Annotated in this window: 52 protein-coding genes, 3 tRNA genes and 3 rRNA genes (2 of these 58 running past the window's edge); 30 read left to right on the top strand and 28 right to left on the bottom strand. The window is 51.2% G+C overall.

Features of this window, described 5'->3' with window-relative positions:
- The 12 genes from leuS to lipA all read left to right on the top strand — a co-directional run.
- On the top strand, positions 1–2,249 hold the 3' portion of the coding sequence (gene leuS / locus ACXAD4_RS03510) for a leucine--tRNA ligase (protein ID WP_475238741.1). 325 nt of this gene lie to the left of the window's left edge; 2,249 of the gene's 2,574 nt are visible here — the last part of the coding sequence; its start codon lies beyond the left edge, outside the window; the stop codon is at positions 2,247–2,249.
- 142 nt (positions 2,250–2,391) lie between these two features.
- Positions 2,392–3,066, top strand: coding sequence for an LPS-assembly lipoprotein LptE (locus ACXAD4_RS03505; protein ID WP_475238739.1), 675 nt, complete (start codon positions 2,392–2,394; stop codon positions 3,064–3,066).
- Positions 3,063–4,091, top strand: coding sequence for a DNA polymerase III subunit delta (gene holA, locus ACXAD4_RS03500; protein WP_475238737.1), 1,029 nt, complete (start codon positions 3,063–3,065; stop codon positions 4,089–4,091). Before ACXAD4_RS03505 ends, holA begins: the two co-directional genes overlap by 4 nt.
- Before the next feature lie 151 nt (positions 4,092–4,242).
- Complete coding sequence (gene rsfS, locus ACXAD4_RS03495; RefSeq protein ID WP_039461484.1) at positions 4,243–4,560, top strand: ribosome silencing factor; 318 nt, start codon at positions 4,243–4,245, stop codon at positions 4,558–4,560.
- Between the two features lie 6 nt (positions 4,561–4,566).
- Positions 4,567–5,037, top strand: coding sequence for a 23S rRNA (pseudouridine(1915)-N(3))-methyltransferase RlmH (gene rlmH / locus ACXAD4_RS03490; RefSeq protein ID WP_475238734.1), 471 nt, complete (start codon positions 4,567–4,569; stop codon positions 5,035–5,037).
- Positions 5,038–5,043: 6 nt separating this feature from the next.
- Entirely contained in the window at positions 5,044–6,999 is a 1,956-nt protein-coding gene (gene mrdA, locus ACXAD4_RS03485) for a penicillin-binding protein 2 (RefSeq protein WP_475238732.1), read from the top strand.
- A complete protein-coding gene (gene mrdB, locus ACXAD4_RS03480) occupies positions 6,996–8,117 on the top strand; it encodes a peptidoglycan glycosyltransferase MrdB (RefSeq protein WP_475238729.1) in 1,122 nt (373 codons plus the stop codon). The genes mrdA and mrdB overlap by 4 nt, the downstream gene beginning before the upstream one ends.
- Entirely contained in the window at positions 8,118–8,924 is an 807-nt protein-coding gene (locus ACXAD4_RS03475) for a septal ring lytic transglycosylase RlpA family protein (protein ID WP_475238726.1), read from the top strand.
- A gap of 176 nt (positions 8,925–9,100) precedes the next feature.
- Complete coding sequence (locus ACXAD4_RS03470) at positions 9,101–10,276, top strand: serine hydrolase (protein WP_475238724.1); 1,176 nt, start codon at positions 9,101–9,103, stop codon at positions 10,274–10,276.
- Positions 10,277–10,448: 172 nt separating this feature from the next.
- Entirely contained in the window at positions 10,449–10,724 is a 276-nt protein-coding gene (gene ybeD / locus ACXAD4_RS03465) for a DUF493 family protein YbeD (protein ID WP_036820956.1), read from the top strand.
- Positions 10,725–10,830: 106 nt separating this feature from the next.
- Entirely contained in the window at positions 10,831–11,478 is a 648-nt protein-coding gene (gene lipB / locus ACXAD4_RS03460; protein WP_475238723.1) for a lipoyl(octanoyl) transferase LipB, read from the top strand.
- A complete protein-coding gene (gene lipA / locus ACXAD4_RS03455) occupies positions 11,475–12,446 on the top strand; it encodes a lipoyl synthase (protein WP_317525184.1) in 972 nt (323 codons plus the stop codon). Before lipB ends, lipA begins: the two co-directional genes overlap by 4 nt.
- A gap of 122 nt (positions 12,447–12,568) precedes the next feature.
- Here lipA and bamC read toward each other — a convergent pair whose 3' ends face one another.
- Together bamC and dapA are read right to left on the bottom strand one after the other, a co-directional pair.
- Positions 12,569–13,597: an outer membrane protein assembly factor BamC gene (bamC, locus tag ACXAD4_RS03450; RefSeq protein ID WP_475238721.1), complete on the bottom strand. Its 1,029-nt coding sequence runs from the start codon at positions 13,595–13,597 to the stop codon at positions 12,569–12,571.
- 30 nt (positions 13,598–13,627) lie between these two features.
- Complete coding sequence (dapA, locus tag ACXAD4_RS03445; protein ID WP_475238718.1) at positions 13,628–14,509, bottom strand: 4-hydroxy-tetrahydrodipicolinate synthase; 882 nt, start codon at positions 14,507–14,509, stop codon at positions 13,628–13,630.
- A gap of 313 nt (positions 14,510–14,822) precedes the next feature.
- On the opposite strand from dapA, the gene ACXAD4_RS03440 reads away from it, so the two are divergent.
- Entirely contained in the window at positions 14,823–15,362 is a 540-nt protein-coding gene (locus ACXAD4_RS03440; protein WP_475238715.1) for a glycine cleavage system transcriptional repressor, read from the top strand.
- Between the two features lie 10 nt (positions 15,363–15,372).
- On the top strand, positions 15,373–15,843 hold the full coding sequence (gene bcp / locus ACXAD4_RS03435) for a thioredoxin-dependent thiol peroxidase (RefSeq protein WP_475238712.1): 471 nt from the start codon (positions 15,373–15,375) through the stop codon (positions 15,841–15,843).
- A gap of 86 nt (positions 15,844–15,929) precedes the next feature.
- Here the strand turns inward: bcp and ACXAD4_RS03430 are convergent, their stop codons facing one another.
- A complete protein-coding gene (locus ACXAD4_RS03430) occupies positions 15,930–17,006 on the bottom strand; it encodes an AI-2E family transporter (protein ID WP_475238710.1) in 1,077 nt (358 codons plus the stop codon).
- A gap of 7 nt (positions 17,007–17,013) precedes the next feature.
- Positions 17,014–17,241: a sulfurtransferase TusA family protein gene (locus ACXAD4_RS03425; RefSeq protein WP_475238709.1), complete on the bottom strand. Its 228-nt coding sequence runs from the start codon at positions 17,239–17,241 to the stop codon at positions 17,014–17,016.
- A 183-nt stretch (positions 17,242–17,424) separates the two neighbouring features.
- On the opposite strand from ACXAD4_RS03425, the gene bepA reads away from it, so the two are divergent.
- The 4 genes from bepA to ACXAD4_RS03405 all read left to right on the top strand — a co-directional run bounded on the left by bepA (position 17,425) and on the right by ACXAD4_RS03405 (position 20,388).
- A complete protein-coding gene (bepA, locus tag ACXAD4_RS03420) occupies positions 17,425–18,879 on the top strand; it encodes a beta-barrel assembly-enhancing protease (protein ID WP_475238707.1) in 1,455 nt (484 codons plus the stop codon).
- Positions 18,880–19,009: 130 nt separating this feature from the next.
- On the top strand, positions 19,010–19,360 hold the full coding sequence (gene arsC / locus ACXAD4_RS03415; RefSeq protein WP_475238706.1) for an arsenate reductase (glutaredoxin): 351 nt from the start codon (positions 19,010–19,012) through the stop codon (positions 19,358–19,360).
- Between the two features lie 15 nt (positions 19,361–19,375).
- A complete protein-coding gene (gene wrbA, locus ACXAD4_RS03410; protein WP_475238704.1) occupies positions 19,376–19,957 on the top strand; it encodes an NAD(P)H:quinone oxidoreductase in 582 nt (193 codons plus the stop codon).
- A 5-nt stretch (positions 19,958–19,962) separates the two neighbouring features.
- The gene (locus ACXAD4_RS03405; RefSeq protein ID WP_475238702.1) at positions 19,963–20,388 is read left to right on the top strand and encodes a DUF2069 domain-containing protein; all 426 of its coding nucleotides are present in this window, start codon (positions 19,963–19,965) and stop codon (positions 20,386–20,388) included.
- Positions 20,389–20,481: 93 nt separating this feature from the next.
- Here ACXAD4_RS03405 and ACXAD4_RS03400 read toward each other — a convergent pair whose 3' ends face one another.
- The gene (locus tag ACXAD4_RS03400) at positions 20,482–21,753 is read right to left on the bottom strand and encodes a DUF2066 domain-containing protein (protein ID WP_475238700.1); all 1,272 of its coding nucleotides are present in this window, start codon (positions 21,751–21,753) and stop codon (positions 20,482–20,484) included.
- Between the two features lie 293 nt (positions 21,754–22,046).
- On the opposite strand from ACXAD4_RS03400, the gene ACXAD4_RS03395 reads away from it, so the two are divergent.
- Positions 22,047–23,300, top strand: a complete 1,254-nt coding sequence (locus ACXAD4_RS03395; protein ID WP_475238698.1) for a uracil-xanthine permease family protein — start codon at positions 22,047–22,049, stop codon at positions 23,298–23,300.
- A gap of 123 nt (positions 23,301–23,423) precedes the next feature.
- On the opposite strand, the gene upp is transcribed toward ACXAD4_RS03395, so the two are convergent.
- Positions 23,424–24,050: a uracil phosphoribosyltransferase gene (gene upp / locus ACXAD4_RS03390; protein WP_044622620.1), complete on the bottom strand. Its 627-nt coding sequence runs from the start codon at positions 24,048–24,050 to the stop codon at positions 23,424–23,426.
- A gap of 195 nt (positions 24,051–24,245) precedes the next feature.
- On the opposite strand from upp, the gene purM reads away from it, so the two are divergent.
- On the top strand, positions 24,246–25,286 hold the full coding sequence (gene purM / locus ACXAD4_RS03385) for a phosphoribosylformylglycinamidine cyclo-ligase (protein ID WP_475238696.1): 1,041 nt from the start codon (positions 24,246–24,248) through the stop codon (positions 25,284–25,286).
- Positions 25,287–25,289: 3 nt separating this feature from the next.
- Complete coding sequence (gene purN, locus ACXAD4_RS03380; RefSeq protein WP_475238694.1) at positions 25,290–25,934, top strand: phosphoribosylglycinamide formyltransferase; 645 nt, start codon at positions 25,290–25,292, stop codon at positions 25,932–25,934.
- 90 nt (positions 25,935–26,024) lie between these two features.
- On the opposite strand, the gene ACXAD4_RS03375 is transcribed toward purN, so the two are convergent.
- Genes ACXAD4_RS03375 through dauA form a run of 3 tightly spaced genes read right to left on the bottom strand, consistent with a single transcriptional unit; the run spans position 26,025 to position 29,178 of the window.
- Positions 26,025–26,804 (bottom strand): class II glutamine amidotransferase, encoded by a 780-nt coding sequence (locus ACXAD4_RS03375; RefSeq protein WP_475238692.1) that lies wholly within the window; start codon positions 26,802–26,804, stop codon positions 26,025–26,027.
- A gap of 45 nt (positions 26,805–26,849) precedes the next feature.
- A complete protein-coding gene (lpcA, locus tag ACXAD4_RS03370) occupies positions 26,850–27,428 on the bottom strand; it encodes a D-sedoheptulose 7-phosphate isomerase (RefSeq protein WP_317525309.1) in 579 nt (192 codons plus the stop codon).
- A 31-nt stretch (positions 27,429–27,459) separates the two neighbouring features.
- Positions 27,460–29,178, bottom strand: coding sequence for a C4-dicarboxylic acid transporter DauA (gene dauA / locus ACXAD4_RS03365; RefSeq protein WP_475238689.1), 1,719 nt, complete (start codon positions 29,176–29,178; stop codon positions 27,460–27,462).
- A gap of 487 nt (positions 29,179–29,665) precedes the next feature.
- On the opposite strand from dauA, the gene fadE reads away from it, so the two are divergent.
- Positions 29,666–32,116: an acyl-CoA dehydrogenase FadE gene (gene fadE, locus ACXAD4_RS03360; protein ID WP_475238686.1), complete on the top strand. Its 2,451-nt coding sequence runs from the start codon at positions 29,666–29,668 to the stop codon at positions 32,114–32,116.
- Positions 32,117–32,196: 80 nt separating this feature from the next.
- Here the strand turns inward: fadE and ACXAD4_RS03355 are convergent, their stop codons facing one another.
- Complete coding sequence (locus tag ACXAD4_RS03355) at positions 32,197–33,456, bottom strand: TIGR03503 family protein (RefSeq protein WP_475242703.1); 1,260 nt, start codon at positions 33,454–33,456, stop codon at positions 32,197–32,199.
- A gap of 7 nt (positions 33,457–33,463) precedes the next feature.
- The gene (dnaQ, locus tag ACXAD4_RS03350; protein ID WP_475238684.1) at positions 33,464–34,192 is read right to left on the bottom strand and encodes a DNA polymerase III subunit epsilon; all 729 of its coding nucleotides are present in this window, start codon (positions 34,190–34,192) and stop codon (positions 33,464–33,466) included.
- Between the two features lie 52 nt (positions 34,193–34,244).
- On the opposite strand from dnaQ, the gene rnhA reads away from it, so the two are divergent.
- Positions 34,245–34,709, top strand: a complete 465-nt coding sequence (gene rnhA, locus ACXAD4_RS03345; RefSeq protein ID WP_317525304.1) for a ribonuclease HI — start codon at positions 34,245–34,247, stop codon at positions 34,707–34,709.
- Positions 34,710–34,721: 12 nt separating this feature from the next.
- Here rnhA and ACXAD4_RS03340 read toward each other — a convergent pair whose 3' ends face one another.
- The gene (locus tag ACXAD4_RS03340; RefSeq protein ID WP_107300981.1) at positions 34,722–35,465 is read right to left on the bottom strand and encodes a methyltransferase domain-containing protein; all 744 of its coding nucleotides are present in this window, start codon (positions 35,463–35,465) and stop codon (positions 34,722–34,724) included.
- 54 nt (positions 35,466–35,519) lie between these two features.
- Here ACXAD4_RS03340 and gloB point away from each other — a divergent pair, with 54 nt between their 5' ends.
- The 3 genes from gloB to ACXAD4_RS03325 all read left to right on the top strand — a co-directional run bounded on the left by gloB (position 35,520) and on the right by ACXAD4_RS03325 (position 38,600).
- The gene (gene gloB, locus ACXAD4_RS03335) at positions 35,520–36,278 is read left to right on the top strand and encodes a hydroxyacylglutathione hydrolase (RefSeq protein ID WP_475238682.1); all 759 of its coding nucleotides are present in this window, start codon (positions 35,520–35,522) and stop codon (positions 36,276–36,278) included.
- A gap of 70 nt (positions 36,279–36,348) precedes the next feature.
- Positions 36,349–37,914: a lytic transglycosylase gene (locus tag ACXAD4_RS03330; protein ID WP_475238680.1), complete on the top strand. Its 1,566-nt coding sequence runs from the start codon at positions 36,349–36,351 to the stop codon at positions 37,912–37,914.
- The gene (locus ACXAD4_RS03325; RefSeq protein WP_475238677.1) at positions 37,911–38,600 is read left to right on the top strand and encodes a Yip1 family protein; all 690 of its coding nucleotides are present in this window, start codon (positions 37,911–37,913) and stop codon (positions 38,598–38,600) included. The genes ACXAD4_RS03330 and ACXAD4_RS03325 overlap by 4 nt, the downstream gene beginning before the upstream one ends.
- On the opposite strand, the gene ACXAD4_RS03320 is transcribed toward ACXAD4_RS03325, so the two are convergent.
- Positions 38,587–39,429: an endonuclease/exonuclease/phosphatase family protein gene (locus tag ACXAD4_RS03320; RefSeq protein ID WP_475238675.1), complete on the bottom strand. Its 843-nt coding sequence runs from the start codon at positions 39,427–39,429 to the stop codon at positions 38,587–38,589. The two genes, ACXAD4_RS03325 and ACXAD4_RS03320, sit on opposite strands and share 14 nt — an antisense overlap.
- A gap of 76 nt (positions 39,430–39,505) precedes the next feature.
- Positions 39,506–39,841: a DUF1904 domain-containing protein gene (locus ACXAD4_RS03315; RefSeq protein WP_107300976.1), complete on the bottom strand. Its 336-nt coding sequence runs from the start codon at positions 39,839–39,841 to the stop codon at positions 39,506–39,508.
- 201 nt (positions 39,842–40,042) lie between these two features.
- On the opposite strand from ACXAD4_RS03315, the gene ACXAD4_RS03310 reads away from it, so the two are divergent.
- The gene (locus tag ACXAD4_RS03310; protein ID WP_475238673.1) at positions 40,043–40,381 is read left to right on the top strand and encodes a hypothetical protein; all 339 of its coding nucleotides are present in this window, start codon (positions 40,043–40,045) and stop codon (positions 40,379–40,381) included.
- A gap of 166 nt (positions 40,382–40,547) precedes the next feature.
- On the opposite strand, the gene ACXAD4_RS03305 is transcribed toward ACXAD4_RS03310, so the two are convergent.
- The 13 genes from ACXAD4_RS03305 to gmhB form a co-directional block, all read right to left on the bottom strand.
- Positions 40,548–40,624, bottom strand: a tRNA-Trp gene (locus ACXAD4_RS03305).
- A gap of 36 nt (positions 40,625–40,660) precedes the next feature.
- A tRNA-Asp gene (locus ACXAD4_RS03300) sits at positions 40,661–40,737 on the bottom strand.
- Positions 40,738–40,779: 42 nt separating this feature from the next.
- Positions 40,780–40,895, bottom strand: a 5S ribosomal RNA gene (rrf, locus tag ACXAD4_RS03295).
- An 83-nt stretch (positions 40,896–40,978) separates the two neighbouring features.
- Positions 40,979–43,865, bottom strand: a 23S ribosomal RNA gene (locus ACXAD4_RS03290).
- A gap of 258 nt (positions 43,866–44,123) precedes the next feature.
- Positions 44,124–44,199, bottom strand: a tRNA-Glu gene (locus ACXAD4_RS03285).
- A gap of 67 nt (positions 44,200–44,266) precedes the next feature.
- Positions 44,267–45,819 (bottom strand): 16S ribosomal RNA (locus tag ACXAD4_RS03280).
- Together the 16S, 23S and 5S rRNA genes with 3 tRNA genes alongside form the textbook arrangement of a ribosomal RNA operon.
- Positions 45,820–46,196: 377 nt before the next feature.
- A complete protein-coding gene (locus ACXAD4_RS03275) occupies positions 46,197–48,017 on the bottom strand; it encodes an extracellular solute-binding protein (RefSeq protein WP_475238670.1) in 1,821 nt (606 codons plus the stop codon).
- Positions 48,018–48,075: 58 nt separating this feature from the next.
- Positions 48,076–48,909: an ABC transporter ATP-binding protein gene (locus tag ACXAD4_RS03270; RefSeq protein ID WP_475238667.1), complete on the bottom strand. Its 834-nt coding sequence runs from the start codon at positions 48,907–48,909 to the stop codon at positions 48,076–48,078.
- Positions 48,910–48,933: 24 nt separating this feature from the next.
- Complete coding sequence (locus ACXAD4_RS03265; RefSeq protein ID WP_475242701.1) at positions 48,934–49,800, bottom strand: ABC transporter ATP-binding protein; 867 nt, start codon at positions 49,798–49,800, stop codon at positions 48,934–48,936.
- Between the two features lie 12 nt (positions 49,801–49,812).
- Positions 49,813–51,648, bottom strand: coding sequence for an extracellular solute-binding protein (locus ACXAD4_RS03260; RefSeq protein WP_475238664.1), 1,836 nt, complete (start codon positions 51,646–51,648; stop codon positions 49,813–49,815).
- A gap of 36 nt (positions 51,649–51,684) precedes the next feature.
- Positions 51,685–52,728, bottom strand: a complete 1,044-nt coding sequence (locus tag ACXAD4_RS03255) for an ABC transporter permease (RefSeq protein ID WP_475238662.1) — start codon at positions 52,726–52,728, stop codon at positions 51,685–51,687.
- A 2-nt stretch (positions 52,729–52,730) separates the two neighbouring features.
- A complete protein-coding gene (locus ACXAD4_RS03250) occupies positions 52,731–53,756 on the bottom strand; it encodes an ABC transporter permease subunit (RefSeq protein WP_475238659.1) in 1,026 nt (341 codons plus the stop codon).
- Positions 53,757–53,951: 195 nt separating this feature from the next.
- A complete protein-coding gene (gene gmhB / locus ACXAD4_RS03245) occupies positions 53,952–54,506 on the bottom strand; it encodes a D-glycero-beta-D-manno-heptose 1,7-bisphosphate 7-phosphatase (protein ID WP_475238656.1) in 555 nt (184 codons plus the stop codon).
- A 335-nt stretch (positions 54,507–54,841) separates the two neighbouring features.
- Here gmhB and metN point away from each other — a divergent pair, with 335 nt between their 5' ends.
- The 3 genes from metN to ACXAD4_RS03230 all read left to right on the top strand — a co-directional run bounded on the left by metN (position 54,842) and on the right by ACXAD4_RS03230 (position 57,465).
- Complete coding sequence (metN, locus tag ACXAD4_RS03240) at positions 54,842–55,876, top strand: methionine ABC transporter ATP-binding protein MetN (protein WP_475238654.1); 1,035 nt, start codon at positions 54,842–54,844, stop codon at positions 55,874–55,876.
- A complete protein-coding gene (locus ACXAD4_RS03235; RefSeq protein ID WP_475238651.1) occupies positions 55,866–56,552 on the top strand; it encodes a methionine ABC transporter permease in 687 nt (228 codons plus the stop codon). Before metN ends, ACXAD4_RS03235 begins: the two co-directional genes overlap by 11 nt.
- Positions 56,553–56,649: 97 nt before the next feature.
- Complete coding sequence (locus tag ACXAD4_RS03230; protein ID WP_475238648.1) at positions 56,650–57,465, top strand: MetQ/NlpA family lipoprotein; 816 nt, start codon at positions 56,650–56,652, stop codon at positions 57,463–57,465.
- 80 nt (positions 57,466–57,545) lie between these two features.
- On the opposite strand, the gene ykgO is transcribed toward ACXAD4_RS03230, so the two are convergent.
- Positions 57,546–57,671, bottom strand: partial view of a type B 50S ribosomal protein L36 gene (gene ykgO, locus ACXAD4_RS03225; RefSeq protein WP_187461365.1) — the 3' portion only. 18 nt of this gene lie beyond the right edge of the window; the window shows 126 of its 144 coding nt (coding positions 19–144); the start codon falls outside the window, past its right edge — the gene reads right to left on this strand; it ends in the stop codon at positions 57,546–57,548.

Raw genomic sequence — 57,671 nt, 5'->3', positions numbered from 1 at the left:
AGAACCAGCTGAAACTGCTGGGCTTCGGCTACGACTGGAACCGTGAATTCGCGACCTGTACCCCTGAGTACTACCGTTGGGAGCAGGAGTTCTTCACCAAGCTGTACGAAAAAGGCTTGGTTTACAAGAAGACCTCTTCAGTAAACTGGTGTCCGAACGACCAGACTGTACTGGCTAACGAGCAGGTCGAAGACGGTTGCTGCTGGCGTTGTGACACGCCGGTAGAGCAGAAAGAAATCCCTCAGTGGTTCATCAAGATCACTGAATACGCCCAGGAGCTACTGGACGATTTAGACAGCCTTGACGGCTGGCCAGACATGGTTAAGACCATGCAGCGCAACTGGATCGGTCGCTCTGAAGGTGTCGAGCTTAAGTTCGAAGTGAAAGACCACGACGATCTGGAAGTGTACACAACACGTCCAGACACCCTAATGGGCGTGACTTACGTCGGTATCGCTGCAGGCCACCCTCTAGCGACAGCGGCAGCTGAGAACAACCCAGAGCTTGCTGCATTCATCGAAGAATGCCGTAACACCAAGGTAGCCGAAGCTGAACTGGCGACCATGGAAAAGAAAGGCATGGCAACTGGCCTGACGGCGATTCACCCGCTAAACGGCCGTGAAGTACCAGTATTCGTTGCTAACTTCGTTCTAATGGATTACGGCACAGGCGCGGTAATGGCAGTACCTGCCCACGACCAGCGTGACTACGAGTTCGCGACTAAGTACGGCCTGGACATCATTCCTGTGATCAAGCCAGAAGACGGCAGCGAGCTAGACATCACTGAAGCAGCATACACAGAGAAAGGTGTACTGTTCGATTCAGGTGAGTTCGACGGTCTGGATTTCCAAGCGGCGTTCGATGCCATCGCTGCCAAGCTTGAAGCTGAAGGCAAAGGCCAGAAGACCGTTAACTTCCGTCTACGCGACTGGGGTGTATCCCGTCAGCGTTACTGGGGTGCACCAATCCCAATGGTGACCACTGAGGACGGCGAAGTTCACCCAGTGCCAGCCGATCAGCTACCTGTGATCCTGCCTGAAGATGTGGTGATGGACGGCGTAACTAGCCCGATCAAAGCAGACAAAGAGTGGGCGAAAACCACGTTCAACGGCCAGCCAGCACTGCTAGAGACTGATACCTTCGATACCTTCATGGAATCGTCTTGGTACTACGCACGCTACTGTTCGCCACAAGCTGACGAGATGCTAGATTCTGATGCCGCGAACTACTGGCTGCCAGTAGACCAGTACATCGGTGGTATCGAGCACGCATGTATGCACCTGCTGTATTCTCGCTTCTTCCACAAACTACTGCGTGACAGCGGTATGGTCACCAGCGACGAGCCGTTCAAGCAGCTGCTTTGTCAGGGTATGGTACTGGCTGATGCTTACTACTACACCAACGAGAAAGGCGCGAAGATCTGGGTTGCCCCAACGGATGTGACTGTTGAGCGTGACGACAAAGGCCGTATCACCAAGGCAGTAGATAACGAAGGCAACGAAGTGATTCACTCGGGCATGACCAAAATGTCTAAGTCGAAGAACAACGGTATCGACCCGCAGGAAATGGTGGATAAGTACGGTGCCGACACCGTTCGTCTGTTCATGATGTTCGCATCTCCGGCAGACATGACGCTGGAATGGCAAGAGTCTGGTGTTGAAGGTGCCAACCGCTTCCTGAAGCGTGTTTGGAAACTGGTTCACGACCACACAGCCAAAGGCGAAACAGAAGCGCTGGACGTTGCAGCCCTGACTTCAGATCAGAAAGCACTGCGCCGCGATGTTCACAAAACTATCGCAAAAGTAGGTGATGACATCGGCCGCCGCCAGACGTTCAACACTGCTATCGCAGCTATCATGGAGCTGATGAACAAGCTGACCAAAGCCTCTCAGGAAAGCGCACAAGACCGCGCCCTACTTGACGAAGCACTGAAAGCTATCGTTCGTATGCTATACCCAATGACGCCACATATCTGTTTCGAAATGTGGGAAGCGCTGGGCCAGAGCGACGTTGACCACGCCGATTGGCCTGTGGCTGACGAGAAAGCCTTGGTTGAAGACGAGAAACTGATTGTTGTTCAGGTAAACGGCAAGCTGCGTGCTAAGCTGACAGTAGCTGCTGATGCAACAAAAGAACAAGTCGAAGCCTTGGCGATGGCCGATGAAGGCGTGACCAAATTCACTAACGAAAAAACCATTCGTAAAGTGATTTACGTACCGGGCAAACTGCTGAACATCGTTGCAAACTAATTTCGCATCGAACTAAAGCAATTTCCCAGTGCCTAACCTGTGGCTCCTGTATGGAGCCACAGTTTAATCCGGCTCACCTACCTCTATAAGCACCATCCGCGTCAGCCGGTCAGTTTTCACTTTTTTTCATGGAGCAGACTCGGTGAGAGCTTTCATTTCTCCAAAAAGCATTATCCGAACCTTCTTTGTTGTCCTTATGGCGCTGGCAACTGCATCTTGCGGTTTTCACCTCCGTGGTAACTACATGCTACCCGACGACATTGCCAAACTTTCCCTGACCAGCTTTGACCGTTACGGCCAGCTACACCGTCAGGTAAAATCCCAATTCCAGCTGCATGGTATCGAGCCAGTTGCGCCTTCGGCCCAGGTACCGAACCTGCACCTGATCAGCGAATCAACCGGTGAACGCACCCTGTCGCTCTACCAGAACGCCCGTGCCGCCGAATACGAACTCACTTACACCGTTCGATATCGTATCGTGGTACCTGGCAAAGGCAGCCAGAGCTACACGACCCGCGTTAACCGCACCTTCCTCGATAACCCGCTCACTGCACTGGCAAAATCCGTCGAGCGCGACATGATCGAACAGGAAATGCGTGAGCAGGCCGCCAAACAGATCATGCGCCAGCTAGCCCGTCTGACAGCCGTTTTCAATAAAATGGAAGAAGAAGAGCTCGAAGCCCTGTTGGAACAAAGCACCAACAGCGAGAGTGATGAACAAGTCAGCACCGAACTTGGTTTGGATGTTAAAGCACAAAGCGTACCGGCCTCTGACAACAGCAATCAATCAGCGATGCAGGTTGAGTCTGCACAATGAGGATCTACCCGGAACAACTGGCGCAGCAGCTCGGCAAAGGGCTGCGTCAGGCCTACCTGCTATGCGGCAACGAGCCACTGCTAAAACTGGAATCCAGCGATGTCATCAAACAAGCCGCCCAACAGGCCGGTTTCGATGAACGCCACAGCTTCACTGTCGATGCCCAGCTCGACTGGAATACGGTACTCGACTGCTGCCAGGCGATGAGCCTATTCTCATCCCGCCAGATCATCGAGTTGGAGCTGCCAGAAAATGGCCTCAATGCCCAGCAGGCCAAATCACTGCAGGAAGTGATCGACAGTATTCACGAAGACATCTTGCTGCTCGTGCAGGGCCCGCGCCTCAACAAAAAGCAGGAAAGCACCAAGTGGTTCAAGGCGCTGGATGCCAAAGGGCTCTATATCCCTTGCAATACGCCAGAAGCCAGACACTTGCCGCGCTTTATCCAGGGTCGCTGCCAGCAGCTTGGCCTCAAGCCGGATCATGAGTCAGTACAGCTTCTGGCACAATGGCACGAGGGCAACCTGCTTGCGCTGGCTCAAAGCCTGCAAAAATTGGTACTGCTCTACCCCGACGGCGACTTGACCATTGTACGCCTGGAAGAAGCACTGAGCCGCCACAACCACTATACGCCATTCCAGCTGCTCGATGCGGTATTGGCCGGGCAGGCCAAACGCAGCCAGCGTGTATTGCGCCAACTGCAGGGCGAAGGGGTTGAAGCGGTGATCCTGCTACGTACCTTACAGCGCGAACTGACCCAGTTGTATAAAATGCAGGAAATGGGCAACAAAGGAACGTCGCTCAATAACATCTTCGAGAATTTCCGGATATGGCAAAGCCGCCGGGAAGTCTACATAGGCGCCCTGCACCGTCTGCCACTGCCGGTCATCATCAAGCTTTTGCATCAGTTGGCCGAGTTGGAGTTACGGGTCAAAACCGACTTCGACTACCAACCATGGGACGCCCTTTCGGCCCTATGCGCCGAGATGTGCGGCATCCATACCGGGATCCCGGGCAAGCTTTAACCACCAAGGGCAAGTAAGGCGCAGGCTATGTAAAGTTACTGCCAACTTGTAATGAACAAGCTTGAGCATGGTATACTGCGCCGCTACATTGGGACCCAGCGTTATCTGGGTCTACAGTAATGACACCAAACACACAAAAGAGGACCCCCTTTTGCAGGTTCAAGAACTACACGATTTTATTGTTGATAAAGTAGATGACATCAAAGCACAGGACATCGTCACCCTGGATGTTCGCGGTAAATCAAGCATTACTGATTTCATGGTACTGTGCACCGGTACCTCAAACCGTCATGTTGCCTCGATTGCCGATCACGTTAACAAGGAATCGAAGCTGATTGACTACCCGCCATTTGGGATCAGCGGCGAAGAAGACGGTGAGTGGGTTATTGTTGATATGGGTAGTGTTATGCTGCACATCATGCAGGAAGACGCACGTAACCTGTACCAACTGGAGAAGCTTTGGGGCTAACCGACAATGAAGCTTCAACTGATTGCTGTCGGCACCAAGATGCCGAAATGGGTCGAGGAAGGCTATAAAGAATACAGCCGCCGCTTCCCGAAAGATATGCCGCTTGAGCTGATAGAAATTCCAGCCGGCAAGCGTGGCAAAAATGCCGATATCGCCCGTATCCTGCAGAAGGAAGGCGAAGCGATGCTGGCTGCAGTACCAAAAGGCAACCGCATTGTCACCTTGGATATCCCGGGCAAACGCTGGGATACCGAGCAGCTAGCTGGTCAACTGGAAAGCTGGAAGCTGGACGGGCGTGATGTGTCTATCCTGATCGGCGGCCCGGAGGGCTTGGCACCGGCATGTAAGGCTGCTGCCGACCAAAGCTGGTCGCTGTCACCACTGACGCTGCCCCACCCGCTGGTGCGTATCGTCATGGCAGAAAGCCTGTACCGTGCGTGGAGCATCACCGCTAACCATCCGTACCATAGGGAATAATGGGCAATGAGACAAAAGCGAACGCAGATCCGCGATCATCGGGCTGAGTCGGCGTTATTCTTTCGCCGGGCTCTTGTCTCATTTATCGGCATCGTCGTGCTGGTAGGGGTCCTGCTCACTAATCTGTATCATATCCAGATCCAGGAGCACGAAGACTACCAGACACGTTCGAACGATAACCGGATCAAAATTGTCCCTGTTGCCCCTAACCGCGGCCTGATCTACGACCGTAACGGTATTCTCCTTGCCGAGAACCGTCCGGTTTACTCGCTTGAGATCACCTCGGAAAAAGTACCGGACAGGCAAGACACCTTCGATCGCCTCAAAGACTTGATGGGCGTTACCGATGAACAAATCGAGCGCTTCGAGCGTGAACGCCGCCGTACCCGTCGTTTCAAGTCAGTGCCGATCCTCAATCAGATGACAGAGGAACAGGTCGCCCTGTTTTCGGTCAACCAACACCGCTTCCCAGGTGTAGAAGTCAAAGCCTACCTCAAGCGTCATTACCCATACGGTGAAGCCCTGACCCATGTCTTGGGTTATGTCGCAAAAATCAATGACCGTGATTTACAACGCCTTGAGCGTGAAGAAAAAATCAATAACTACAAGGCGACCCGTGACATCGGCAAGCTGGGTATTGAGCGCTATTACGAAGATATGCTGCACGGCACCTCCGGCTACCAGGAAGTAGAGGTCAACAGCCGTGGGCGGATCATCCGCACCCTGAAATATGTCCCGCCGATCCCCGGCAATGACATCAAACTGAATATCGACATTGAGCTCCAGCTTTATGTCAAAGAACTGCTGACCGAGCGTAAGCTCGACCCAGATACCGGTGAAGAGCTCATCAAGTACAGACGTGGCTCTGTGGTGGTAATGGATCCTCGCGACTCGTCAGTACTGGCGATGGTATCGAGCCCTAGCTACGATCCAAACCTGTTCGTCCATGGTATCTCCGGCCCCAAATACCGTGAATTACTGAACGACAAAAACCGCCCGCTGGTTAACCGAGTAACGCTAGGGATCTACCCGCCGGCCTCGACGATCAAGCCAATGATTGCGGTCGCCGCATTGAGCGAGGGCGTGATCACCACCCGTACCACCCGAAATGATCCGGGTTACTGGCGCATCCCGAACTCCAACAGCCGCCCGTTCCGTGACTGGCTGCGCTGGGGCCACGGCAAGGTCAACATCTACAAGGCCATTGAGGAATCGGTGGATACCTTCTTCTACCAGATCGCCTATGATATGGGCATCGATCGCCTGTCAGACTGGATGAGCCGCTTCGGCTTCGGTGAATACACCGGCATCGATATCCACGAAGAGAGTAAAGCCAATATGCCAACACGGGAGTGGAAGCAAGCCCGTTTCCGCCAGCCTTGGTATCAGGGTGATACTATCCCGGTGGGTATCGGACAGGGGTACTGGACAGCAACACCACTACAGATTGCGAAGGCAACCACAGTATTGGTGAACAATGGCCGGGTTCAGGCTCCGCACCTGCTCAAAGACATCATTGATGACGATGTCGAGAAGCCAGCGGTCTACGATGATTTCCCACCAATCGACAATGTTGATCCTAAGTACTGGGATGTCGCCAAACAAGGGATGTACCAAGTGCTCTACGGCCCGCGTGGTACTGCCCGCCGTCCGTTCTATGGCAGCGAGTACAAAGCCGCTGGTAAGTCGGGGTCGGCACAGGTCTTTGGTCTGGCAGAAGATCAGGAATACAACGCCGAAGAGCTGGAAGAGCACTTGCGAGACCATGCCCTGTTCACCGCCTTCGCGCCGTTTGATAAACCGGAAATCGTGGTATCCATGGTATTGGAAAATGCCGGTGGTGGCTCCTCCAACGGTGGTCCGGTAGCACGTCGGATTTTCGACCATATGCTACTTAAACCGGAAACCCCAGATCCACTGGTAGAAATTGTCGACAAGAAAATCGCCGAGGTATCGCAATGAGTATCATGGCCGCGACAGGCAACAAACGGACCTTGAGTGACCGCCTGCACCTGGACTTCCCGCTATTAATGGGGATCCTCACCCTGATGGGCTTCGCCCTGATGGTGATGTACAGTGCCAGCGGTCAGGAAATTGCAATGATGGAGCGCCAAGCCATTCGCATGGTGCTTTCATTGGGGATCATGTTCATTCTAGCCCAGATCTCCCCGCGCCATTATGAAACCTGGGCGCCCTACCTATTCGGGGTCGGGCTGCTATTGCTACTTGGTGTGCTGTTTTTCGGTGAAGCATCCAAAGGTGCCCAGCGCTGGCTGAATTTAGGTTTCGTCCGTTTCCAGCCTTCGGAGCTGATCAAACTGGCGGTACCGCTGATGGTAGCGCGCTTTATCGGCAACAATCCGCTGCCGCCAAGCCTCAAGAACATCGTCATTGCACTGGTGATGATTTTCGTCCCGACTATTTTGATAGCCAAACAGCCTGACTTGGGGACTTCAATCCTGATCGCCGCATCAGGGGTTTTCGTGTTGTTCCTGTCGGGCATGAGCTGGAAAATCATTAGCGCAGCCGCAGTACTGGTTGGGGCGTTCATCCCCGTACTGTGGATCTTCCTGATGCGCGACTACCAGCGGACCCGGGTATTGACCCTGTTCAACCCAGAATCCGATCCGCTTGGCGCGGGTTACCATATTATCCAGTCTAAGATTGCCATTGGCTCCGGTGGTCTTTCCGGTAAGGGCTGGTTGCAAGGTACCCAATCCCAGCTAGAATTCCTGCCCGAGCGCCACACCGACTTCATCTTTGCGGTAATTGCCGAGGAATGGGGCCTGATTGGTGTGCTTTGTCTGCTGGCTATCTACCTGTTTATCATTGGCCGGGGTTTGCTGCTGGCCAGCCGCTCCCAGACCGCCTTCGGTCGAATGATGGCGGGTAGTATCGTACTGAGCTTTTTTGTTTATATTTTCGTAAACATCGGGATGGTCAGCGGATTGCTGCCTGTTGTAGGGGTACCGCTACCTCTGGTCAGTTACGGTGGTACCTCCATGGTTACCCTGATGGCTGGCTTCGGGATCCTGATGTCTATTCATACCCATAGAAAAATGTTGTCCAAGGCGACCTAAATGCGCATATCACCCTTACTCCTTGTTCTTATCCTTGCTGGATGTAGCTCGACACCGAGCAACGAGCGCTACGATCTGGCCGACGATGTCGCGCCGGAATCGTCGCCGACGCTGGATCATATTGAAGACGCCCAGCCACGCTATGAACCATTAAGCCTGGCGGGCAACAAGGACTACACCCTTCGCGGCAAGCACTACCAGATTGTGCAGGGTGATCAGCCGTTCGTTGAAGAAGGCAACGCCTCATGGTACGGCCAGAAATTCCATGGCCACAAGACCTCCAATGGCGAGATCTACGACATGTACTCCATGACAGCGGCCCATAAAACGCTGCCACTGCCAAGTTATGTCAAGGTTACCAACACCAACAATGGCAAAACTGCGATTGTACGGGTTAACGACCGCGGGCCTTTCCATGACGGCAGGATCATCGACCTGAGTATGGCGGCAGCGGCAAGGCTGGATGTCATCAAGCACGGTACAGCGCCGGTCAAAATCGAGCTGATCCAGGTAGCCAAGCCGGATAACCCGAACGAATGGCAAAGTGCCAACCCTAACTTTTACTTTGTCCAGCTGGCGGCTGTCACCGACGCAGGTAAAGCGGAGCAAATCGCCCAGCAGCTGGAAAAAGAGTTCGACACCTCGATTGATCTGAAGAAAGCAGACTCGGCGGAAATCTACCGCTTGCGCCTCGGCCCTTATATCGACCGTGATGAAGCGATTATCCAGCGAGATAAAGCCAAGGCCGGGCAATACCCGCAAGCTTTCATCATCACTTCCAAGCGTGAGTTGGAACCAAAATCCTAACTTGCTGTCATAAGAAAATACCAGAGCAAAGACCTGCTCTGGTATTTTTTTGACTCAAGCTTATGTCAAGATTCGCCTTGCCGCACAACATATCCGAGCCCAAAGCTGGTCTCATATTGACAATCTGATATAGTGTGTGAAGTTTTTTACATTCGACAAATTAAGTTACAACCAACATGAAAAAATCTGCTGCACTTTTTCGCTCTGTTGCTATTTCAGCAACCTTGCTGGCTTCAGCAACAGCAGCGGCTGCCCCAGCTGTAGTACCTGAAGCTCCTCAGATTGCTGCCAAGGGCTATGTCCTCATGGACTATCATTCAGGCAAAATCCTGGCTGGCAACAAAGAATACGATCAAATCCCACCGGCCAGCTTGACCAAAATGATGACCAGTTACGTTATCGGTCAAGAAGTTAACCGCGGTAATATCTCCATGGATGATACTGTGGTGATCAGCAAGAACGCCTGGGCCAAGAACTTCCCGGGTTCTTCGAAGATGTTCATCGAAGTCGGTAGCGAAGTAAAAGTGTCTGATCTTAACCGTGGCATCATCATCCAGTCAGGTAACGACGCTTGTGTAGCCATGGCTGAACATGTTGCTGGCTCTGAAGACTCTTTCGTCGATCTGATGAATGCCTGGGCCAAAACCCTTGGTATGGATTCTACCCACTTTGCCAATGTGCATGGCCTCGACAACGCCGATCTCTACACCACGCCATATGACATGGCACTTCTGGCCCAAGGCCTGATCCGCGATGTACCTGACGAGTTTGCCATCTACAAAGAGAAATCTTTCACCTACAACGGCATCACCCAGTACAACCGCAACAGCCTGCTATGGGACAAGAGCCTTAACGTTGACGGCCTGAAAACTGGCCACACCAACAATGCTGGCTACAGCCTGGTGAGTACTGCAACCGAAGGCCAGATGCGCCTGATCGCGGTGGTGATGGGTACCAACAGCCCGAATGCCCGTAAAGCAGAGAGCAAGAAACTACTGAACTACGGCTTCCGCTTCTTCGAAACCGTGTCCCCGCATAAAGCGAACGAGACATTTGTGACCGAGAAAGTCTGGATGGGCGACAAAGCTGAAGTATCCCTTGGTGTAAGCGAAGATACCTTCGTGACCCTGCCTCGCGGCCAGACCAAAGATCTCGCTGCGAGCTTCGTGCTGGAGAAAGAGCTGAAAGCCCCAATCCAGAAGGGCGATGTAGTCGGTAAGCTTTACTACCGTGTCGGTGATGAAGATATCGCCGAGTACCCGCTATTGGCACTGGATGATATCAACGAAGGCAGCATGTTCAGCCGCCTGATTGATTACATCATGCTGCTGTTCAAAGGCTGGTTGAGCTAATTCCTCTGCAGTTCCGGTAACACACCGATAAATAAAGAAAAGAGGCAGCCTTGGGTTGCCTCTTTCTTTTCCGCCCGCCTCTGTACCCACCTGATGGCTTGTGAAATAGCCCTATACCCATTAATATGCTCGGCTAACATCGCAAAATGAATGCAAATACTCGGAGTTCAGCATGCAGCAGCAAGAGCAGCCAAAACTAAAAGATCTTCTAGAGTTCCCATGTAAGTTTACTTACAAGGTGATGGGTTACAACAAACCTGAGCTCCCTGATCTGGTTGTCGAGGTGATCCAGCGTCACGCACCGGGCGATTACACCCCTGACGTCAAGCCAAGTGGCAAAGGGACTTACAGCGCCGTGTCTGTTTCTATCACAGCAACATCGATTGAGCAGGTAGAGACCCTGTACAAAGAGCTGGGTGAAATCGACATCGTTCGTGTTGTATTGTAAGCACTACCCTATTTCCCTATAAATTGGCGGCTGTAAATTCAGCCGCCAAGTTTTATAATGGGGGTCAGTTTTTCAGGCTTCGCAAAACGACTAAATGGGTGTGACATTGCAAGATAAGATTATAATTCGCAACCTCGGCCGCCAAGATTACCAACCAATCTGGCAGGCTATGCATAAGTTCACCGACGAACGTAGCCCGGAAACCACGGACGAAGTCTGGCTGGTTGAGCACAACCCTGTGTTTACCCAAGGTCAGGCCGGCAAAGCCGAGCACCTGCTCAACACCGGGGATATCCCCGTGGTGCAAAGCGACCGCGGTGGCCAGGTTACCTATCATGGGCCGGGCCAACTGGTTGCCTATGTTCTCATCGACCTGCGTCGAAAGAAAATGGGTGTGCGCGATCTCGTCACGCATATCGAAAACACAATTATCAAGACCCTTTCCCAATTCGGGATTGAGTCCAATGCCCGCCCTGATGCGCCGGGTGTCTATGTCTCTGGTCAGAAGATATGTTCACTTGGATTACGGATCAGACGCGGTTGCTCTTTTCACGGTCTGGCACTCAATATCAATATGGATCTGGCTCCTTTCCTGCGCATCAACCCATGTGGTTATGCCGGAATGGAAATGACGCAAACCGCGTTATTGAATGGGCCTTCTGAACTAGCGGAAATTCAGCCTGTACTCGTAGAAGAGTTGGTCAACCTGCTCGATTACCAGAGCATTGAGTGGAAAACGGAAAGCAATTCATGAGTAAACCAATCAAAATTGAACAAGGTGTCAAATACCGTGATGCCGACAAGATGGCCCTGATCCCTACCCGTAATGTAGAGGTTGAGGAAGCGCCGAAAGAAGTGCTGCGAAAGCCTGAGTGGATGAAGATCAAACTTCCTTCAGACAGCCAGCGTATCCAGGACATCAAGTCGGCGATGCGCAAGAACAAGCTGCACTCAGTGTGTGAAGAAGCTTCTTGCCCGAACTTGGCAGAATGTTTCAACCACGGTACGGCAACCTTTATGATCTTAGGTGCCATCTGTACCCGCCGTTGCCCGTTCTGTGACGTTGCCCACGGCCGCCCACTGCCGCCAAATGCCGAAGAGCCACAGCAGCTAGCCAAAACGATCGCAGACATGAAACTACGCTACGTCGTGGTGACCTCTGTAGACCGTGATGACCTACGCGATGGCGGTGCCCAGCACTTCGCTGATTGTACTCGTGAAATTCGCGCTCTTAACCCAGAAATCAAGATCGAAACCCTGGTACCTGATTTCCGTGGTCGTATGGACCGTGCGCTGGACATCCTGCGCGACAACCCGCCAGATGTATTCAACCACAACCTTGAAACGGCTCCTCGCCTATACCGCAAGGCTCGCCCTGGTGCGAACTACCAATGGTCGCTTGATCTTCTGAAGAAATTCAAAGAGATGCACCCTGAGGTACCAACCAAATCTGGCCTGATGATGGGGTTGGGTGAAACCAAGGAAGAGATCATCGAGGTACTGAAAGATCTTCGTGCCCACGGTGTGACTATGCTGACGCTTGGCCAGTACCTGGCACCAAGCCGTCACCACCTGCCGGTTGAGCGCTACGTACCACCAGCTGAGTTTGACGAGCTGAAAGAGATTGCCCTTGAGCTTGGCTTTACCCACGCGGCTTGTGGCCCGTTCGTTCGCTCTTCTTACCATGCCGATATGCAGGCCAAAGGCGAAGAAGTGAAATAAGCCGATAATATCTGCCAAGCGCCTTTCCTACCAAGCGCTTGGCAAAATGATGGCTTATCGAGAACATAAAAAAACGCAGCTGATAAATCAGCTGCGTTTTTTATTGCCATCTATGTGACTACTTAGCCTTTGTTGGCTCGCTCAATAGCAGCGGCCATCACTGGCGCAAGGCTGTTCAGCGCTTGCTCGGTCACAGGCTTGCCGTCGGTATCGGTAATATTGATCGACGTACGGTTACCCAAATCACCTAGCTGTAGATTATAAGCACGGTTTTCCAGCTCAATAGGCTGGGTACCCAGATCCGCCCAGAACTCATCATCCGGCGACTTGAACTGCACCTCGACCACACCCTGCGAGCGGTTACGGCCTTCAACAGTGAAGCCAAGCTGGCCCAAGACTTCCGGTAGACGTTCCCAGAACACGTTATACGGTGCACGGGCAATAATAACCGGTAGACCACTGCGGTCCTGACCCATGGAAATTGGGATCTGTTTGATCAGCTCCTGGGCACGCAGGCGAGCTTGCTCGCGTTCTTGCTCATCGTAACGAGACGTCACCAAGTTGGTCATCAGGATGCTGTAGCGCTCTTTGTTATCAGCGCTCACTGTCTGCTCAACCCCGCCTTCACGCCAGTCAACCAGCATGATCCGGTAGCTATAGCGACCTGCATTGGCTGATTTCTCGATCCGGTAACGGCTACCGATTTCGGTATCCTCGTCTTCGTTATTCCAGCTGATCCAGTCGGTTTCAAGTACATCGGCACTCTGGCTTCTCAGGGTAATGTTCTGCTCGGCAATCAACTTACGGGTCACCGACCACACATCAGTCAGATCTTCCTGCTTGATCATTACCAAAGTCACGCCATCTTCATCCTGTAGCGAACGTGCGCCCGGGATCAACGCCAGTACCTGCTGTGGCGGACGGATATCAACCCCAGAACCAATCGCTCCCCGATAATCTCCCGACGGGATCTCATAGTCACTGACCTGCGCTGACTGGGCATCGCTTGGCAATGTCCAGCTTTCCAACGGTTGGGTATTGAGGTAGTTAAAATCCTGATTCGCCTGACGGCGGCGCTCCGCGCCATCAGAACAACCAGCCAGTGTTACTACTGCAACGGCAGCCGCCACCAGCTTATACTTATAATTCATTACGCTTCTGCGCTCCTACGCTCTAGCAAATTACAGCAGTACGTTCGCATCCTTGAGTGCTTCAGCTACTACTGGTTGGGCAGATTCGCTCAGCTCTGTCAACGGCAGACGAAGTGTGCCATACGAGACAAGACCAAGCTGATGTGCCGCCCATTTTACCGGGATAGGGTTGGATTCGACAAACAAATGCTTATGAAGAGGCATCAATCTTTGGTTGATATCAATAGCTGCATCCATCTGACCAGATAAAGCCAGTTTGAACATCTGTGCCATATCTGCTGCTGCAACATTGGCCGTGACAGAAATCACACCATGACCGCCCTCGGCAACAAAATCCAACCCCGTGGCATCATCACCGCTTAGTTGGATAAAATCATCGCCACAAAGTTCCCGGGTTTTCTGTACACGAGACAAATCAGCTGTTGCATCTTTAATACCGACGATATTTTCAATCTTCGCCAGTCGAGCCACAGTTTCTGGCAGCAGGTCAACAGCGGTACGCCCCGGTACATTGTATAGGATCTGAGGCAAATCGGTCGCTTCAGCAATTGCTTTGAAGTGCTGGTACAGGCCTTCCTGGGTTGGCTTGTTGTAGTAAGGTGTAACGGTCAAACAGCCCGCAACACCCGTGCCAGAAAAGAGTTTACTAAAGGTGATGGCTTCATGAGTCGCATTAGCCCCGGTACCTGCAATGACCGGCACACGGCCCTGTGCATATTCCAAGGTTTTCAATACCACCTTGACATGCTCGTCGACGGTCAGTGTTGCTGACTCGCCGGTGGTGCCGACGGCAACAATCGCGTCGGTGCCTGCGGCAATGTGGTATTCTACAAGTGACGCCAAACTGGCGTAATCGACTTCACCGGCTTCGTCGAGCGGTGTAATTAGCGCTACCATGCTTCCTGAAAACATGTCCATCTCCCCTGAATAAATATATCCCTGGCCTCGTCATGAATTTATGCTGGATAAGCGAATAATCAAGCGGCCAAGAAAAACCATACTACTTTTCAGTAACAGTAAACTCAAGACAGAAGTATGTAAATCAGTGAAGGCTAACTCTTTGCCAACAGCTCACTTTTACATCTACTTTTTCGCTCCCATTCCAGAACGGCAAATCACTGTCTGTTATGCAACCGTTCACCTGTCGCATCTGCCGGAGATATTCCTTTGCAGCCAATCGGTCTGTGCTAACATGCAGAAGGTATTCAAAATGTGATGTAAATATATGGAACATTATCTCGTCGTAACAGCGGTTGGCACCGACCGCCCGGGCATTTCGGATGAAGTCACCCGGCTCATCACCCTTTGCGACTGCAACATCGTTGACAGCCGACTGGCCTTATTCGGTCAAGAGTTTACCCTTATCATGCTGCTGTCCGGCTCGGCCAACGCCATCTCCCGGGTCGAATCCACCTTGCCGCTCAAAGCCAGTGAACATGACTTGCTGACGGTGATGAAGCGCACCACCAAACACGAATACCGTCATTACGCCTATACCGCTGACTTTCAAATCGAGGCCAACGACAGCCCGGGGCTGATTGAACAGTTCACCCGTTTCTTTGCCTCGAGGGCGATAGATATCGCTTCGCTCAGCGCCCATACCCAGGAAAGCGAACAAAACAGCTCCCCCAATAGGTTTCAGCTGCAAATCGGGACAAACCTGCCAGAAGGCTGTAACCTAATGACCTTACAAGAAGAATTTGAAGCACTTTGCCAAGACCTCGTCGTCACCGGCAACGTGACTTTTGTCGGCCATAATCAATAAGGAATCCACTATGAAGACTTTGACCGCCGGTACGCCTGCGCCAGCCTTCACACTGCAAAACCAAAATGACGAGCCAGTCAGCCTGGCTGACTTCAAAGGCAAGAAAGTCCTCGCCTATTTCTACCCGAAAGCCATGACTCCGGGCTGTACGGTTCAGGCTTGCGGCCTGCGTGACAGCAAAACTGAGCTAGACGAGTTCAACGTTGAGGTGCTGGGTATCAGTATCGATGCCGTCAAGCGCCTGCCGAAGTTTATCGAACGCGACAACCTCAACTTCACCCTGCTGTCAGACGAAGATCATGCCGTTGCCGATCAGTTCGGCGTATGGGGCCTTAAGAAGTTTATGGGTAAGGAATATGACGGCCTGCACCGTATCAGCTTCCTGATAGATGAAGATGGTGTTATCGAGCATGTCTTCAACAAGTTCAAGACCAAAGACCACCATGAAGTAGTGCTGGCTTACCTGAAAGAGAACAGCTAACCACAGCTTCAGCGGACAAGCCCAACTGTCCAGATAGCAAAAAGGCCGCAACTGCGGCCTTTTTCATCGGTAAAATTCTCTTACCGCTACTCTTCCAAGTGCTCGTCAGGCGGCAGCTCTGTAGACGGCAGGGCATTCCACACCGCCTTGACCAAGGTCGCCAGCGGGATAGCAAAGAACACGCCCCAGAATCCCCACATGCCGCCAAACACCAGTACCGCGACGATGATAGCCACCGGGTGGAGGTTGACCGCTTCCGAGAACAGGATCGGTACCAGTACGTTACCGTCCAGCGCCTGGATAATACCGTAGGCCACCAGCAGCCACCAGAACTCAGGGCTGATCCCCCACTGGAACAAGCCGACCATCGCCACCGGCAGAGTGACCGCAGCCGCACCGATATACGGGATCAGTACCGAGAAGCCGACCAACACCCCAAGCAATACGGCATAGCGCAGATCCATCACGGCAAAGGTGATGTAGCTAACAATACCAACAATAAAGATCTCCGTGACCTTGCCGCGAATATAGTTGGAGATCTGCTGGTTCATTTCCGCGCCAACCTTGCTGGTCAAGCGACGGTTCTTTGGCAGCAGGCCACTGAGGATCTCCAGCATTTCTTCCTTGTCCTTAAGCAGGAAGAACACCAGTAACGGTACCAAAATCAGGTAAACCGCCAGAGTAGCCAAGCTCACTAGCGAAGCCAGTGACCCTTTGACCACGCTCTCACCCATACCCAGCACTTTTTCACGCAGGGTGATCATCAATGTAGACACTTGCTGCGGTTGGACGAAGTCAGGATAACGCTCAGGCAGGCTGGACACATAATTCTGCAAGCCATTGAACATATTCGGCACGTCGGCTATCAAGTTGCCGACCTGATGCCAAATGGTCGGCACAAGACCGAATACCGCCATCACCATCAAAGCAGCGAAGATGAACAGCACCCCCATCACGGAAAGCGTTCTTGGTAGACCCAAACGGGTCAGCTGCATCACCGGCCATTCAAGCAGGTATGCAAGGACAATTGCCACCAGCAATGGTGCAATCAAGTTGCCGAAGAAGTAGATCGTCAGGAAGCCACCCAACAGAATAGCTACCAAGCTCACGGCATGGGGATCGGAAAAACGTCGCTTATACCAGCGAGTCAGCATGTCCAGCATAAATTGTTTACTGCCTTTTGGTCACAATAATTTCAAGCACTTGTTGGTTGTCCAACCGTACATCAATAATAAAGCCATGGTTCGAGAGGTAGCGGGGAATATCCTGCCGTGCCCCTGTGTCAGTGATATGAATTTCTAGCTTGTCGCCCACATTAAGCGTCTGTACTGCCCTTTTTGCCAATAGCAGTGCCATTGGGCAGCGTTCCGTCGTCAAATTAAGCAATACAGGTTCCATTCCGGTATACTGACAAATATCATCCATCAGGTTATTGTAAAGGACATTCGAACGACAAAAAAGAAACCTGTCAAAGGTTTCGCTGTCTGACCTTAGTGAAAAACAGCGTTATTCAGGAAAGATTTAGCCTCGCAGTAGTGCGAATGCAGGAACACGCAACAGAAGGCGGTATCAATTATTACTATGTTTCGATTTGCTAAGGCGCCAGCCTATCTTCTCATCAGTGCATTACTCGGCACTAGCATTGCGGCTCCGGCCAATGACTTAAGCAGCCTGCCCGACATCGGCACGGCAGCGGCAGCGACGCTCAGCATTGAAAAAGAAATGGAATACGGCGATGCCTACATGCGAATGATCCGCGCCAGCATGCCGGTGATCAGCGATCCGTTACTGTCTGAATATATTAGTGATCTTGGCCACCGTCTGGTCGCCAACGCCAACGATGTCCGTACCCCGTTCAACTTTTTCATGATCCAGAACCGGGACATCAATGCCTTCGCATTCTTCGGTGGCCATGTCGCAATCCATTCCGGATTATTTCTCCATGCCAAAACCGAAAGCGAACTTGCCTCGGTGGTGGCGCACGAAATTGCCCACGTCACCCAGCGCCACCTTGCCCGTAGTATGGAAGATCAGGCCAGGAAATCACCGGCCACATTGGCTGCACTGATCGGCTCCATGATGCTGGCAATTGCTTCGCCAGAAGCGGGGATCGCCGCCATCCATGCCACCACGGCAGCCTCTGCCCAGGGCCAAATCAACTACACCCGCAGCAACGAAAAAGAAGCCGACCGTATTGGTATAGCCACGCTGTCCAAAGCCGGTTTTGATGTACAGGCCATGCCTCGCTTCTTTGGCCGTCTCGCCGACCAGTATCGCTATGTCAGCACACCGCCACCTATGCTGCTGACTCACCCATTGCCTGAGTCGCGTATTACCGACAGCCGCAGCCGTGCTAACCAATTCCCAGCCCGTCAGGTCGCAACATCGAAGCGCTACCAATTGGCCCGAGCACGTATCGTCGCCCGCTATGCCGGTATTGATAGCAGTGCAGCGCTTGACTGGTTTGAGCGCCAGGGGAAACGGGGCAATGCGATCACCAAAGATGCTGTCAACTACGGTAAGGCACTGGTTTTCATCGACTCTGAGCAATACGAAAAAGCCCATGCCTTGCTTGATCCACTGTTGGCCAAGGAGCCTAATAATCGTTTCTATATCGATTCGGCTACCGATCTCGATCTGCACCAGAAAAAGTACGACCGGGCCATTGCTCGCCTAGAAGCGGCACAAAAAGCCAACCCGAACAATAAGGTATTGCGTCTTAACTTAGCCAATGCACTGCAGGAAGCGGATCGCAACAATGAAAGTATCCCGATCCTCACCCGCTACACCTATGACAACCCGGAAGATCCCAATGGTTGGCACTTATTGGCACAGGCACAGGCCGCCAATGGCCGCCGTGATGCCGAGCTAGCTGCCAGGGCCGAACTGCTCGCACTTCGCGGGGCATGGGAAAAAGCTATTCAGATGTATATCCAGGCAAGCCAGATTGTCGAGGTCAACTCGCTGGATCAGGCCCGCTATGATGCACGAATCGATCAGCTCCGGCTTGCCAGACAGCGCTTCGCCAATCTCTGATCGCGCTCTCAAAGAACCGCGGACATAGCATTCCTTCTTGATGACAGCTGTTCTACAATGGGGCAACATCATCAAAACAATTTGTAACCGGCGTGACTACCACGCCGGTTACTCTTAAGAAGGAAGTCTCATGTCAGTCACCATTTATCACAACCCTCGTTGCTCAAAAAGCCGCCAGACCCTAGCCCTCCTTGAAGAGAAAGGGATCAGCCCTGAAATCGTCAAGTACCTCGACGACACCCCTTCTGCCGAGCAGATCAAAACGCTATTGAGCCAACTAGGCTACACCTCAGCCCGTGACATGATGCGTACCAAAGAAGCGCTGTACAAAGAGCTTGAGTTAGGCAATGCAGATGTGACCGAAGAACAGCTGATCGATGCGATGGCAGCCAACCCGAAACTGATTGAGCGCCCTATTGTGGTTAACGGCGATCGTGCTGCCATGGGCCGCCCACCAGAGCAAGTCCTGGACATCCTATAGTCCGGCGGGCTACTCATGCATAACATTCTCGTTCTGTACTACAGCCGTCATGGCTCTACGCGCCAGTTGGCACGGCAAATTGCCCGTGGCATCGAGCAGGTTACCGGCTGCGAGGCGGTGTTGCGCACTGTTGCCGACCTCGGCTCCGACGGCCAGATCCAGCCTGAAGCATCTGGTGATCCACAGGTCACCAAAGCCGACCTGCAGCAGTGTGCCGGGCTGGCGCTTGGCAGTCCGGTCCGGTTTGGCAATATGGCCGCACCGCTGAAGCATTTTATCGACTCAACCAGTGCCGAATGGCTCAGCGGTACCCTGATAGGCAAACCCGCTTGTGTCTTCACCGCTTCATCATCGATGCACGGGGGGCAGGAAACGACCCTGCAATCGATGATGCTGCCGCTGCTGCATCACGGCATGCTAATCGTAGGCCTGCCCTATTCGGAGCCAGCTCTGCACAAAACCTGTACTGGAGGAACGCCATATGGCCCTTCCCACCTCAACCACGAGCAATCCCGCCAGTTGAGTGCAGAAGAGTGTGAACTGGCCCAGGCCTGTGGTAAACGGCTGGCGGAAGTCGCCTGCAAATTACAAGGATAGAAGTCATGACCGTCATGCAGAAAAAAACGCGCTTGCTTCGTTACAGTGCTGTTTCCGCCAATTTAGGTCTCTTGGTTTGGGTGGCTCTGTGGCAGGCTAGTCTTTCCCCGCACCCGCACCTCAACAATATGGTGATGGCCGCGGTTTGGATTGCTCCTTTACTGCTTCCGCTCAAGGGGATCTTGGCTGGAAAACCCTATACCCATGCCTGGGCCAACTTCATTCTGATGTTCTATTTCCTCCACGCCCTGACCATCCTATGGATTGATGACGGTGAGCGCTGGCTGGCGATGGTCGAGTTAGCACTGACCACAGGTGCCTTCATGGCCAATATTTTGTTTGCCCGCCACCGAGGCAGGGAACTAGGACTCAAGCTGAAAAAGCTCTCTCAGGTAGAGAAAGAAGAAAGAGCCCGTCATGAAGGGCAATAGCCCCTGCATGTTCAGTGTGAAAATCGATTAACCAAATAAAAAACGGTGGCCTCGGCCACCGTTTTTTTATTGTCGAAAACCTTAATAAGCGGCTTACAACGATACAGATGTCGACGCTGAATTCGACCAGCTAAATACCGCCGCCTGCTTGGCAGGCTTAACGTCAACCTGTGTGTTTGTCGCTTGAGGCTCGGTTACCTGCTGCTCACCACCAAGTTGTTCGGTGCCCGAGACATCCACATCGGACGACTCTTCAGTAGCAGGTGCTACCTGGCTGGCCGGAGCCTGCGCTGAGATATCTGTCGCGCGGAGCATGCCTTCAGGCTGTGGCGCTGGTTCAAACGGCTCAACCACTGGCGCAGTTACCGCTGATAGGCGGCTGTCCTGGCTCAACTCACGCTGGAACACATCCTCGGTGCTCAGCAGCTGAACCGTAAACTCCACACGATCGCCCTGGATGCGGTAAGCATTCACTGCTGCCACTGAAGTCAGGTTGGTGATCAAGCGCTCCAAGGTAAAGAAATCTTGCGATGACTGAATATTCTCAACCACGACGGCTAATTGGCCGCTGGCATCACCACCAAGTGGCACTGCATATTTAGCCCCTAGGATGTCTGCCATGCTATCGACCATCTGGCCCACCGTTGTCACCGTTTCACCGCTGTTACGGCCTTCAGATGGAGCAACCTGGTTGCGAGCGAGTTGCTCGACATTGCCGCTATACAACTGCCAGTTTAGCGCAACCTGTTCGCCATCTTGTTTACGGGCGCGAACCACAAGCACTGCTTGCGGTTGATAGCGCTGACTGGCTGTCGCGATAGGCTGAACAAAACCGCCCCAGATATCCGGGGTGCTGATAGCTGTGACATCTTCAAAATCACCAATTGGCATCATCACCGGTACGCCACGACGATCGCCTTCGGCCTGGATAAGCTTTGCCAAATCGTTATTGGACTGATCCCAGATAATATTACGGCTGCGGTTGGCATCTTCCACCAACCACACCAGTACACTCGGGCGCTGTTCGCTCCAAAACGTTGAGTTTGCCTGGGTCAGTAGGTTACGGATACGGCTGCGATCGAACGTCAGCAGCAGAGTGCGCTGGCCATCTCGGTTGGCGTAGCTGAACTGGCTAACGTATTGGTTACTGCTTCCCAGCGCCTTGGCAACAACTTCGTTTTCAACGATGTTGCTCTGCCCCGATACCTTGATCAGAACCTGTTCCAGAGCCTGCTTCCTGGCTGCTTGCTCGGATTGGCGATCCGTATCAGGCAAGGCAACCTGCGCCTGATAAAGATTGGTCACCGTGGCAGCCTTCAACGGCAGGGCCAGCAGTGCCAAGAAAAGTAATGCAATACGCAACATAAGGTACTCGTTATCACTAAAGTTAATGCCCGATCATAAATTGAACATATCTTGCGGGGCAACTGCTTCCCACACAAAAAATTCACTCAATTGTATTTTTCTGTTCCTAACTTTTTATAAGTCTTTGCTATATGACAATAATCAGCGTCAATGTTCTGTCATATTTCATTATGTACATCACAAAATTATGCTGAGATCCCTTTTTGGCAAATTTTGCCGATTAGCCTTAGGTAAACGGTTGCCTCTGTGCTAACATTCCGCGATTTTTTTTACAGACAGGGTGGAAATCAACCATGATGCAGATATTACAGGGTGCCCAAATGCTTTTCGTTGCATTTGGCGCATTGGTTCTGGTACCGCTTCTTACCGGACTGGATCCCAACGTTGCCCTCTTCGGTGCCGGTATCGGTACTCTCCTCTTCCAAGTCATCACCAAACGCTCCGTCCCTATCTTCCTCGCCTCCTCTTTTGCTTTTATTGCCCCTATTATGTATGGCGTACAAACCTGGGGGATCCCTGCGACTATGGGTGGCCTGATGATGGCCGGTGTGATTTACGTGTGCATGGGTGCCATCATCAAGGTACGCGGTGTGGCGATTATTCATAAGCTACTGCCACCGGTTGTTGTTGGCCCGGTGATCATGGTTATTGGCCTTGGTCTGGCACCAGCAGCAGTCAACATGGCACTGGGTAAAACCGGCGACGGAGCGGTGCAGTTGGTCAACGGCGATGCTGCCCTGTGGATTTCAGCGATTTCGCTGTTAGTCACCATCGGCTTCAGTGTTTTTGCCAAGGGCTTTTTCAAGCTGATCCCGATTATGGCGGGTATTGTGGCCGGCTACTCGGTCAGCCTTGGTTTCGGCGTTGTTGATTTCACACCAGTCCAACAGGCAGCTTGGTTGGCACTGCCGAACTTCACTTTCCCTGAGTTCAACATCAACGCCGTGCTGTTCATGATCCCGGTGGCTATTGCCCCAGCGGTAGAGCACGTGGGTGATATGCTGGCTATCTCAAATGTAACCGGTAAAGACTACCTGAAAAAACCAGGTCTGCACCGTACTATGGCCGGTGACGGTGTCGCGACCATGGCAGCTTCAATGTTCGGCGCACCACCAAACACCACTTATTCTGAGGTGACCGGTGCCGTGATGCTGACTAAAGCCTTCAACCCAGTGATCATGACTTGGGCAGCAGTGACTGCATTGGTACTAGCATTTGTTGGTAAGCTGGGCGCCATTCTACAGACCATCCCAGTACCGGTAATGGGCGGTATTATGATCTTGCTATTTGGTTCGATTGCCACGGTTGGCCTCAACACCCTGATCAAAAACCAAGTGGATCTGCACAAGGCGCGTAACCTAGTGATTGTAGCGGTAACACTGGTGTTCGGTATCGGTGGTATGGCTTTCGGTATCGGCGAGTTCAGCCTGCAGGGTGTGAGCCTTTGCGGTATCGTAGCAATTCTGCTGAACCTTATCCTGCCGGATGACCTTGGTGAGAATCACGTGGTGGATAACGCCCAGATGGAAGAAGCTTCCGACAAATAATCCTCAAAAAAACCGGGTATCAACTGCCCGGTTTCTTATCATTTTGAAGCCTTTTCATTACAGGCCAATAAAAAAAGCCGGATAACAATCCGGCTTTTTCACTTTTAGATGCAGCTTCAGTCGTTACTTAGTACCGAAGATTTTGTCACCCGCGTCACCTAGGCCTGGTACGATGTAGCCTTTGTCGTTCAGCTTCTCATCGATAGCGGCAGTGTATAGCTCGACATCTGGGTGTGCTTTCTCAAGTGCGGCAATACCTTCAGGAGCAGCAACCAAAACCAGTACCTTGAACTGCTTACAGCCTTGCTCTTTCAGCAAATCAAGCGTGGCGATCATAGAGCCACCTGTTGCCAGCATTGGGTCAACAACCAGTGCGATACGCTCGTCGATGTTTGATGCCAGTTTGTTGAAGTAAGGAACAGGCTCTAGGGTTTCTTCGTCACGGTAGATACCAACAACACTGATGCGTGCGCTTGGCATGTGCTCAAGAACGCCGTCCATCATGCCTAGGCCAGCACGAAGGATTGGCACAACTGTTACTTTTTTACCTTTGATCTGGTCAATTTCAACTGGACCATTCCAGCCTTCAATGGTAACTTTTTCTGTTTCGAAGTCTGAAGTCGCTTCATACGTCAGCAAGCTGCCTACTTCCGTTGCTAGCTCACGGAAACGTTTCGTGCTGATGTCACCTTCGCGCATAAGACCAATCTTATGTTTTACTAGTGGGTGTTTAACCTCAACGACTTTCATCTCTGACTCCTGGGCAAATAAATTTCAAAAAATCGCACTATTATACACTAGACCATTTACGCTCTGGTAGGGGTGCAGCTGTTATTTGCTCAGGAAACACCCAGTGACAAATATTGACGCAAACGTTTTCCTTTCCGCCCTGACTGCTGTTATCATACCCCCGCTTTTTTACTTTAATACGTTGAGGAAACTCCTGTGAGCGGCAATAACTCTTCTCTTAGCTACAAAGATGCTGGTGTTGATATCGATGCAGGTAATGCATTAGTTGATCGTATTAAAGGGGTGGTAAAACGCACCCACCGTCCTGAAGTGATGGGCGGTATTGGCGGTTTCGGCGCATTGTGCAGCCTACCGACCAAGTACAAAGAGCCAGTTTTGGTATCTGGTACAGACGGTGTTGGAACAAAACTGCGCCTGGCAATGGATCTGAACAAGCACGACACTATCGGTATCGATCTGGTTGCTATGTGTGTCAACGATTTGATCGTACAGGGCGCCGAGCCACTGTTCTTCCTTGATTACTACGCAACAGGCAAGCTGGACGTAGATACGGCTGCTGACGTAGTTGCCGGTATCGGTGAAGGTTGTATCCAGTCTGGCTGTGCACTAATCGGTGGTGAGACTGCTGAAATGCCTGGCATGTACCACGGCGAAGACTACGATGTTGCCGGTTTCTGTGTAGGTGTGGTTGAGAAAGCTGACATCATTGATGGCAGCAAGGTCGCTGAAGGCGACGCGCTTATCGCCGTTGCATCAAGCGGTCCACACTCGAACGGCTTCTCGCTGATCCGCAAAATCCTTGAGGTTTCAAATGCTGACCTTAACCAGGAGCTAGAAGGCAAAGCCCTGTCTGAGCACCTGCTTGAGCCAACTAAAATCTACGTTAAGTCGACCCTTAAGATGATGGAAAGCTGTGATGTTCACGCAATTTCCCACATCACTGGCGGCGGCTTCTGGGAAAATATCCCACGCGTACTGCCAGCAGGTAGCAAAGCAGTCGTTGATGGCAACAGCTGGCAGTGGCCTGCTGTGTTCAACTGGCTACAAGAAGCCGGTAACGTTGATACCTACGAAATGTACCGTACCTTCAACTGTGGTGTAGGCCTGGTGATTGCCCTGCCAAAAGCACAGGCAGAGCAAGCGATCAGCATCCTCAATGCCGAAGGCGAGCAAGCTTGGCTACTTGGCCACATTGCCAATGCCAACGAAGGCGAAGAGCAGGTGGAGATCCTGTAAGCGATGAAGAATATCGTTGTTCTTATCTCAGGCAACGGCTCTAACCTTCAAGCGATGATTGATGCCTGCGAGTCAGGCATCATCAAGGACGCCCGCATCAGTGCGGTATTGTCCAACAAGGCTGACGCTTACGGATTAGAGCGTGCCCGCCAAGCAGGCATAGATGCCCTGCATCTTTCTGCGGCAGACTACGCTGACCGTGCTGCGTTCGACCAGGCCATGGCCGAGTGCATCGACAGCTACCAGCCGGATTTGGTGATCCTGGCCGGCTTCATGCGTATCCTCAGCGGCGATTTTGTTCGCCACTACCAAGGGCGGATGCTCAATGTCCACCCTTCCCTGCTGCCGAAGTATACCGGGCTAAATACCCACCAGCGGGCTATCGACGCCGGTGACGACGAACATGGCACCAGTGTCCATTTCGTCACTGAAGAGCTCGATGGTGGCCCGGTGATCCTCCAGGCCAAAGTGCCAATCTTTGCCGGTGACACTGCCGAAGAAGTAATGGCGCGCGTTCAGGAGCAAGAGCACCGTATCTACCCGATGGTTGCCAACTGGTGTCTGCAAGACCGTGTTGTGATGACCGACGGCAAAGCGGTACTTGATGGTTCGCCACTGCCCCTGTCCGGCTATGCGACCGATGAGTAATCGGCTTTGTTGGCAGGCCATGCAGGCATAAAAAAACGCGACATAACGTCGCGTTTTTTATTTGTCTATTTCGATGCTACATCTTAGATATTACACAGTCCGATTGAAGACCTGCTCGCCGAAATGGAAAACATTGAACTCCCCGACTTCCATCTTGTGCCAGCTTTCGTCATTGGTCAGCGGCTGGGTGGCAATAACCGTCACGACATCGTTCGGTGTCGTTTCTTCATGGAAATCAATCGTCACATCTTCATCAATCAAAGACGCCTTGCCAAACGGTGCCCGACGGGTGATCCAATGGAGGTTATTAGTACAGTAGGTTAGTACGTACTCACCATTGCTAAGCAGCATGTTATATACACCCAGCTCACGAAGCGTGTCACAACTTTCCGCCAGCAAGCGATATACCGCCTCCCAGTCATCCGGTGTATCCGGGAACCTGTCATCCAGCTGCTTGAGCAGCCAGCAAAAAGCAATTTCGCTGTCGGTATCACCCACCGCCTTGAATCGCCCGGTATCGAGCTTATCGTAACCCGTCAACTGACCATTGTGGGCAAAGGTCCAGTATTGCCCCCATAGCTCACGGGTAAACGGGTGGGTATTTTCCAAGCTCACCCCACCACGGTTTGCCTGTCTGATATGGCTGACCACCGCACAGCTCTTGATCGGGTATTCCTGTACCAACTCTGCAATACGTGATTTACAGCTCGGGTTCGGATCCTTGAAGGTCCTAAACCCTTTACCTTCGTAAAAGGTGATCCCCCAGCCGTCACGATGTGGACCGGTATTACCACCTCGCTGCATCAAGCCGGTGAAGCTAAAGCATATATCTGTTGGCACATTGGCGCTCATGCCAAGTAATTCACACATAGTCCTTTATGCCCTTCCTCTGTTGCACCAGTCATCGAGACTGGATTATTCCGCCATTTCTTTTTCGATAAGCATAATCAAGATATGGATGATCTTGATATGTACTTCCTGGATACGGTCCGCATAGCCGAAATGCGGCACACGAATTTCCACATCTGCCAAGCCTGCCATCTTGCCGCCGTCTTTACCAGTTAAGGCGATCACTTTCATCCCCTTGGCCTTGGCTGCATCGATAGCTTTCAGGATATTACCGGAATTACCCGATGTCGATAGGCCGAACAGGACATCGCCCTTCGCACCGACCGCTTCTAGATAGCGGGAAAATACCGACTCGTAACCGAAGTCATTGCTCACACAAGATAAGTGACTCGGATCTGAAATCGCGATCCCAGGATAACCCGGACGGTTTTCGCGGTAACGTCCTGTTAGCTCTTCGGCAAAGTGCATCGCATCACAGTGAGATCCACCGTTACCACAAGACAACACCTTGCCACCTTGCTTAAACGACTCGGCCAGAAGTTTGGCAGCTGCTTCGATATCAGCAATATTCTTGTCATCGCTTAAAAAACGGTTGAGGACTTCTGCCGCTTCCGTCAACTCGGCGCGGATGGTGTCTTGATACATAGGACCTTCTCTGTCTTATCAAAAATTATTATCAACTAGCAGTGTACAAAGAAACGCTTGGAAGTGTCGACTCCTTAGATTGAACATTGTGAGTCTTTATCGCCAAATGTTCACGTAATGACTCGGCAGAGCCACAACAAGCGACGTTATCCACTGTCAGAAGACCGGCTGCTGCCAGCTTTTTCTCGATATGCGCAGCTACCCCAAGCAGGTAAACCGGGTACTCACGGATCCGATCAATGGCGTTTTCCAGTGCATTAATTGCGGTAATATCAATGGTGGTGACATCAGTGAAATCCAATACCACGGCCTGGGTCTCCGGTGCCGTGTAGTCAATCACCGACAGAGCTTTTTCGCTGGCGGCAAAAAACAGCGGGCCATTGATGTCATAAACCACCACATCGTCACCGAAATTCTGGTGCGGGTGTCCGCCTGCCACTTTGTCGACAGTGGTCAGTGAAGCAATGCGCTGGATAAACAGAACCCCAGCCAGAAGCAGCCCAACGACAACGGCCACCACCATGTCGAATACAACAGTCAAGGTAAAGCAGGTCAGCAATACAGCCACATCCCTGCGCGGCGCTACTTTCAGGGTGTGCACAAAGTGCGGTGCCTCAGACATATTCCACGCCACCATGATCAGCAGGCCTGCCAGCGCACTCATAGGGACATAAGAGAGCATCGGAGCCAAAGCGATCATCGCAGCCAGCACAAACAAGGCATGGACAATGGCAGAGAGTGGCGAGAATGCACCAGCCCTAATATTGGTTGCGGTACGGGCAATGGCGGCAGTTGCTGGGATCCCGCCAAAGAACGGGACAACAATATTAGCTAGGCCTTGGCCGACCAACTCGGCATTGGGGTTGTGCTTAGTCCCGGTCATGCCATCAGCCACCACCGCACACAGCAAGGATTCGATACAACCGAGCATGGCTATGGTAAATGCCGCTGGCAGCAGCTCAATCACCAGATCCCATGAAAAATGACCATCCTGCCATGGCATCACCAGCTGTGGTAACACCTGCGGGATCCCCTGACCAACCAAGTCACCAATTTGATAATGGAATTTCTCGCCTAGCAGGCCAACATGGCTTCCGCCCATTTGGTTGACAAACAAGGCCACTAGCGTACCCGCCAACAGGGCAACAACGTGGGCCGGTATTTTAGTTTTCAGCTTGGCCCACAGAATAAAGACAGCAATGGTCACCAGGCCCACCAGCGCGTCAGCCATGTTCAGCGTCGGCATCGCACTGGCATAAGCCACAACTTTTTCCGGGAAATGGATAGGGTTGGTTGCCACGCTGAGGCCAAGCAAATCTTTTAACTGCAAGAAAGCAATCGTCAAACCAATACCTGCGGTGAAGCCGGTTGTCACTGGATACGGAACATAAGCCACCAGCTGGCCGAGACGCAAAACGCCCATGAGCAGCAGAATTACCCCGGACATCATGGTTGCCAGCATCAAGCCAGAAAGCCCGTATTGCTGGGTGATAGGCAAAAGGATCACCACAAACGCCGCTGTCGGACCGGTGATATTAAAACGGGAGCCACCCAGTAATGCAGCCAACAGGCCAGCCACGATAACGGTATACAAGCCATGTTGAGGTGGTACGCCAACCGCTATCGCCAATGCCATACCCAAGGGAATCGCCACCACACCGACGGTGACACCAGAAACAATATCGGACCGTAATGACGAAAGGGAGAAACCTTCCCGCCAAGCCTGTCTAAACGCATCAAATAACAACACGGAAAACCCCTTCCAAACGGGAACGACGAAAGCCCACGCGGCTTGTTACCGTTTGGTGAAATGAAAATGAAGAATTGTAAGTAGCTGTCATCCCGAGAATGGGATCCGGCGGGCAACTGTCAGTCGGAGTTCGGGAAAGGCAACAATGAGAAAAGGCTACTTTGCGTCGCCTCGTTCACTCCCTGAAAATTCACGAAAATGCCGGCTTCGATGCCGAGATCCTAGTAATACGTGAACTATGTCACGGGATCTTAATTGTATGAGGAATTAACGCAAGTACTTTTTTCCTTCCCGCTGATCTCGATCAATCCCTTATTTTACAAGCGGTGACAAGACATCTTTACGTAACCGCACATTTTCAGAACGGAAAATTATTTTACATTTCATTAAAAACAACATTACACTTATCACAAGTGGTTAGACCTCTTACCTTGCATAAAATGTACCCAAAATATAATAAAGCAACGCCCAAATAAGGAGATTGAAAATGGTTACACTCGTGTACCTACTGGGGCTGATTGGTATAACCGGTGTGCTGGCTTACCACCGGGCAAACCTGCGCACCTTCACCCTGGCTATTGCTGCGGCACTGGCTGCGGGCACCTTACTTGATATTACTGGCCAGTTCAGCTGGCTGGCTTTCCTTGCTATTGCTATACCGCTAAACATTACTTCCCTACGCCGCTCGCTATTGAGCCGACGTGCGCTCGAGGCATTCAAGAAAGTCATGCCTGAAATGTCGCGTACCGAGAAAGAAGCGATCGATGCCGGTACGGTATGGTGGGAAGCAGACTTGTTCCGTGGCGCGCCAGACTGGAACAAGCTGCACGATATCCCTGCCCCGCGCCTGAGCCCTGAGGAAAAAGCCTTCCTTGACGGCCCGGTCAACGAAGTGTGCCGTATGGTCAATGACTTCCAAGTCACCCATGAGCTAGCCGACTTGCCACCGGAAGTCTGGCAGTACCTAAAAGATCACAAATTCTTCGCGATGATCATCAAAAAAGAATATGGTGGCCTTGAATTTTCGGCCTATGCCCAGTCACTGGTGTTGCAAAAGCTGACCGGTGTTTCTGCCGTATTATCCTCAACGGTCGGTGTACCCAACTCACTAGGTCCAGGTGAGTTACTGCAGCACTACGGCACCAAAGATCAAAAAGACCATTACCTACCTCGCCTTGCCGAAGGTAAAGAAATCCCTTGTTTTGCCCTAACCAGCCCTGAAGCAGGCTCCGATGCTGGCTCGATCCCTGATTTTGGTATCGTCAAGAAAGGGACCTGGCAAGGAGAAGAAGTGCTAGGTATGGAGCTGACCTGGAACAAGCGCTATATCACCCTGGCGCCAGTTGCTACGGTCTTGGGTCTAGCGTTCAAGTTGTTCGACCCCGACCATCTCCTTGGTGACGAGGAAGAGCTGGGTATCACCTGTGCCCTGATCCCAACCGATATTGACGGTGTCGATATTGGTCGCCGTCACTTCCCGCTCAATATCCCGTTCCAGAATGGCCCGACCCAAGGCGATAAAGTCTTTGTCCCTATCGAGTTCATCATTGGTGGCCAGGAAATGGCTGGCCAAGGCTGGCGTATGCTGGTTGAGTGTTTATCTGTCGGCCGTGGTATCACCCTGCCTTCCAACTCAACCGGTGGTTTGAAAACCGCGGCGATGGCAACCGGTGCCTATGCCCGTATCCGCCGCCAGTTCAAACTGCCCATTGGTAAGATGGAAGGTATCGAAGAGCCATTGGCCCGTATCACAGGTAACGCCTATGTCATGGATGCTGCCAGCAACTTTACAGTTGCCGGTATCGACCTTGGCGAAAAGCCGTCGGTAATTTCGGCGATTGTAAAATATCACTGTACCCACCGTGGCCAGCGCAGTGTTATCGATGCCATGGATATTGTCGGCGGTAAAGGGATCTGTATGGGACCGAGTAACTTCCTCGCTCGAGGTTACCAAGGTGCACCGATTGCAGTCACTGTAGAAGGGGCTAACATCCTAACCCGTTCAATGATCATCTTTGGCCAGGGGGCAATCCGCTGCCATCCTTATGTGCTTAATGAAATCAACGCGGCTTACGACGAGGATGCCGAAAAAGCCCTGCAGGAGTTTGATAAATCGCTGTTCGGCCATGTCGGCTTTGTGATCAGCAATATGGTTCGTTCATTCTGGTTCGGCCTCACTGACGGCCGTGGCTCGGCAGCACCGAGAAAAGATCAAACCACCCGCTACTACCAGCAACTCAACCGCTACAGCGCCAACTTAGCCCTACTGGCTGACATTTCAATGGCGGTATTGGGTGGCTCACTCAAACGCAAAGAGCGTCTGTCGGCCCGTCTGGGTGATGTGTTGAGCCAACTTTATTTGGCCTCGGCAACCCTCAAGCGCTATACCGATGAAGGCGCGAAAGCCGAAGATCTACCATTGGTACACTGGGGGCTGCAAGATGCACTCTACCAGACCCAGGAAGCCTTGGATGAGTTCCTGCGTAACTTCCCGAACCGTCCGGTTGCGGCACTGCTTCGTACCATGGTGTTCCCACTAGGTCTGGGCCGTGTTCGCCCATCCGATAAATTGGATCACAAAGTGGCAAGGATCATTCAAACTCCAAGTGAAACCCGCAGCCGTATTGGTCGCAACCAATACCTCGAGGCAACAGCCAACAATGCCGTAGGTATGATCGAAGCAACATTGAGCGATATTCTTGCCGCCGAACCGATCTACGACCGAGTCTGCAAAGCGGCTGGTAAGAAAATGCCGTTCATGCAACTCGACAAAGTGGCCGAGAAAGGGCTTGAGCTCAACGTCATCAACCCTGAGGAAGCCGAGCTGCTCTGCCGTGCCGAAGAAGGTCGACTACGCACTATTAACGTCGATGACTTCGACCCGCAAGAGCTTGCAGCCAAACCTTACCAACCGACACCTAAGGAAATCGCGGCTTAATCCATACCAAACGAAACAAAAGCAAAAGGGAAGCCATATCGGCTTCCCTTCTTTATTTGTCTCAATCGATAAGCTACATATTAGCTACCGGGTACACTAAGCTCAGCACTTTCCATTGCTTTCTTCACTTTGCGCTTGCGCCATAGCACAGCACCGACAACCACCAGCACAATCACCAACACATTGGCCAAGGCTATAATTTTCATCGCCTTGGAGCGGGCGGCCTGGCGTTCGGCTTCGAGTCTGGCAAACTCTGCCTGACGCTCTTTCGCCTCTTGCTGCTCACGGAAGGCATTGAGATTACGATCCAGCTGCAGTTCTGCCTGAACAGCAAAATGGCTTTCAGGGAGTTGGAAAATCAACTCGCGGTCACTGAAGCTATCGGTGGCATATAGCCAGCCAGACCATGTATAGCGCCCCGCTAATTCACCATTTGGCAACCATACCGTTAGCCTTTCCTCATCAGGCAAAGCCGCTTGCTGGCTGATGGTGGTTTCACCTTCAAAACTCACTTGCTCAATATGGGCCGCCAAGGAGCCGGTCTTCAATGCCCCTTCTTCGCCGGTAATGACGACTTGGTGAGCTTCTTGGTGGCCTCGACCTTGGATAAAGCTGGCATTAATCGGTGGTGGGTAGACCAACACTTCCTGCTCGACCGTGCGCAAGAAGATGCCATTGCTGGAGCTGACTTTGACCGTATATTTACCCGGCTGCAGTTCAACAGGGAGCGCCACCGTAAACTCTCCGTCACCGGCTACCTCATCAAAACCCAAACCATCATCGGCAAAGGTTCCCATAGGAATAGGCATCGGCAAGGCTTCTTTAGGGAGTTCATCGGGGTTTTCGATATATTCGAAAAACACCACGGATAGACTGATGCGGTCGAGAAAATCGCGCATCTGCAGCGGCTGGCCGTTTTGGGTCAGGCGGGCAGTAAATTTGATGGTTTCCGACTGGTAGAGTCTTGCCGGTAGGTTATCGACATCCAGCTTCAAATCAGACAGTACAGTAATTTGGTTTTTCGGACTTACCTTACCGACGGCCTGCCACGGTCCGGGCATCGGGTTCTCGATAGAGATGATATCCATCCCCGGCTCTTCGTACCAAGAGACATTATCAGGATGACGCCAGGCATAATATTTTTGGCCATCGGGACGAACCAACACCACAGAATTACTCTTCTGGTCACGCTTGACCATAAAAGAGACCTGCTGCACCGTCGGATCAACCCGGAAGCGATTATCCAGCCAAGACATCACCGTACTGTCATCAGCCCACGAATGTAGAGGCCATAACAACAGCTGCGGCCATACCAGCAATAGCAACCATAATCGCTTCATCATACCCTTATTGACGCCACATCACGTCGCCCTTCTTGTCGATAATATCCAAACGCGCTTCATGCGCTTGTATTTCATCGGCAGAAGCCCGGATAACCTTTAGCGCTTTTCGCCCCGAAGCCAGACGTCGGATTGCATTTTCTGCACCAGCATCACTTTCTTCACTGCCACTGCTAAGGGCGAGGGATGTCTGGCCACCTGTCATCATCAGGTACACATCGGCCAGGATCTCGGCATCGAGCAATGCTCCGTGGAGGGTACGATGTGAGTTATCGATACCGTAACGAGAACAGAGCACATCGAGGTTATTACGCTTACCCGGGAACAGGCGTTTGGCCATTTCCAGGGTATCGGTCACCTTGCAGAAATCTGTCGTCTTGCCTATTGACGGATCCAGCTTGCCGAACTCATAGTCCATAAAGCCGATATCGAAGGGCGCGTTGTGGGCCACCAGCTCGGCCCCCTGGATGAAGTCCATAAACTCCTGGTGCACTTCACCATAGGTCGGTTTATCCAGCAAGAACTCGTCGGTAATACCGTGGACATCAATCGCCTCAGCATCGATTTCGCGATCCGGCTTGATATAGACGTGGAAAGTATTACCCGTCAGCTTACGGTTGATGATTTCCACGGCACCGATCTCGACAATACAGTGACCTTCATAGTGAGGACCGGTCATATTCATACCGGTTGTCTCAGTATCGAATACGATTATGCGTTCATTAGTGGCTTTCATAGTAACGATTGTGTCAGACTAAAGTTTTTAACTAAGACGAATACTACCAAATATGACGAAGCAGGTAGAAATTTTCACGGACGGTTCTTGTCTCGGCAACCCGGGACCAGGCGGCTATGGTACCGTGTTACGCTATAAACAGCATGAAAAAGAACTCAGCGAAGGTTTTTTCATGACCACCAACAACCGTATGGAGCTTCTGGCTGCGATTGTCGGTTTGGCGAGCCTGAAAGAACCATGTCAGGTAGATCTCACCACTGATAGCCAATATGTCCGCCAGGGGATCACCCAGTGGATCCACAACTGGAAAAAGCGTGGTTGGAAAACGGCCGACAAAAAGCCGGTTAAAAATGCAGACCTTTGGCAGCGTCTCGATAACGAAACCCAGCGCCACCAAGTCAACTGGCACTGGGTCAAAGGCCATGCCGGCCATCCTGAAAACGAACGCTGTGATGAACTTGCCCGAACGGCCGCCGAGTCACCGGAAAAAGACGACACCGGCTATCAAGCTAGCTAATCCTATTGAGATTTAGCACTTCTGCTTGCGGGATGCCTTGGTGCGGCAGTTCATGCCTAACGGTGCCAACTGCCGCCTCAATTTCCACGTCGGTTTGATTGGTTTGAGAGGTACTGTGCGCTTCCTCGCGACAATCAGGTACATGCTGCCCACTGACGATAAGCTATCCGACACCATTCCCTCTACCCAAGCAGAGCACGCCTGGTGACGGGTGGCAGGCAATATCGCAAAGTTCTCATGGAACACCACTTCGTAGTTGAGCACGCCGAGCCAGTCTTTCACCCGCATCGGCATGAACATCCGCCCTTTCCACGGAAATCGCTTACGGTTCCACGGCAACAACCCCCGCATTCCCAAGGCACTGACTGGGTTATTACCGCTGATCAGAATATAGCCGTCATCAACAATCACCCGATCCACCTCCCGCAGCAGGCGGTGAGGATCACTGCAATAATCTAATTGATGGGCAATCACACAGGCATCGAAGGCTTTCTCGACAAACGGCAAGGCAAAGGGATCAGCCACAACATTATGCAGAGGGTTGAACTTATCAATGCAAATCTGATGCTGGATGTTACAATGGCCACTGGCCAATTCGCAGCTTAGCCCACCCAGCTTCAGCATATGGTAGCCAAACAGTTTGGGCCACCACTCATCAAGCTGGGCTTGCAGTAGCTCTGCTGCCCATTCACCATTGACCACTTGTGACCAGGTGTGCGGTGGTTCGATATGTTTTAATATGCGGGCTGGCTTCATAGCAATTCCAAACTAAGTCGATGCTCAATAGCAAAAAAAGCCGGAGAAACAAAGATGCTGACCATTAAAAGCATACCTGCATTCAATGACAATTACATCTGGCTGATTCACAGTCCGGATAACCACTGTGTAGTGGTCGATCCCGGTGATGCCACTCCGGTACTGGCGTTCCTAGAGCAAGAGCAGCTGGAGCTTGATGCCATCTTGATCACCCATCACCATCATGACCATATTGGTGGGATCAGCGAACTCAAACGCCGTTACCCGAATATCCATATTGTCGCGCCTTCTGCCGAGCCTATCCCAGGCGTCTCCCAATCGGTCGACGATGGTGATCAGGTTGAAATCTTTGGCGAACGCTTCATGGTGCTCGGTGTGCCGGGCCATACTGCAGGGCACGTCGCCTACGTCGGTGACGGCAAGCTTTTCTGCGGCGATACCCTGTTCTCTGCCGGCTGTGGCCGTTTGTTCGAAGGCACTGCAGACCAAATGTTCCACTCGCTGCAAAAGCTGAGTGCCCTACCAGACGAAACCGAAGTGTACTGCGCCCACGAATACACCAGTAGCAACCTCGCCTTTGCCCTTGTTGCTGAACAAGATAACCCGCACCTACAACGTTACCGCGAAGAAGTCAGCAGGATGCGTGCGCAAGGGATCAGCACCATTCCTAGCACTTTGAAACAAGAAAAATTGATCAATCCGTTCCTGCGCTGTGACCAGCCTAGTATTAAAAAATCAGTGGCAAATAAAGCAGTTAACGATAGTGATGTAGAGACCTTTGCTGCCCTGCGCCGTTGGAAAGACGAATTTTGACCTGTGTCACTTGTAACTAAGGTGGTTGGACAAGTATTATCTTCAACTATTTTGGCTATAGGCTGGACACATGAAAACCCGATTTTTTTTGGCGAGTGCGCTACTTCTGGCTGGTTGCCAAATTACAAATACGACAAATACAGTAGAAGAAGAAACAAACACAACTAATAATGACCCTGCGGCCCAAGTTGCTCCAGTAGCAACAACAAAAACAACACCTAAGCCGCAGGTCGTTGTACCGAAGAAAATTCCAACCCCTCAAGAGCAACAAGATGTGTGGGAACGCATCAGCATGCAATTGAGGGCGGATATCCCCAATGACCAACGCGTCATCCACTACCGTGACTGGTACCTCCGTCACCCAAGCCACCTCAATACCGTTGCCCAGCGTGCCGAACCTTTCCTCTATATGATCACCGAGGAAATCGAGAAGCGCGACCTCCCGCTTGAGCTTGCCCTGCTACCGATTGTAGAAAGCTCTTTCGATCAGTTTGCCTACTCCCACGGCCGAGCTGCAGGTTTATGGCAAATCACTGCACCAACAGGCCGTAGCTTTGGCCTTGAGCAGAACTGGTGGTATGACGGTCGTCGTGACGTAGTGGAATCGACCCGTGCCGCACTGGATCTACTGGAGTACCTCAACCGCAAGTTTGACGGTAACTGGCTCCACGCCCTTGCCGCCTACAACACCGGTGAAGGCCGCGTCTTCCGTGCGATCCGCAATAATAGAGCGGCAGGCAAACCGACTGACTTCTGGTCGCTCGATCTGCCACGCGAAACTAGCGATTACGTTCCAAAGCTACTTGCTGTTTCTGACGTGATCCAAAACCGTGATAAATACGGCATCAGCATTCCCGCGATCGACAACGAGCCAGCAGTGAAACTGGTTAAGCCAAAAACCCAAATGGATCTGGCCATGGCGGCAAAGTTTGCCAATGTTTCTCTGGATGAAATCCAGCGCCTGAACCCTGGCTACAACCGCTGGGCGACCGCACCGGAAGGCCCGAGCCACTTACTATTGCCGGTCAGCAAGGTCGACAAGTTCAATGCAGCCTTTGCAGAGAATGGTCGCCGTGGCATGAAAGTGATCCGCTACGAGGTTAAACCGGGCGATACACTGAGTGTGCTGGCCCGCAAGCACAAGACCACGACCAAGCAGATCCAGCGTGCCAATAACATGAACGGCACCAATATCCGCGTAGGCCGCCACATCCTGATCCCGGTTGCAATGCAAGATGGCGAGACTGTTGCTGCCCGCATGGCTAACAACACTCAGCAAAGCCACGGCAGCGGCTACCGTACAACCTATACTGTCAAATCCGGCGATAGCCTTTGGACCATTGCCCGCCAGCAAAAAGTGTCTATTGACCAAATCACCCGATGGAACGGGATCAGCAAGAACTCGCCGCTTCGCGTTGGCCAGAAGCTGACTCTTTGGAAGTCGAGTGAGACTGGAGGCGTGATCCGCACGGTTTACTACAAGGTTCGCTCTGGCGACAACCTGAGTACCATTGCCCAGCGCTACAAGGTAAAAGTTGCCGATGTAGTGAAGTGGAACCAAATCAGTGGCCAGAAGTACCTTAAGCCGGGACAGCAATTAAAGCTTTATGTTGATGTTACCAAGGTAAGTGTATGACGCCTTCCAAAAACCCGTTTGTTGCGGTTCTCGATACCTTCCGCTCACCGATTGACTGCTTTGCAGCCGTCCATGAACGCCCTAAATGGGCGTTCCTTCCCTACTTGTTGATCATTGTTGGTCCGTTCTTTTTCTGGGGGGGCTACTTCAACCATGTCGACATGGATTGGTTGCAGCAAACCTTGATGATGCAACTGCCGAACGTCGAGCAACAGGTACAAGAAGCTTGGTTAACCAAGGAAGTGCTGTTAGCCGGTGAGGTGTTCAGTGATTTCTTTGGCCGGACGGCCGCGATCTTTATTTTGGCGCTATGGTTGAACCTTGCCACCAAGAGCAATAGCTACAAGCACAGCTTTGGAAAATGGTTGGCTGCAGCATGCTTCATCATGCTGCCAGCGATCATCGGAGACTTTGCCAGCTACCTGAATGCGGTGTTCAATACCACCAACTTCTTGCCTAATGCCGCCGATCTCAACAGCCTCAATGGCTTTTTGAAGCTCCCGCTCAACCACCCTTGGTCGGCATTTGCGACTACGGCACCTCTGCTGGCCCCTTGGTATATCGCCCTGAGCTATGCTGCGGTTGCCGCGTGGACAGACTATGACCGCGCCAAATGTATCATTGTCGCGGCCCTACCTTGGCTGCTGACACTGATCGTCTGGCCGATTATGATTATTGCAGCCTAAAGTTGGCAATGATCGGGTTATGATCAGAGGCATCGGTTGACGGTGCCTCTGCGCTTACCAAGTCTAGCCCCCGGTAATACAGATGATCGAGCGGCTTGCCAAACACCTTCACCCTTTGGTCTCGACGCAAGACCGCATCTTCAAGGCCCAAGCTACGGGCAAACTCATCGACCACGTCCAATCTTGCCTGGCGCCAGGTATTAAAATCACCGGCCAAGATCACCGGGCCGATATGCTTGTCCAATACCCGCTTTAGCGTTCTAAATTGCTCCTTGTACTCCTCCAGGCCCAAGGCAAAGTTAACACCATGCAGGTTAACCACCGCCAGCGTCTGGCCATTTGAAAGCACAAATTCAGACAACAAAGCCGATTTTGGCAGGCGCAGCCAAGGCTCCATTGCTAGGTAAGCACAAGTCGTCTTGGCGTTCACCGAGGACAAGTTCATCACACCAGCAGGAGTATTGAGAAACTTGAAGGCATTAGCCATTCTGACTTTCCACTGGGTATCGTCCAGGTAATCTTTCAGCTCAGTGGTCAAGCTCGCTTCTTGGAGCAATACCAACCCGCTATTTTGGCTGAACCTTTCCAGTTCACTGCGCCAGTTGTCCTTTTGTTGCTTGTAGATATTCCACACCGAAACCGAAAACGAACCATCGTTATCCAACGGCATGGCCACATCGCTTTTTATACAGTTGAACGAGAACTGTGGTGCCAACACATTGGCACTGACCTCAGGTACTTCAGACACATCAAACGACACGCCCGTACTGATCCCCAACGCTCCTGCGACAACCCCCAATCCTGCTACAACCTTGGTATAACGCGACATCTAACCTACCCAACCAACAACTGACTTAAAACAAGCTACCACAGTAAGGAAAGCGGCCTATTGGCCGCTTTGAGTATCAGTAATGACTACCGTTGTCATAATATGCTGACGGCGTCAGCGCTGAGAATATTACCGCAACATCCTGTTCTGGTTCCTCAAGTTCAGCACGCACAGCCTTGGTGATAAGCTCAGCAACCTGATCCTGAACCTCCTGGCCACGATCAAACCACAGCACTTCCACAAACGGGTATGCATCAGATACCTCACCATCGAAAATGAAAGTGGTTGAGATATGCTCAAGGGTAAAGTCTTCACGAGGACAAGCCATTAGCGGCTGCAGATCGTCAACCAGTTTGGTCGACAACGCTTTCACATGATCAAATTCAACGGCTCTGAAACGCAGGTGCGGCATGGTAACTCCAATTTTGCTTAACCTGGAAAAGCCACAAGATACCATCTAACACATCTTTTTCGCAGCTATTTTTGTCAATTTCGGGTCAAACACTGTACACAACCCACCTCATTCAAAGTGTTTCACATTCCAAATCAAGTGATATTTTGCTACCATCAAACACGAATAAAACACCGTTCAATTTAAAGATCCAGCAATACTATGTTTAAGAAAATACTGCCCTTACTGGCACTCAGCCTTGTTGTAACCACACAAACCCATGCGGCAAGCAATAATACAGATCAGCGAATCAAAGAGCTGGAATACCAAATTCGCTTGCTGACCCAACGTGTAGATAGCCTTGAAAGGGAGCTTGATCACAAACAAGATTACGATCGCCATGACCGAATGTACCAATGCAAAATGAGCATCTTTGGCGAAACATATAAAGGCCGTTCATCCAGCCGGGGGAAGGCAATTGCTAAGGTCGTCAACCAGTGCATCAGCGATCATGATGAGATGTTCTGCCGCCCAGAAGCCGTTAGCTGTAAAAACTATTGATTCATAATACGCCCTCACTTGAGGGCGTTTTTTATTAAAAAGCAACAGATTTAAAAAAACCAACCTTTAGACGGGGACGCCTAGTCTGAGGCTATTACGCAGTAACACAAACTTAAATTTGGCACATACAAAAAAGGCTCCAGCATTTCTGCTAGAGCCTTAAAGATGGCAGGGGTGGAGAGATTCGAACTCCCAACACGCGGATTTGGAATCCGCTGCTCTGCCAATTGGAGCTACACCCCTGTAGTTATTTTAAAGACTTAACTTTGTCTGAATAAGTGGCGGAGCGGACGGGACTCGAACCCGCGACCCCCGGCGTGACAGGCCGGTATTCTAACCAACTGAACTACCGCTCCACTCAAATCACCGCACGTTCACTGCGATAATCTAAATTGGAAGCCTGGCGATGTCCTACTCTCACATGGGGAGGCCCCACACTACCATCGGCGCTATTACGTTTCACTACTGAGTTCGGCATGGGATCAGGTGGGTCCATAATGCTATGGTCGCCAAGCAAATTCGTTACAATCTAAAAAGCTGATGTTCTCGACACTCATCCAAGTGTTCGTGGAGTCCGTAAAACCCCTTGGGTGTTGTATGGTTAAGCCTCACGGGCAATTAGTACAGGTTAGCTCAACGCCTCACAACGCTTACACACCCTGCCTATCTACGTCGTAGTCTCCAACAACCCTTCAGGAACCTTATAGGTTCAGGGATGACTCATCTTGAGGCTCGCTTCCCGCTTAGATGCTTTCAGCGGTTATCGATTCCGAACTTAGCTACCGGGCAATGCGTCTGGCGACACAACCCGAACACCAGAGGTTCGTCCACTCCGGTCCTCTCGTACTAGGAGCAGCCCCTCTCAATCATCCAACGCCCACGGCAGATAGGGACCGAACTGTCTCACGACGTTCTAAACCCAGCTCGCGTACCACTTTAAATGGCGAACAGCCATACCCTTGGGACCGACTTCAGCCCCAGGATGTGATGAGCCGACATCGAGGTGCCAAACACCGCCGTCGATATGAACTCTTGGGCGGTATCAGCCTGTTATCCCCGGAGTACCTTTTATCCGTTGAGCGATGGCCCTTCCATACAGAACCACCGGATCACTATGACCTGCTTTCGCACCTGCTCGACTTGTCAGTCTCGCAGTCAAGCGGGCTTATGCCATTGCACTAACCTCACGATGTCCGACCGTGATTAGCCCACCTTCGTGCTCCTCCGTTACGCTTTGGGAGGAGACCGCCCCAGTCAAACTACCCACCAGGCACTGTCCGCACCCCGGATAACGGGGCGACGTTAGAACATCAACACTACAAGGGTGGTATTTCAAGGACGGCTCCACCGAATCTAGCGACTCGGTTTCAAAGCCTCCCACCTATCCTACACATGTAGGGTCAATGTTCAGTGCCAAGCTGTAGTAAAGGTTCACGGGGTCTTTCCGTCTAGCCGCGGGTACGCAGCATCTTCACTGCGATTTCAATTTCACTGAGTCTCGGGTGGAGACAGCGTGGCCATCATTACGCCATTCGTGCAGGTCGGAACTTACCCGACAAGGAATTTCGCTACCTTAGGACCGTTATAGTTACGGCCGCCGTTTACCGGGGCTTCGATCAAGAGCTTCGACCGAAGTCTAACCCCATCAATTAACCTTCCGGCACCGGGCAGGCGTCACACCGTATACGTCATCTTTCGATTTTGCACAGTGCTGTGTTTTTAATAAACAGTTGCAGCCACCTGGTATCTGCGACTGCCAGCAGCTCCAAGAGCAAGTCTCTTCACCGCCGGCAGCGTACCTTCTCCCGAAGTTACGGTACCATTTTGCCTAGTTCCTTCACCCGAGTTCTCTCAAGCGCCTTGGTATTCTCTACCCGACCACCTGTGTCGGTTTGGGGTACGATTCCTTACTATCTGAAGCTTAGAGGCTTTTCCCGGAAGCATGGCATCAATGACTTCACCGCCGTAGCGGCTCGACATCGGGTCTCAGCCTAATGTAATCCCGGATTTGCCTAAGATTACAGCCTACACCCTTGAACCTGGACAACCGTCGCCAGGCCCACCTAGCCTTCTCCGTCCCCCCATCGCAATAGTAAGAAGTACGGGAATATTAACCCGTTTCCCATCGACTACGCCTTTCGGCCTCGCCTTAGGGGTCGACTCACCCTGCCCCGATTAACGTTGGACAGGAACCCTTGGTCTTCCGGCGAGGGAGTTTTTCACTCCCTTTATCGTTACTCATGTCAGCATTCGCACTTCTGATACGTCCAGCACACCTTACGATGCACCTTCAACCGCTTACAGAACGCTCCCCTACCCAATACCTAAAAGGCATTGCCGCAGCTTCGGTGTATAGCTTAGCCCCGTTAAATCTTCCGCGCAGGCCGACTCGACCAGTGAGCTATTACGCTTTCTTTAAATGATGGCTGCTTCTAAGCCAACATCCTGGCTGTCTGAGCCTTCCCACATCGTTTCCCACTTAGCTATAACTTTGGGACCTTAGCTGGCGGTCTGGGTTGTTTCCCTCTCCACGACGGACGTTAGCACCCGCCGTGTGTCTCCCGGATAGTACTTACTGGTATTCGGAGTTTGCAAAGGGTTGGTAAGTCGGGATGACCCCCTAGCCTTAACAGTGCTCTACCCCCAGTAGTATTCGTCCGAGGCGCTACCTAAATAGCTTTCGGGGAGAACCAGCTATCTCCAGGTTTGATTGGCCTTTCACCCCTAGCCACAAGTCATCCGCTAATTTTTCAACATTAGTCGGTTCGGTCCTCCAGTAAGTGTTACCTCACCTTCAACCTGCCCATGGCTAGATCACCTGGTTTCGGGTCTAATCCTAGCAACTGAACGCCCAGTTAAGACTCGGTTTCCCTACGGCTCCCCTAATCGGTTAACCTTGCTACTAAAATTAAGTCGCTGACCCATTATACAAAAGGTACGCAGTCACCCCGAAGGGCTCCTACTGCTTGTACGTACACGGTTTCAGGTTCTATTTCACTCCCCTCACAGGGGTTCTTTTCGCCTTTCCCTCACGGTACTGGTTCACTATCGGTCAGTCAGGAGTATTTAGCCTTGGAGGATGGTCCCCCCATGTTCAGACAGGATATCACGTGTCCCGTCCTACTCGATTTCACTCGCAATGCGCTACCGGTTACGGGGCTATCACCCTGTATCGCTGTGCTTTCCAGCACATTCACCTGTCGCAAAACTAGCTTAAGGGCTAATCCGGGTTCGCTCGCCGCTACTGCCGGAATCTCGGTTGATTTCTCTTCCTCGGGGTACTTAGATGTTTCAGTTCCCCCGGTTCGCCTCAATGCGCTATGTATTCACGCATTGATAACTGCTTATGCAGCTGGGTTTCCCCATTCGGAAATCCAAGAGTATCGTGATTCTTACCATCTTCTCTTGGCTTATCGCAGGTTAGCACGTCCTTCATCGCCTCTGACTGCCCAGGCATCCACCGTGTACGCTTAGTCACTTAACCATACAACCCCAAGAGGTTTCGTATGGCTCAACAACCAAGGTTGTCCATCTGAGTATTGATGGACTGTGTTTCGCCGGACTCTTACACAAGACACTTGAATGTGTGTTGCTTGAGAACTCGTTTCATCTTTCGATGAAACTATTAGTTATTGAATTCGAAAATTCAATTTACTAGTCAGCTTTCCAGATTGTTAAAGAGCATGTGTTTGCCTTGCGGCATCCACTTTCTAATCACACTCAAAAGAATGCATTTAGAAAGTGGCGTCCCATAGGGGAGTCGAACCCCTGTTACCGCCGTGAAAGGGCGGTGTCCTAGGCCTCTAGACGAATGGGACACTATGTTGTCTTTTACTATTAACCAAGCAATCTGTGTGGACACTGCATAAAACGCAGTCATATCGTTAAGGAGGTGATCCAGCCCCAGGTTCCCCTAGGGCTACCTTGTTACGACTTCACCCCAGTCATGAACCACACCGTGGTAAACGCCCTCCCGAAGGTTAAGCTATCTACTTCTGGTGCAGCCCACTCCCATGGTGTGACGGGCGGTGTGTACAAGGCCCGGGAACGTATTCACCGTGGCATTCTGATCCACGATTACTAGCGATTCCGACTTCATGGAGTCGAGTTGCAGACTCCAATCCGGACTACGACGTACTTTCTGGGATTCGCTCACTCTCGCAAGTTGGCCGCCCTCTGTATACGCCATTGTAGCACGTGTGTAGCCCTACTCGTAAGGGCCATGATGACTTGACGTCGTCCCCACCTTCCTCCGGTTTATCACCGGCAGTCTCCCTGGAGTTCCCGCCATGACGCGCTGGCAAACAAGGATAGGGGTTGCGCTCGTTGCGGGACTTAACCCAACATTTCACAACACGAGCTGACGACAGCCATGCAGCACCTGTCTCAGAGTTCCCGAAGGCACCAATCCATCTCTGGAAAGTTCTCTGGATGTCAAGAGTAGGTAAGGTTCTTCGCGTTGCATCGAATTAAACCACATGCTCCACCGCTTGTGCGGGCCCCCGTCAATTCATTTGAGTTTTAATCTTGCGACCGTACTCCCCAGGCGGTCTACTTAACGCGTTAGCTCCGAAAGCCAGTGTTCAAGACACCAACCTCCAAGTAGACATCGTTTACGGCGTGGACTACCAGGGTATCTAATCCTGTTTGCTCCCCACGCTTTCGCATCTGAGCGTCAGTCTTTGTCCAGGGGGCCGCCTTCGCCACCGGTATTCCTTCAGATCTCTACGCATTTCACCGCTACACCTGAAATTCTACCCCCCTCTACAAGACTCTAGCCTGCCAGTTCCAAATGCTATTCCGAGGTTGAGCCCCGGGCTTTCACATCTGGCTTAACAAGCCGCCTGCATGCGCTTTACGCCCAGTAATTCCGATTAACGCTCGCACCCTCCGTATTACCGCGGCTGCTGGCACGGAGTTAGCCGGTGCTTCTTCTGTCGCTAACGTCAAACACATGCGCTGTTAACGCATATGCCTTCCTCACGACTGAAAGTGCTTTACAACCCGAAGGCCTTCTTCACACACGCGGCATGGCTGCATCAGGGTTTCCCCCATTGTGCAATATTCCCCACTGCTGCCTCCCGTAGGAGTCTGGACCGTGTCTCAGTTCCAGTGTGGCTGATCATCCTCTCAGACCAGCTAGAGATCGTCGCCTTGGTGAGCTCTTACCTCACCAACTAGCTAATCTCACCTGGGCTAATCCTGACGCGAGAGGCCCGAAGGTCCCCCTCTTTGCTCCGAAGAGATTATGCGGTATTAGCCATCGTTTCCAATGGTTATCCCCCACATCAGGGCATATTCCCAGGCATTACTCACCCGTCCGCCGCTCGCCGCCCATAAACGCACCCGAAGGATTGTTTATGTCGCTGCCGCTCGACTTGCATGTGTTAGGCCTGCCGCCAGCGTTCAATCTGAGCCATGATCAAACTCTTCAATTAAAGTTTTGGCTCAATGAATACTGTTAATCCATTACCGAAGTAATGAATGAATTGACTGTGCCAAATAATAAGTAAACTTAAAATTTGTATTGGTCACTCAGTTTCATTGATAATTCTTTTGTTGACTATCATTTCACGAGTGCCCACACAGATTGCATGGTCAAATTGTTAAAGAACAATACTGATTGGTTAGCGACTTAAGTTGCCGTGCTCCGTGTCAGTGAGGTGGCATTATAGGGAGAGTATTCAAGACGGCAACTCTTTTTTGAATAAAAATGACCAAACGAACAATAAGTAGACACCTATTTGTTTTTAGGTCGCTAAAACAGCAAAGCACCACTTAGGTGCCTTGTTGTTTTAGCAAGAGAACAAGGCGATTAAGGTTTGTATCGCGTATCCATGACTGTAACAGGCTCAAAGCTCCGTCCTTCCTTCACAGCTTTCACTGTCGCTTTCTTAACATCTTGATCTATCCAATAGATGCCAAGATCAGACAAGCGGCCAATAGTGAACAGCTGCTCGGTTTGCTTTTGCATCGGCTTATCCGGATATTTCATCCAGCGCCAATAGGCTTCGCGGATATAAGGAGCCATCACCCCAGGCACAACCACCGTCGCTTCATGGACCTGTTTTTGAATTTCTCTAGACAAAGCTTGTTTCTCGGTAGTAGAAAACACCGAGCGGTAATCCATGATCAACGCATCCAACTCTGGTGTACTGTAATTGGTAAAGTTGTTGTTCTGTGGCTTACCGGCATTAGCACTGTGGAAGTATTCCCAGTATTGCGGGCGAGGAGCGGTGCCCATCGAGTGATAAGAAATTTCATGTTTTTTCTCAAGCGCAAACTTAAAGGCTGAAGAACCATCTACCAGATTCATGGTTAGTTCCAAGCCTGCAGATTTGGCCTGCTCTTTCAAAAAAGCCAACTGCGGGGTTACCACCTGATGGCTGTAGGTCACAGCAAAGCTTAGGCGTTGGTTGTCTTTATCAACCCTGATCCCATCGCCAGCAATACGATCAAAACCTGCGCGCTCGAAATACTTAATAGCCGATTCCGGGTCAAAAGGTAGTGGCGTAAGCGCATTATTAGTAAACGCTCCCTGCCCAATACTTAAACCTTGTGGCTTACGGCTAAAATCACCGCGGAAAATATGTTGGTTAAGCCCGTCAACATCCAGAGCATATGCAATTCCTTTGCGGACATTGATATCGTCAAGCATCGGCTTATCGGTGTTAAGCCAAAAACTCCCCGCCCCTAACTCCCTCTGGTTGTAGCCCCAGAACCGATGGATATAACCATTTTTAAACGGGGTCGATTGGCTCTTCTCATACCAAAGTTCAGGTCGTCCCAGACCAAACACATCCAAGTCACCTTTCTCAAAATGCTTGAAGGCAATATCATCATCACGGATGATTTTGATCCTCACCTTCTCAGCATTATAACGGTGCTTATAATAACGATTGGTATACCCCCACCAATCCTCACCAATATGCTGCATGGTAATCGACTTACCTTTTCTTACCTTGCCAATGTGGTATGCCCCTAGTGTCGGCTCTGGCTTGAAGTTATACCGCCGAACAAAATTATCATCCACGCCATCACCGTTCTTATCCGTTTTTGGGAGATAGAAATGCTCCGGGCGTGGCTTGAGACGATGGCTGAAATACAGCAGTGCCGCCTTATCAAGCGCCTTGGCATGCACCACCTTTATAGTATGTGCATCCAAAGCTTCGATTTTATCTATCTGAGTGCTGTAGTAGGTGTTATACCAAGGATCGATGATGTCTTTGGACCGATAAAACTTGAGCATATAACTAAAATCAGTGGCCTTGAGCGGCTTTCCATCTGACCATTTCGCTGCTGGGTTTAACTTCAGGTACAGGGTTTTGTTATCATCACCAAAAGCCCAGTGGGTGGCAATATCTGGAATATACGCCAGCGTATCAGGGTGACGCTGGAGCAACTGTGGCTGCTTATCAAGAATCCAGACCCGAAATGCCCCGTTCCCATCAGGCCCGACACTGCGAAACGTCTGTGGAAAACTCGACAGAGATGTTCGCAGAGTTCCGCCAAACGTTGCCTCAGAGGAGGCAAAAAGCGGCTCATCATTATTCGTCTGCCATTGAATATCTGCGGGCACGACCGCCCAAGACTGCATCGGAAGCCATAAACACGCTAGCGTTAAAATCCGTTTCATACCCAGTTCCTTTTTCCATGACAGCAAGCCTGCCTCCTAACCGCTATCGCTTTAATTCTCAGGCGACATGGGTGTTGTTAGCTGGCCTCTTACGTTTCCTGTCTTTAGGGTGAGTAATAGGAATAGCAGCCAGTAGTTTCTTAGTATATTCCGCTTGCGGGTTGGCATATATTTCCCTTGCCTCCCCCATCTCAACCACTTTGCCGAAATACATTACCGCCACCCGATCGGAGATATGCTTCACCACCGACAGATCATGGGAAATGAAGATGATCGCCAAATTCATCTCCTGCTGGAGTTGTAGCAACAAGTTAAGAATTTGGGCTTGAACCGATACATCCAAAGCCGATACCGATTCATCACAAATAAGCAGCTTCGGCTTGAGGGCTATCGCCCGGGCAATCCCGATACGTTGACGTTGGCCGCCTGAGAACTCATGAGGATAGCGGTTAGCCGCTTCCACAGGTAGCCCAACTTTGACCAAGAGCTCATCCACCCACTGCTTTCGTTCAGCCGGTGTCCCGATCTTATGGATAATAAAAGGCTCTTCCAAAATCATGCCTATGGTATGACGCTGATTAAGCGATTCCATCGGATCTTGAAAAACAATCTGCAGGTCTTTTCTCAGCGGGCGCATCTCTCTGGTTGAAAGCTGGGTAATGTCTTTGCCTTCGAAAAAAATTTTGCCTTCCGTCGGCTCATACAGTTTTAAAATTGTCCTGCCCAATGTGCTCTTGCCACAACCTGACTCCCCCACTAATCCAAGGGTTTCCCCCCGAGAGACTGAGAAAGACACCCCATCAACCGCTTTCACTGTATAGCCTCTTTTAAATATCCCCTTGCCCGAGACAAAGTGCTGCTTGAGGTTTTCTATCCTTAGTAGCTCAGTCATTACATCCTCTCTTTGTCGCTCAGCCTAACCCTTGAATTCAGGGAACAAGGTGACATCTATCGGTTTAATTTCTATCGGTTGTTTGGGTTCACTTTCCAAGCTCGGCATCAACCCCATCAAACGCTCGGTATAGGGATGTTGAGGGCTATCGAATAAATCAAAGATATCGGCAAACTCCACCACTTTGCCCCCATACATCACAGCCACGTCATCACAGATCTCCGCTACCACCCCGAGATCATGAGTAATAAAGATCACTGACATCCCGGTTTCTAACTGGAGATCATTAATGAGCTCCAATATTGATGCCTGCACCGTTACATCCAACGCTGTTGTAGGCTCATCACAAATAAGTATGTCAGGTTTACATGCCAACGCCATGGCAATCATGACACGCTGGCGCATGCCTCCTGATAAGTTATGCGGATACTCCCTCAGCCTTTTTTCCGGCATCGGAATTTTGACCTTCCTCAGCATGTCCAGAGAATACTGGTTTCTCTCTCCCTTGCTCAATTCCGGCCGGTGCAACTCGAGCACTTCATTTAACTGGCGACCTATCGAATGCACCGGATTGAGCGCGGTCATCGGATCTTGGAAAATCATCGCAATCCGATTGCCCCGCATGGCATACATCTCCTCAGGGGGCAAGGTCACCAAGTCAGTGCCACGGTATAGGATCCTTCCGCCAACCACCTGCCCATAGGGTTTGGGTAATAGCCCCATGATCGACATCGCCGTGACACTCTTGCCACACCCAGACTCGCCAACAATCCCCAACGTCCTGCCCCTACGGACATCAAAATTGACACCATGGAGAATTTTCACCACCCCGTCATCGGTAATGAACTCTGTTTCCAGTTCGCGGACACTTAAAATCACATCATCTTGCATCATCGACTGACCTTACAGCTTATAGGTATCATCGATCACTGTGACCGGCTCAAATGTTTTACCTTTCTTCATGGCTGATTGCGTCGCTTTCTTTTCATCTTCATCAATCCAGAAAGTGGCTAGATCAACCACAGAAAACATGGCTTCAGTGTTTTTTGTCATTGCCGGAGACGGATACTTCATCCAACGCCAGTACCCTTCACGGGTATATGGCACCATATAGCCAGGGACAATCAGGTACTCATCCGTCACTATTTTCTGGATTTGATGGGAGATTGCCTGTTTCTTCTTCAGATCAAATTCTTGGCTATAACTATCAATCAGCTGATCCATCTCCGGGGAGTGGAAGTTGGTATGGTTGTTGGTTTGCGGCTTAGCATTCACCGAATGTAGGTATTCCCAGTAAGCCGGAATTTCCCCACCGCTCATATTAAGGAAGGCTAAATCGTGTTTCTTCTCTAGTACATACTTGAAAGCAGAAGAGCCATCAATCAGGTTCAAGGTGAATTCTAGGCCTGCTTGCTTCGCCTGCTCTTTAAGATAAGCAATGCGTGGGGTGTGGGGTTGGAAGCTATAAGTAATAGCAAAACTCAAGCGGTTACCGCTTTCATTAATCCGGATACCGTCAGGACCAATTTTGTCAAAGCCGGCCTTGTCAAAATACTCTGCCGCCAGTTTAGGATCGAAAATAGGCGGTTTATTATCACTACGGTCATAGTCACCATGGCCAAAACCCATACCATGTGGCTTACGCGAATAATCGCCACGTAGCACGTTGGCAATCATGCCATCGAAATCAGTCGCATAGGTCACACCCGCACGAACATTTCGATCATCCAGCATTGGCTGGGCTGTATTCATCCATAATCCACCAGCCCCTTGGACAACCTGGTTGAACCCCCAGAACTTATGGATATAACCATCTTGGTACGGTTTAGTATTGGCTTTTTCATGCCACAGGCTTGGCAGTACCAGGCCGAAAGTATCCAGACTGCCTTTTTCAAAATGCTTGCGGGCAATATCACTATCACGGATCACGGTAAAGCGAACTTTTTCGACATTGTAGCGGTTCTGGTAATAACGGTTGCTGTACCCCCACCAGTCTTCACCGACATGCTTGAAGGTCACACTCTTGCCTTTTTTGACCTTATCCATGTAATACGGCCCGGTGGTAGGCTCACTTTTGAAGTTGTAACGGCGAACGAAGTCATCATCGATGCCATCATTGTTCTCATCTTTTTTGGGCTTAAAGAAATGCTCTGGCCGAGGCTGCAAGCCATTGCTTGGCAAGTTTATCTGCAGCATCAACTCATCGTCAGTCATTTTTACCGCGGATTTAACGGCAATAGTGAAGTCATCAAACTTAACGACATCTTCGATTTTGTTGGTAAAAAAGTCGTTGTACCACGGCGAAATAATATCTTTGGAGCGGTAATACTTGAGCATGAACAAGTAGTCATCGGCGGTAACCTTTTCACCATCCGACCAGCGGGCTTTGGGATCCAGTTTAAAATAAACCGTTTGGTGGTCATCACCAAAGGCCCACTCACTCGCCAGCTGAGGGATCCACTTCCCGGTATTCGGATGGCGAGCAGCCAATTTAGGTACCCCATCCATAAAGAAATGGCGCAACCCTGAATTTGAATCCGGCCCGACACTGCGCAGCGTCTGTGGAAAGCTGGGCATATGGGTACGCAAGGTGCCACCAAACTTGGCTTCAGAAGAAGCAAACAACGGCTCTTCCATGTTTGACTCCCAGATCAAACCAGCAGGTAACTCTGCTGCCTGTGCGTAACTACCGAATGCGGTAAGTAACGCGATAGCTGAAATGTTGAGCATGTTTTTCATTATCAATATCCTTATTCCAACAGCTGCAAGCCAAGATTAAACATAGCGGGTAAATTTCTTCGGATCGAAGGCGGCCCGTATCGCTTCACCGATAAAGGTCACCATCACCAATACCAACACAATGGCACTGACAACCGACGTGACTATCCATGGCGAATCCAAATTCGATTTGCCTTGCTGGAGCAGTTCCCCCCAACTCGGGGTGGGCGGCATCAGACCGAGACCAAGATAGTCCAGCGCGGTCAGGGCGGTAATGTTTGCCGCGATGGTAAATGGTGCCAGCGTCACAATCATCACCATGGTATTTGGCAGAATGTGATTAAAAACGATCCGCATGGTCGACGCACCCAGCGCTTTCGCCGCCATCACATATTCCCGAGCCGACTCCTTGTAAGTCATGGTTCTCATGTACCACGTCATCCCCATCCAACCGAACAGCACATTAATAGCAACAAACAGGGCAAAGGTCGGCTGGGTGATCGACACCAGAATCATGATGACATAGAGGAACGGCACCATTGACCACACCTCTATTAAGCGTTGGACAAACAGATCGAACTTGCCACCAAAAAAGCCCATGGCACAACCAACTGCGGTTCCTATCGCGTAGGAGATCACCATGGTTATCAAAGCAAACCCCATTGCCGTGCGGAAGCCATAAACCAGGCGGGCGAGAATATCGCGGCCAATCACATCCGTGCCTAAATAGTGCTTATCGATAGCACTCGGAGCCGTCGGCGGAAAATCCCTAGAAAAGTCCTGCTCATAGGGGTTCCAGGGTACTAGCGGCATGATGACAAAGTTGTCACCGCCCTGCTCGACAAACGTTGTTTGTAATAAACGATAATCCGTCTCACCTGCAGCAGCCTGGCCAAAATCCGTTGCCAAACGAACATCCGATAGCACCGGAAAGCTATACTCCCCGTTGTATTTCACCACCAATGCCTTGCTGTTGATCAGCAGTTCGGCAAAAATCGACAGGACCAGCAGGCACGACAGCAATAAGAAAGACCAATATCCTCGTTTAATTTCCTTGAAGCGCTTGATCTTTTTCAGGGTGAGAGGGTTTAAATTCAACATGATCAGGCTCCAAACCTCACTCGAGGATCAACGAGGGCAACGCAAATATCGGAAATGATATTGCCCATCAACAGCATGCCGGCATTGATGGCGACAATGCCCATCACCACTGGATAATCGCGCTCGATGATCGACTCGTAGCCAAGTAAGCCGATGCCATCAATATTGAAAATAACCTCGATCAGGAACGAACCGGTCATGAAGAACAGCAGGGAATTGCCAAAATGGCTGGCAATCGGGATCAGACTATTGCGTAAGGCATGCTTGCGAACCGCCTTATTAAACGGTAACCCTTTGGCAATTGCGGTACGGATATAGTCCGATGAAAGGTTTTCCATCAGGTTATTTTTCATTGTCATAGTCAGGGTGGCGAAGTCGCCAATGAGGTAGCAGATCAGTGGCAGCACCGCATGCCACATCACATCCTTGGCCCGCTCGAAAAAGGTTTCGTAGTCATCGAAATCATCCCCTACAAATCCCCCCATCGGGAACCACTCCAGGTGATAACTGAACAAAGTAATGAGCAGAACCCCTACAACATAGCCGGGTAAGGCATAACCGATAAAAATCAATATGGATGAGCCGGAATCAAACACCGAGCCGTGCTTGAGAGCCTTGTAGTAACCGAGGGGAATAGAAATAAAATAGCTAATAAAAAATGTCATGCCGCCGTAGAACAGCGATACCGGCAACCGCTCAGCAATCATATCGGACACGGGTTCGTAATAACGGGTAGACTCGCCGAAGTCCAGTACCATTAATTTACCGAGCCACTCGGTGTAGGCCTCTACAACAGGCTTATCCAAACCATAAAATGCATTCAACTCGGCAATTTGATCCTCTGATAATGCTGAGTTACCGCCTGCCGATGTCATCGCAGCAGCACCATCACCTTGTGCCTGCATATTGGCCAGCATCCGCTCGACAGGCCCGCCGGGGACAAAGCGAGTAATGGCAAAGATAAGGATTGTGATCCCCAAGAACGTCGGGACCACCAGTGCCAAACGACGCAAGAAATATGACAGCATGTTTTAACTACTCCATGTTAAACAGGCAAAGTTCATAACCTCGATACCACCATCCGCAAATGGCGAAAAAACAGCGTCGAAAAACGCCCGGTTATTTTAACTTTATAATAACAACGGCGTAGAGGAAGAGATTTAGCAGGAAAAAGATAAAACAAAGGCCGCAGAGTGCGGCCTTGATAACAAATGAAGGTTAGATTATCGCGCAGCTAACCAGGCAGGTACATCAGCGACACTATCGAGTACAGCATCAGCCAGTTGCTCACCTTCTTCGGTGATTGCTTTACCGGTACGGACCAGGATTTTAGTCCCCACTTCGGCTGCAGCTGCGGCTTTCATGTCATCGGCCTTGTCACCGATCATCACCGAGCCAGCCATATCAATTTTGAGGAAGTCACGGGCAGAGATAAACATCCCAGGCTTAGGCTTGCGGCAGTTGCAATCCTGCAGGTAGTCACCCTTGCCTTCTGTTGGGTGGTGCGGGCAGTAGTAGATACCGTCGAATTCAACACCGTTGTCGACAAAGTTCCAATCCATCCACTCGGTCAGGGTCAGGAACTCGTCTTCGGTAAACATGCCACGGGCAACGCCAGACTGGTTAGTCACCAATACCAACATGTACCCCATCGCCTTAAGTTTCTTACAAGCTTCAAACACACCCTCGACATATTCAAAGTCATCGGTCGTGTGAACATAGCCATGATCGATGTTAATCACACCATCACGGTCAATAAAAACTGCTGGTTTGGCCAAGCGTCAGCCCTCTGTCTCGCTGTATTCGTTATGCCCCAAATTATGGCACGGCTGGCAATGGGATTCACCTGTTTCTCTCAACCCTATAAAGAAGAACAACCTATAATTGTCACACTGATATTATGGCTATAAAGACATTTAGACGTCCAGACGTAAAAATATCTATTGACTTCATTTATGTTAGCCCATAGCATCAAAGCCATAGATGCAATTGGCAGACAGGCTTCAAGCATCAATAAAATAATGTAAATGCAATACACAACATAACAATATACCGGTCGCCGCCACTGATGGGCGTGCCCGTCATCAACACGGTATAGGATTTGGGAAAAACGATGATAGAAATAAACAGAGTCAATAAAGTCTTCTATCAAGGGGCCAAGGAGATCCACGCTCTGCGTGATATCAACCTGACCATTGAACAGGGCACCATCTTCGGGGTAATTGGTTCTTCCGGTGCCGGTAAAAGTACCCTGATCCGCTGTGTTAACCTGCTCGAGCGCCCGACCAGCGGTCATGTCATTGTTGATGGTATCGACCTAACGCAACTCTCAAACAAAGAACTGACCCAGGCCCGTCGCAAGATCGGCATGATCTTCCAGCACTTCAACCTGCTGTCGTCCCGTACCGTTTTCGACAACGTTGCCCTGCCTCTAGAACTGGCCGGTATCAGCAAAGCTGCTATCAAAGCCAAGGTCGACGAATTGCTAGAGCTGGTTGGTTTGGCTGACAAGAGCGAGTCCTACCCATCCAACCTAAGTGGTGGTCAGAAACAACGTGTGGCGATTGCCCGTGCACTGGCTTCTGATCCAAAAGTGCTGCTGTGTGACGAAGCCACCAGCGCCCTTGACCCAGCGACGACCCAGTCGATCCTGACACTGCTTAAAGAAATTAACCGCAAGCTCAACCTGACTATCTTGCTGATCACCCACGAAATGGATGTCGTCAAAAGCATCTGCTCCGAAGTGGCGATTATCGGGGGCGGTGAACTGGTCGAAAAAGGCCCGGTCGGCGATATCTTCGCCCACCCAAAAACCGAATTGGCACGCGAGTTTATCCGCTCAACCTTGGATCTCTCCATTCCGGAGGACTACCGTGCCCGGATGGTTGAATCCCGCGTCGACAACAGCTACCCGCTGATCCGCCTTGAGTTTACCGGTGCGTCGGTCGATGCCCCACTGATTTCCCAGGTGGCTCGCGAGTTCAATATTGATATCAGTATCCTAAGCTCAGACATGGACTACGCCGGGGGCGTCAAGTTCGGTCTGATGCTGGCCGAGTTCTTCGGAACCGAACAAGCGGCAGAACAAGCCATTAACTTCCTTCGCGATCACAAAGTAAATGTAGAGGTATTGGGCTATGTTGCTTGATTCAATTACCACCTGGTGGACCCAGAACGAACGTTTGGTTGATCTACTGATCGATGCCCTCGGCCAAACCCTGATCATGGTCTTTGCATCTGGCCTTATTGGCTTTTTGATCGGTATCCCGGTCGGCGTTGCCCTGCACCTGACCAAAGCAAATGGCCTGCTGGCCAACCCGGCGCTCAACAAAGTGCTGGGGATCGTGACCAACATCGGTCGCTCTATCCCATTTATTATCCTGCTGGTAGCGATTATCCCGTTCACCCGTTTTGTGGTGGGCAGCTCAATCGGTACTGCGGCAGCTATCGTGCCATTGACTGTCGGCGCGATCCCATTTATTGCCCGCTTGGTTGAAGGAGCGCTATTGGAAGTGCCAACCGGTTTGGTGGAAGCGGCCCAGGCAATGGGGGCGACCCCACGCCAGATCATCAGCAAGGTACTGCTGCCTGAAGCGCTACCGGGCATCATCAATGCGGTCACGATCACCCTTGTGACCCTGGTGAGCTACTCGGCAATGGCCGGTACTGTCGGTGGCGGCGGCCTCGGTGACGTCGGTATCCGCTACGGCTACCAGCGTTTTGACGGTACCGTTATGCTGATCACCGTGGTGATGCTGGTTATTCTGGTTCAACTGATCCAGTCTGCCGGCGACCATTTGGTCAAGCGCTTCGACCACAGGTAACGAGCGGCACGAATAACGAACAACGCCGATAACAAACAACAGAATAACCATATTCCATCTAGTATTACGGAAAACCCCAGTTTTAAGGAGAAGTAACATGGCTTTTAATTTGAAGAACCTATTCGCCGTCGCCGGCCTGGCATCAGCATTGGTACTGACCGGTTGTGGCGAAAAAGACGCAGTGGTTGATAACAGCAAAGTTAAAATTGGGGTTATGGCTGGCGCTGAAGAACAAGTAGCTGAAGTTGCAGCGAAAGAAGCCAAGGAGAAATACGGCCTAGATGTTGAGCTCATCACCTTTACCGATTACGTTTCACCGAATGCCGCACTAGAAGAAGGTTCTATCGATGCCAATGCCTTCCAGCACAAGCCATACCTTGACCAGCAAATCACCGACCGTGGCTACAAGTTTGCTGTTGCCGGTAACACCTTTGTTTACCCGATTGCAGGCTACTCAAGCAAAATCGAATCTATCGATGAGCTAAAAGACGGCGACCAGATCGCAGTACCAAACGATCCAACCAACCTTGGTCGTTCACTCCTTCTACTCGAGCAGCAAGGCCTGCTAAAACTGAAAGAAGGTGTTGGCCTGACAGCAACGGTACTGGATATCGTAGAAAGCCCGAAAAACCTGAAAATTGTCGAGCTTGAAGCTGCCCAGCTTCCGCGCTCTCTGGACGATGTTCAGCTAGCCATCATCAATACGACTTACGCGAGCAGCATCAACCTGACGCCAGAGCGTGACGGTGTGTTTGTTGAAGACAAAGAGTCTCCATACGTGAACCTGATTGTTGCCCGTGAAGACAACGTTGACGCAGAAAACGTACAGACCTTCATCAAGGCATACCAGTCTGAAGTGGTTTACGAAGCAGCTAAAGAAATCTTCCAAGGTGGTGTTGTTAAGGGTTGGTAATATTCCTCCTCAAATAACCATTTCCCCCTAAACAAACAAGCCCCTCAATCTAGGGGCTTGTTTGTTTCTAGGCTTTCCTATCACTTCTTCTTTTTTACCCTGCCCTGCACCGCTTTGAGGCGCGGGTTAGACTTGCAGATAACATAAATCCGACCGCGGCGTCTCACTACCTGGCAATCGCGCTGCCGGTTTTTGGCACTTTTCAA

This window comes from Photobacterium sp. AWH4_225, from assembly GCF_056158405.1.
The sequence above is the reverse complement of the archived record's forward strand: the minus strand, read 5'-3'. Positions and strand labels throughout refer to the sequence as shown.

Coding starts and splice junctions, on each gene's coding strand:
- holA (WP_475238737.1), top strand. CDS start 3,063: ATGAGGATCTACCCGGAACAACTGGCGCAGCAGCTCGGCAAAGGGCTG.
- rlmH (WP_475238734.1), top strand. CDS start 4,567: ATGAAGCTTCAACTGATTGCTGTCGGCACCAAGATGCCGAAATGGGTC.
- mrdA (WP_475238732.1), top strand. CDS start 5,044: ATGAGACAAAAGCGAACGCAGATCCGCGATCATCGGGCTGAGTCGGCG.
- mrdB (WP_475238729.1), top strand. CDS start 6,996: ATGAGTATCATGGCCGCGACAGGCAACAAACGGACCTTGAGTGACCGC.
- ACXAD4_RS03475 (WP_475238726.1), top strand. CDS start 8,118: ATGCGCATATCACCCTTACTCCTTGTTCTTATCCTTGCTGGATGTAGC.
- ACXAD4_RS03470 (WP_475238724.1), top strand. CDS start 9,101: ATGAAAAAATCTGCTGCACTTTTTCGCTCTGTTGCTATTTCAGCAACC.
- ybeD (WP_036820956.1), top strand. CDS start 10,449: ATGCAGCAGCAAGAGCAGCCAAAACTAAAAGATCTTCTAGAGTTCCCA.
- lipA (WP_317525184.1), top strand. CDS start 11,475: ATGAGTAAACCAATCAAAATTGAACAAGGTGTCAAATACCGTGATGCC.
- bamC (WP_475238721.1), bottom strand. CDS start 13,597: ATGAATTATAAGTATAAGCTGGTGGCGGCTGCCGTTGCAGTAGTAACA.
- dapA (WP_475238718.1), bottom strand. CDS start 14,509: ATGTTTTCAGGAAGCATGGTAGCGCTAATTACACCGCTCGACGAAGCC.
- ACXAD4_RS03440 (WP_475238715.1), top strand. CDS start 14,823: ATGGAACATTATCTCGTCGTAACAGCGGTTGGCACCGACCGCCCGGGC.
- bcp (WP_475238712.1), top strand. CDS start 15,373: ATGAAGACTTTGACCGCCGGTACGCCTGCGCCAGCCTTCACACTGCAA.
- ACXAD4_RS03430 (WP_475238710.1), bottom strand. CDS start 17,006: ATGCTGGACATGCTGACTCGCTGGTATAAGCGACGTTTTTCCGATCCC.
- ACXAD4_RS03425 (WP_475238709.1), bottom strand. CDS start 17,241: ATGGAACCTGTATTGCTTAATTTGACGACGGAACGCTGCCCAATGGCA.
- bepA (WP_475238707.1), top strand. CDS start 17,425: ATGTTTCGATTTGCTAAGGCGCCAGCCTATCTTCTCATCAGTGCATTA.
- arsC (WP_475238706.1), top strand. CDS start 19,010: ATGTCAGTCACCATTTATCACAACCCTCGTTGCTCAAAAAGCCGCCAG.
- wrbA (WP_475238704.1), top strand. CDS start 19,376: ATGCATAACATTCTCGTTCTGTACTACAGCCGTCATGGCTCTACGCGC.
- ACXAD4_RS03405 (WP_475238702.1), top strand. CDS start 19,963: ATGACCGTCATGCAGAAAAAAACGCGCTTGCTTCGTTACAGTGCTGTT.
- ACXAD4_RS03400 (WP_475238700.1), bottom strand. CDS start 21,753: ATGTTGCGTATTGCATTACTTTTCTTGGCACTGCTGGCCCTGCCGTTG.
- ACXAD4_RS03395 (WP_475238698.1), top strand. CDS start 22,047: ATGATGCAGATATTACAGGGTGCCCAAATGCTTTTCGTTGCATTTGGC.
- upp (WP_044622620.1), bottom strand. CDS start 24,050: ATGAAAGTCGTTGAGGTTAAACACCCACTAGTAAAACATAAGATTGGT.
- purN (WP_475238694.1), top strand. CDS start 25,290: ATGAAGAATATCGTTGTTCTTATCTCAGGCAACGGCTCTAACCTTCAA.
- ACXAD4_RS03375 (WP_475238692.1), bottom strand. CDS start 26,804: ATGTGTGAATTACTTGGCATGAGCGCCAATGTGCCAACAGATATATGC.
- lpcA (WP_317525309.1), bottom strand. CDS start 27,428: ATGTATCAAGACACCATCCGCGCCGAGTTGACGGAAGCGGCAGAAGTC.
- fadE (WP_475238686.1), top strand. CDS start 29,666: ATGGTTACACTCGTGTACCTACTGGGGCTGATTGGTATAACCGGTGTG.
- ACXAD4_RS03355 (WP_475242703.1), bottom strand. CDS start 33,456: ATGAAGCGATTATGGTTGCTATTGCTGGTATGGCCGCAGCTGTTGTTA.
- dnaQ (WP_475238684.1), bottom strand. CDS start 34,192: ATGAAAGCCACTAATGAACGCATAATCGTATTCGATACTGAGACAACC.
- rnhA (WP_317525304.1), top strand. CDS start 34,245: ATGACGAAGCAGGTAGAAATTTTCACGGACGGTTCTTGTCTCGGCAAC.
- ACXAD4_RS03340 (WP_107300981.1), bottom strand. CDS start 35,465: ATGAAGCCAGCCCGCATATTAAAACATATCGAACCACCGCACACCTGG.
- gloB (WP_475238682.1), top strand. CDS start 35,520: ATGCTGACCATTAAAAGCATACCTGCATTCAATGACAATTACATCTGG.
- ACXAD4_RS03330 (WP_475238680.1), top strand. CDS start 36,349: ATGAAAACCCGATTTTTTTTGGCGAGTGCGCTACTTCTGGCTGGTTGC.
- ACXAD4_RS03325 (WP_475238677.1), top strand. CDS start 37,911: ATGACGCCTTCCAAAAACCCGTTTGTTGCGGTTCTCGATACCTTCCGC.
- ACXAD4_RS03320 (WP_475238675.1), bottom strand. CDS start 39,429: ATGTCGCGTTATACCAAGGTTGTAGCAGGATTGGGGGTTGTCGCAGGA.
- ACXAD4_RS03315 (WP_107300976.1), bottom strand. CDS start 39,841: ATGCCGCACCTGCGTTTCAGAGCCGTTGAATTTGATCATGTGAAAGCG.
- ACXAD4_RS03310 (WP_475238673.1), top strand. CDS start 40,043: ATGTTTAAGAAAATACTGCCCTTACTGGCACTCAGCCTTGTTGTAACC.
- ACXAD4_RS03275 (WP_475238670.1), bottom strand. CDS start 48,017: ATGAAACGGATTTTAACGCTAGCGTGTTTATGGCTTCCGATGCAGTCT.
- ACXAD4_RS03270 (WP_475238667.1), bottom strand. CDS start 48,909: ATGACTGAGCTACTAAGGATAGAAAACCTCAAGCAGCACTTTGTCTCG.
- ACXAD4_RS03265 (WP_475242701.1), bottom strand. CDS start 49,800: ATGCAAGATGATGTGATTTTAAGTGTCCGCGAACTGGAAACAGAGTTC.
- ACXAD4_RS03260 (WP_475238664.1), bottom strand. CDS start 51,648: ATGAAAAACATGCTCAACATTTCAGCTATCGCGTTACTTACCGCATTC.
- ACXAD4_RS03255 (WP_475238662.1), bottom strand. CDS start 52,728: ATGTTGAATTTAAACCCTCTCACCCTGAAAAAGATCAAGCGCTTCAAG.
- ACXAD4_RS03250 (WP_475238659.1), bottom strand. CDS start 53,756: ATGCTGTCATATTTCTTGCGTCGTTTGGCACTGGTGGTCCCGACGTTC.
- metN (WP_475238654.1), top strand. CDS start 54,842: ATGATAGAAATAAACAGAGTCAATAAAGTCTTCTATCAAGGGGCCAAG.
- ACXAD4_RS03235 (WP_475238651.1), top strand. CDS start 55,866: ATGTTGCTTGATTCAATTACCACCTGGTGGACCCAGAACGAACGTTTG.
- ACXAD4_RS03230 (WP_475238648.1), top strand. CDS start 56,650: ATGGCTTTTAATTTGAAGAACCTATTCGCCGTCGCCGGCCTGGCATCA.